Below are 57,671 nucleotides of genomic sequence, written 5' to 3'. Positions count from 1 at the left end.
TGTGGAATTTTCGAAAATGACAGACACGAAAGATAATGGTTCTCCTGTGACAGAATCTTTTACAATACCGGATGCGGTAGTGATACTTTGAGCGTATATGACAGATGTTCCGGTTACTGTAAGTAACAGAATCAGGAGTAATATATAACGAATCAGTTTTACCATAACTATTGTTATTCCTTCACGGATAATATAGTTTGCAAAGGTACATTTTTTCTTGTTAGGAGAGGGAAGCCGGCTATTAATAATCATTAATCACACTATTGTATCAAAACTATATATACTTAAGATGACAATGTATTTATCCGGAAAAGAAAGTCTTGTCTTAACAATTCAAATAAGTTGATTTTTTGAATTGTTAAGACAAGACTTTTATATTCAAAAGAGATGCCATTTAATAGGCATCTACGATACTGAAACTTTTTAACTGTTTGTCAAATGTTGTTTTGTCGAGCTTTGTTGTAACATGGATGGTTACCGGTTCGCCGGGCAGCAAATCAAAATAGTTGTCCGAGAAAAAGTTATCTATACCATCTATGCTAAGGAATACAGCGCGCGCAAATACATCACTTTGCAAAGTGACATTGAAACCATCGGCTGCAGGGACAGAAGTCATTTGTATGTCAGCTTCAGGAAAATCTATGTCTTTATAGCGGGTAAAGAAGTAATTATTGGAAACAACTTCTTTCGTGTTGTTTTCGGTGAAGCGGGTGTTCACAACTACTTCGTTCTTTTGTTTTCCTCCCAAAACAGATTCTATCGGTACCGAAAATTGTATTTTACTGGTGTTTGCGGGTAAAGTAACATTATTCTGTTTTTCAAAAAGTACATTGCCTTTCAGATCCATTACCCGAATATCCAGTTTCCCTTTAGTAGATTTTAGGCGATCTGATACGATCCATACGTTTAGGTTACTATCTTCTGCAATTGGCGAAACTAAAATGTCATTGAATGCCTTTTTAGTAAAATAATGCTGTGCTTTCCATCGTCCGTAATAATCGCGGCTAGACCAGGAAGCTACAGGCCAGCAGTCGTTATGTTGCCAGAATAGGGATCCCATATTATAAGGCATCATACGGCGGTGTGCTTCCATTGCCGTTTTCATAGCATCTCCCTGCAACAATATACTCATATACAATGTGCTGGGGAAATCTTTTGGTTTGCGATATTCATCAGATGTAATCTTCTCGATCCGGGAATTGGCTATCTGTCCACCACGTTGGTGTGCCATCATTACATCCGAATAAATATCATGGTCGCGTTCTTCAGGTGCGTATTTCAATACGGATTGATATTCAGGAAAAGATTGGAACCCGTATTCAGAAAAAAAGCGGGCTTTTACTTTATTGAAATGGGCTACGGAATCAATACCTTGCCATACACCCCAATAGTGTGCGTCGCCGTTTGGATTCCAGTTGGGTTTACCACTTTCACATTTTGCATCCGGATCGCCTCCATAAGGGGAAGATGGCCAATAAAAGGTTGTAGGGTCATATTCTTTTACAACGTCGGCAAGCAAATGATTGAACAGTTTTTTTGTATCGTTACGCAATTGTTCGGTTACGCCGTAAGCATCGAATTTTCCCATCCAGCCCCAATTGAACCAGGCTGTATGTATTTCGTTGTTACCACACCAGATTGCTATGGACGGATGATTACGCAGACGCACTACGTTTTCGATGGCTTCTTCCCGGATGTTCTCTTCCAGTTCCGGTGTTAACGGATAGATGCTGCAGGCAAACATAAAATCTTGCCATACCATAATACCATATTTATCGCAAAGATCGTAAAACAGATCGTTTTCGTAAATACCGCCGCCCCATACGCGTAGCATATTCATATTTGCATTAACTGCATCTAATATAGTTGTCTCGTATTGTTCCGGTGTAACGCGTGGTAAAAAATTATCTTGTGGAATGTAGTTCGCTCCTTTTGCAAATACAGGAACTCCGTTCAATTCAAAATAAAAAGTATGACCATCTTTATCCGGTTGGTTGACGACACGAATACTGCGAAGTCCCAGATTGGTTGTTTTAGTGTCGGTCACTTTTCCGTCCATAGTGATAGTAGCTGTGAATGGGTATAAATGAGGTTCACCCAAACCGTTTGACCACCATAACTTCGGATTGTTGACTACCAAATCCGTTTCTATCAGGTTTACACCTTTCTTTACCCGTGTTTTTTTATTCCAACCGGCTTTAATGCCATCAGCTTTAATTGTCAACAAAACCTCACCTTCTTTATCTGCTTTGAATTGAACGTGGGCTTTAATGTCTGCACGTTTGGCATTGACGTTTGTTTGTTCGTAGAAGATATTGTCAATAATAGCATCATTCCATCCGATCAGATAAACAGGACGCCAAATACCGCTCGTCACGATACGTGGTCCCCAGTCCCAACCATAATGGTAGCCGGCTTTCCGGGCAAATACACTTACTTTTTTATCGAAAATCCCGCCGTTTTCAGATTGGTCGTTGCCAGCTTCTACAGGGAATTTCAGGGCATCAAATTTAGGAAGATCTACTTTGATGGGAGAATGGAAGTAGATGCGCAACTCATTTCCGTCTCTTTTTAATAAGCTTTTTACGCTTACTTTCCATTCGCGGAACATATTGTCGGCTTTCAGAATGCAAGAATCATTCAGATAAACATCTGCATACGTATCCAATCCTTTAAAGTCGAGTTCGATATTGTCTTTGTTGAAAATGTCGGGAGATACGTTAAGTGTTGTTTTATATTCCCAGTCTTCTTTATCTATCCATTGGATACTGCGTTCATTAAGACGATAAAAAGGGTCGTCAATAATCTTGTTGTTCATCAAATCTGTCTGAACAACTCCAGGTACGGTTGCCGGGTACCAATTGTTACCTCTGACTTGTTTAAATATCCATCCTTTGTCTATCTCCTGTTTTGCTACGCCATTGGCTTTAACCGGAGGCGCAGCCGACAATACGGAAGCCAGTGCTAAGGAGGAAACTACTGTTTTGTAAAACATAGGTGTTTAGATTTAATTATTTAATGATGTTATTATATTATCTGTAATTTTTTACAGAGCCTTATTGTTTTCATTATTCACCGGATTTTTACCTTCCGGGGTATAAAGATACTTAATACGGTTGGCATACGTTTTTTCTACTTTACCGCGAACAATCTTCATGGTACTATTAACCATGCCGTTCTGTTCGGTAAAGGGTTCGGGCAGAATTGCAAAAGTAGTGGGTAACCACCGGTCGGGAAACATATTCCCTAATTCACCTCCTTTGCGGAAACGATCAATTTGTTTTTGGATAATGCGGATTGCTTCTTCCTTTCCTTGATCGGTATCTAGTGTGAGGTGTAAGTGTGTCAGATGCTTTTTTAGCCTATCTTTGTTTGGAACAACCAATGCTACGGTATATGGATTTTGATTATTGTACAATAGTAATTGGTCTATACTTGATGAGTGTTCAATTAAGGCTTCTTCAATTCCTTCAGGGCTATATTTTTCACCATCACTTCCGATCAAGAGACTTTTAAAACGACCTAGTACATATAATAATCCGTCATTTCCCATATAACCCATGTCACCGGTATAAAGCCAACCATTTTTTATCGTATCTGCTGTAGATGCAGGGTTTTTCCAATATCCAGCCATTACATTTTCGCCTCTTATAACGATTTCTCCTTTTTCTCCTGCGGGAAGCTCATTTCCTTCATTGTCACATATTTTCAGGTCCAAAGGTTTGACTAATACGCCGCTACTGCCGAATGTATGATGCTTGGGGCTATTTGTAGAGATTACCGGTGTAGCTTCGCTTAGCCCGTAGCCTTGGTACATAGGAAGCCCGATCGCATAATAGAATTTTTGCAGGTCTTTATCCAAAAGTGCTCCTCCACCAATGAAAAATCGTAGTTGTCCTCCAAAATTCCCACGTATTTTGGTAAACAGAATACTGTCAAAAAAGCTAACCAGTGGTTTAAGTAACATCCTCCAACCACGTCCTTTATTTTCCCCTCCGTTACCATTATATATATAGGCAATCCGCAGGCCGGTATTGAAAAGGCTCATGATAATTTTGCCTTGGCTTCGTACGCCTTGTTCTATGTTTTTTTTGAAATTTTTGGCTAAGGCCGGAACACTCAGGATCAGGTAGGGCTTAAATTCTTTAATGTTGACCGGTATGTTTTTGAGTGTTTCCATACCTGTTTTTCCTACTTGCACGGTTGCAACGGAAGCCCCTTTGGACATAAAGATATAGAAACCTACAACGTGTGCAAAACAATGATCCAGAGGTAAAATAACCAAAGTTCGCCAATTGCTGTCAATATCTACGCATGTAAGCGATTGCTCGATATTGGCTGTGTAATTGCGATGAGTCAGTATGACTCCTTTTGGGTCAGCAGTTGTACCGGATGTATAGGTTATGGTTGCATAATCGTCATTTTGCAGAGATTGCCCGACAGAAAGAAACTCGGATAATGAATGCTGAGATAGCCACTCTTTTCCCATATTAATAACTTCGGATAATGAAATTTCATTTTTCCGGTATTCTGTTTGCTCGTCAAATATAATTATTTTCTGAACCAGAGGCAGTTGATCTATGATATTCCGGATTTTTTTCAATTGGTTGCCGGATACCATGATGTATTTGACATCGGCATGTGTAAGGCGGAACAGAAGATCGTTTGCTTCTTCCAGTTTTATAGAAAGCGGAACATTGGTTGCACCGGCATAAAACATAGCCAGTTCTCCTATTATCCAGGCATTGCGTCCTTCACTAAGTAACGCCATATTGTCGCCTTTTTTTACTCCTAAAGCTATAAGTCCTGCACCAAGTGCGTAAACCTGATCTTTTACCTGAATGTAGGAAGTTGGTTCGTATTGGTCTTTTGTCTTTTCCCAAAGGAAAGGATTGTCCGGATATTGTTGTACCGAGTTTTCAAAAAGGTCAATCAGCGTCTTTTTCATTTTTATTTGGTATCTGTTTTAGTTTCTCACGGAAGAATTTATTATTTCGTGAGAAAGGTAATTTTTACTCTATTTCTTGCAAATAGCTACAGGCCATTTCCACTGTTGGTACGTTTTTTATAACGATACTGCGTTTTCCATTCTGATCACGTAGTGTACATTCGCGTGGATGGCGCTGAATGAATGAGAGTAACCGGTCAAAGGCTTCGCTCTGGTAGTATGGACTTTCCGGGTTGGATATTAAGAAAATACTCATTCGTCCGTTTTTCAACATAATTTTTTCTATACCTAGCTTTTTACCCATACGGCGAAGACGGACGATGCGTATTAATTCTTTTCCTTCCGAAGGTATTTTCCCAAAACGGTCTTTCAGACGTTCGGTAAAGGCAAGGATATCCCGCTCTTCTTCCATATTGTCTAATTCGCGATAAAGAGAAATACGCTCTGAATCATTAGGAATATAGGAAGGAGGAAACATTAGTTCCAAGTCGCTCTCGATATGTGTTTCACGTACAAATTCATTTCCTGTTTTGTATTTCCCGCTTTCCATATCCGCATAAAGCTCAGAGAACTCGTCATTTTTTAATTCATCAACGGCTTCTTCCAGTATTTTCTGGTAGGTTTCATATCCCAGATCGGCAATAAACCCACTTTGTTCTGCGCCAAGTAAATTTCCTGCACCCCGGATATCAAGATCTTGCATAGCTATATGAATGCCGCTTCCTAATTCTGAGAAGTTTTCGATGGCCTGCAAACGGCGACGGGCTTCTTGCGTAAGAGTTGATAATGGAGGAGATAAAAGATAACAGAATGCTTTTCTGTTGCTTCTTCCTACACGTCCGCGTAACTGGTGAAGATCCGATAACCCGAATTGCTGGGCATTGTTGATAATGATTGTGTTTGCATTCGGTACGTCAATACCGTTTTCAACTATGCTAGTGGCAATTAATACATCATATTCGTAATTAACAAAATCGATAAGCTTCTTTTCCAGCTTATCCGGTGCCATCTGGCCATGTGCTACAACTATGCGTGCATCTGGAACTTCACGATGTATCAATGCTTCCATCTCAAAGATGTTCTGAACGCGGTTATTGATGAAAAACACCTGTCCGTTACGGCTCATTTCAAAATTGATAGCTTCGCGGATAATGTCAGGATTGAAACGTTCTACCTCTGTTTGTACCGGATACCGGTTGGGAGGAGGGGTGGTGATGCTGGAAAGGTCGCGTGCACCCATTAAAGAAAATTGTAATGTTCTGGGGATAGGTGTAGCTGTCATGGTAAGCGTATCGACATTCACTTTCATGTGACGGAGTTTTTCCTTAACAGTGACACCGAATTTCTGTTCTTCATCAATTATAAGCAGTCCCAAATCTTTGAATTTAACGTCTTTGCTTACAATACGGTGTGTCCCGATCAGAATATTTATCTTTCCTTCTTTTATATCTGTTAGAGTTTCCTGGATTTGTTCATTACTGCGTGCACGGCTTATATAATCTATGCGGCAGGGGAAGTCTTTCAGACGTTCGGAAAATGTCTGGAAATGCTGGAAAGCAAGGACTGTCGTTGGAACCAATACTGCTACCTGCTTGTTATCCGCTACCGCTTTAAAAGCAGCACGTATGGCAACTTCCGTTTTACCAAAGCCAACATCCCCACAGATGAGACGGTCCATAGGACGTAAACTTTCCATGTCATTCTTTACGTCGGCAGTTGCTTTCATCTGGTCTGGCGTGTCTTCATAAATGAAACTGACCTCCAGCTCATGTTGCATAAAACTATCAGGACTGTAAGCAAAACCTTCTTCCTGTTTACGCTTGGAATAAAGGAGAATCAAATCGCGGGCAATATCTTTTACCTTTTTCTTGGTTTTCTCCTTCATTTTTTCCCAAGCACCGGTTCCCAGCTTATTCAGTTTTGGGGGGACTCCACTATCTTTACCTTTGTATTTGGATAGTTTATGGAGAGAATGTATGCTGACAAAAATGATGTCGTTGTTCTGGTAAATCAGTTTAATGACTTCTTGAACTTTACCGTTTACTTCTGTTCGTACCAATCCGCCAAATTGTCCTACGCCATGATCTATATGTACAATATAATCTCCAATAGTGAATTGGCTGAGTTCTTTTAAAGAAAGCGTTATTTTTCCACCGCGTGCTTTGTCGCTTTTTAAATTGAATTTGTGGAAACGATCAAAAAGCTGATGGTCTGTAAATAGACATATCTTTAATGTCTCGTCCGTAAATCCTTCGTGAATGGTTTTATTTACCGGCGTGAAATGAATATTATCTCCTCTGTCTTCGAAGATGGCACGGATGCGGGCAGATTGCTTTTCTACATCACTTAATATGTAAAGAGTATAGCCGCTTTTCAGATATTTCTGGAAAGATTCGCTAACCATATCGAAATTCTTGTGATAGATAGGTTGAGGTTGTGTGCTGAATGTAATTGTTGCATCAGCGGTGCCGGTCGAACGTGCTCCAAAATTGATACGGCGAAAATCCAGTGCTGATCGCAAGAAATCTTCTTCCGTTGTTAGTTTGTTCCGTATGTCATCAATGCTGGCGAAAGAATCTTCGTCTCCAATCACCGGAGCGTCATTCCATATACTGCCAATGCGTTCTTTGCACCAGGCTAAGTCGCGTGATGCTAAGATTGTATCAGACGGCAGTGAATTAAGCAATGAATGTTTGGAACTATTGTTTTTCAGCATCTCAGGGACAATGTAGATACTTTCCAGTTTTTCTTTGGAGAGTTGTGTTTCTACATCAAAAGTACGTATTGTTTCTACTTCATTGCCAAAAAAGTCGATACGGTAAGGAAATTCGTAAGAGAAAGAAAATACATCAAGAATACTTCCACGAAGAGCGTATTGACCGGGTTCATATACATAATCCACACGCTCAAACCCGTATTGGTCCAGAACATCGGAAACGAATATATTATCCAGCTTTTCTCCGGTATTTATTTTAAGCGTGTTTTCTTTTAAAGTTTCCCGGGAGACAACTTTTTCTGCTAATGCGTCAGGATATGTAACGATAATAAAAGATTTGCCAGTGTCTTGAAGCATACTAAGTACTTCTGTCCTTGATATTTCGTTGGCAGCATCAATATGTCCATACTTGATGGCGCGACGGTAAGCGGAAGGAAAAAAGAAAATCTTATTACTTGCCGTAAGTTGTGTAAGGTCATGATAAAAATATCCGGCCTCTTCCTGATCGTTTAGAATACACACAAAGCTTCCCCCTTTTTTTGTAAAAAGAGAAGCGATTGTCATTGCGGCACCCGAACCGTTTAATCCTTTTAAGAATATATTACGGGAAGTTTCTTTATTTAGTAGGGTGTCTAACGCTGCCACCTGAGGATGCGCAGCATATATTTTTACTAATTCTTGTACCTCCAATTGTATAAATGAATAATTGATAGACGCAAAAGTACGGAAAATGTCGTAATGTATTATTTAAATCGTCGAAAAATAAGTTGATATTGCTAGTTTGCCAATTCTAAATAATGTATTACATGCTTCACAAAACAGAATAGGTGTTTTTTTATATGGTATCTATTTTTGCTTTTGTAAGCTTACGGAATTAATTAATTCATAGGCGGGTTCCGAAAAGCCTTTGAAAGAGTAGGAATTAAAAATTAATTTATATGTGTAATAATGTAAAAGATGCAAATGCAGAAATGAATCAATCCAAGCAGGAATTGCAGGATACCAATAAACAAGAAGTTTGCCAGTGTTTTGCCGCACCAAGTTTGCCAAAGTATTTATATCACGGTACGGATGAAAAAACGGCCGATTTAATTGATAAGACAGGTTTAGGTGGTACACATCCAAAGCCATCCGTGGTGAATCCGGGAAGTGTGGTGAAAATGAACCGGGAAGTATGGTGTGCTACTTCTATAGAAGAAGCAGTTGGATCGAAAGGGGGAAAAGTGAGGTATGAAATTGATACAGAGCAAGTCATTGGTTTGCACTTGGGTGAATTTATACAAAAGAGAGGATTTTGGGTGTTTATAGGCACGATACCTGCCGATAAGATGAATACCTGTTGTATTAAACATATAATGAAATCAAAGAAATAAACAAACATATCATGGCAGGTTAATCCTGCCATGATACTAGTATAAACCGATCATTATTTCATAGAAATATTTAGTCGAATATCTTCCTTTTTTGATATACTTTTCAGATGGCAGGGCATTTTCAAATATACAAGGCCCTGTTGTACCTCCTCCCAGCTTTGGAGGAGCAGGATCGAACAGATAAAAATATCCGTTTTCTTGTTTTAGGGCAACCCAATGTTGATAGCGTGTCAAGGCTAATAAATATTTGTGTTTATAGGTTTGCTGTTTGAAATCATCAGACAAAATTTGTTGGCATCGTGAGTTTGTTAATCCGGAAAGGTCTTCTTTTAATATTTCAGACCGGAAGATGCTTTCTTCTTTTTCTTGAGAATAGTATAATATGGGAGACAGGTGGATTGATTGGCAATAGGTTACAATTACGGAAGGAAGAATATGGTGACTGTTTTTCTGCATGTTTACCGGATTATTAATGAACCGGGTACAAACACTGTTGGGGGATTTTCTGAGATATATTCTTTGTGAAGCTTGTAACTGGTTGTAAATAATATGTCCCAAAGGTATTTTGTAAGAAGTTTTGAATTGAAAGAATCGGTTTTGTCCCAAATCTTTCAGTATTGCGGCTAATGCATAACCGGAGCATCTGTTATTCCAATAACCTTGATGTTCACACCCAAATGAAAAATCGTGATATGAAGTATGTCTGTTCATAGCTGTTTTATGTTTATTATGTATCGACGAAAGTATGGGATGTGTACTGCGAATGAAAAAAGTTTTTTTCGGTTGTGAAAAATACTTTGTGGATAGAATCAAATGTTCTTTATTATTTGGAGTTACTTGGAATTCTATGATGTGGAATGGGAAAGTAAAGTGATTGATTTATACAAAAAATATGTAACTTTGAGCTGTATTTTATTGATAGTTTTTGTTGTTCGAAATAAATAATTGACAATTAATATATTAATCAAGGTATGTCAGACAGTATTGTTATTATTCCTACATATAACGAGAAAGAAAATGTAGAAAATATCATCCGTGCCGTGTTTGGTTTGGAGAAAGAATTTAATATTCTGATAATCGATGATGGTTCTCCGGATGGAACTGCCGGCATTGTGAAAGGTTTGCAGAATGAATTTCCAGAACGTCTTTTTCTTGTAGAACGTCAAGGCAAGCAAGGTTTGGGTACAGCATATATTTGTGGCTTCAAGTGGGCTATTGAGCATAAATATGATTTTGTGTTTGAGATGGATGCAGACTTTAGCCATAATCCGAATGATTTGCCAAAATTGTATGCGGCATGTACCGGACAAGGAGCCGATGTTGCTGTAGGTTCCCGTTATTGTAATGGAGTAAATGTTGTAAACTGGCCTTTAGGACGTGTGCTGATGTCTTATTATGCTTCTGTATATGTCCGTTTTGTTACGGGTATGAAGGTGCAGGATACAACAGCAGGATTTAAGTGTTACCGCCGCGAAGTTCTGGAAACAATGGAACTGGATAAAATTCATTTTAAGGGATATGCTTTCCAAATTGAAATGAAATTTACAGCTTATAAATGCGGATTCAAGATAATTGAAGTTCCTATTATCTTTATCAATCGGGTTTTAGGTGTTTCTAAAATGAATTCTTCTATATTTGGAGAAGCTTTGTTTGGGGTATTAAAGCTTAAATGGTGGAGTTTCTTTAGAAAATATCCTAAACGGAAATAATTAAAGTATAAACTTATAAATGATCCCGATCATTTTTATAAATCATCAGGATCATTTTATAAAATCATCGGGATAAAAATGAATAAGGTGTTAATCCATAATGCTCGCATCATTAACGAAGGCCGTATATTTGACGGCTCCGTGATGATAGATGGTGATAAAATTGCTGCAGTTTATGAAGGTCAAATATCGGATGCCGTTAGGTCGGAAGCAACGGAAGTTATTGATGCTACCGGAAAATGGCTATTGCCGGGTGTGATAGATGATCAGGTTCATTTTCGTGATCCGGGATTGACGCATAAAGGTGATATGGGCACGGAAAGCCGTGCTGCAGTTGCCGGAGGTGTTACTACTTTCATGGATATGCCGAATACCAAACCTCAGACTACGACAATTGCCGACTTAGAATGGAAGTTTAATAGGGGGGCAGAAGTATCGGTAGCTAATTATTCATTCTTTTTTGGCGGCACGAACGACAATATGGATGAAATCCGTAAATTAGATCGTAGCCGTATTCCTGGTTTAAAGCTATTTCTTGGTTCGTCTACCGGAAATATGCTGGTTGATAAAAAAGAATCTTTGGAGCGGATATTTGGAGAAGCAGGTATGTTGATCGCTATCCATGCAGAGGAAGAAGAAGTGATAAAAAGAAATATTGCTTACTATACGGGAAAATATGGTGATGACCTGGATATTTCTTTCCACAGTAAAATTCGTAATGAAGAGGCTTGTTATGCTTCTTCGGCTAAGGCAGTGGAGCTTGCTACGCGTTTGAATTCCCGTTTACATATATTGCATTTGTCTACAGCAAAGGAACTGACGTTATTAGATAATAGTAAACCCCTTAATGAAAAGAAAATTACAGGAGAAGTCTGTGTGCATCATTTATGGTTCCATGATGGAGATTATGCCTTGTTTGGTAATCGTATCAAATGGAATCCTTCTATAAAAACTCTGGAAGATCGTGAAGCTTTACGAGCTGCCGTTAATGATAATACAATCGATATTATTGCAACAGACCATGCTCCGCATCTTCCGGCCGAGAAGGAAGGCAGTTGTTTGAAAGCTGCTTCCGGCGGACCTCTTGTTCAACATTCATTGATTGTAATGCTGGAATTGGCGATGGAAGGCCGTTTTACATATGAGAAAGTTGTGGAAAAAATGGCTCACATGCCGGCTGATTTATTCCATATAGAAGAGAGAGGATACATCCGTCCCGGTTATTATGCCGACTTAGTATTGGTTGATCCTCAATCTGCATGGACTGTCTCAAAAGATAATATATTATATAAATGCGGATGGTCGCCTTTTGAAGGTTATACTTTCCACCATGCCATATGGAAGACTTTTGTTAATGGGCAGTTGGCATATAGCGATGGTCGCATAAATGACTCTGTTCGCGGTATGGAAGTAAAATACAATAATTGATTATTGGATGTGTATCAGTTTGTGGGTTTGCAAGCTGAGTTTCCATTTGGGATGTGCTAGTATATAGTCTACCACTTCTTTCGTGTTTTTGCAAGAGCAAGGCTGCAAATAATGATGTTGTGCCGGAAGTTCAAGATAGGGTGATACATCTTGTCCGGTATAAACTACTTTTACTTCATCCATGCGGTTTAGTAAAACCGGTGCGTCTTGTTTAGGAGAACAGGTTACCCAGTCTATAGATGCGGGAATGGAGCGAGTTCCGTTAGTTTCGATACAAACTATTTTCCCGGCCTGATGTAATTGTTTAATAAAAAGGTCATCTATCCATAAAGATGGTTCTCCTCCTGTTAAAATTACCATGTTGGCAGGATAACCGTCAATCGTTTGCAGAATATCTTTGTCAGACATTAATTCTCCTGATTCATGCTGTGTGTCGCAAAAATTACATTTTAAATTGCATCCGGAAAAACGAATGAATATGGCAGGAGTTCCTGCATGAAATCCTTCTCCTTGCAGGCTGTAGAAAATTTCATTAATCTTTCTCATAAATAGCAGTGTTTCCTTCCGACTCTTGAATTTCTACTTTAAAACACGAATGCAGTTGATCACATATCCATCGGGCAATGTTTTCTGCCGTAGGATTAAATGGCAGTATTTCGTTTAGGTTTTGATGATCAAGAGTTGATTTTACAATCTTTTTTATGTGACTGAAATCTATCACCATGCCGTCGGCATTTAATTCTTTGGAACGACAGTAAACTGTGATAATCCAATTGTGACCGTGCAGATTTTCACATTTACTGGGGTAGGAGAGTCTGAGGCTATGGGAAGCCGATATCTCCATGCGTTTAATAACTGTGTACATATAGAAATTTTTATAAGTTTGAAATCTGCATCTAATGTCACCTTGATGCAGGCACAAAGATATAAAAAATTACGCTTTATTCATTTTGGTTTAATGCTTTCATCGAGAAATGGAAAGTTGTACCTTTTCCTTCTTCCGATTCAAACCATAGTTTCCCGTCATGTAATTCAACAAAATCTTTACATAACATCAAGCCAAGGCCAGAGCCTTTTTCATTGTTTGTTCCGTAGGTCGTAAAATGGGTGCTTTGATTAAGTAATTTGGCTTGATTTTCTTTTTTGATGCCTTTGCCGGTATCTTGAATAGTGATAATAACAAAGTCTCCATCGGTTTTACTTTTTATAGTGATAGTTCCACCTTCAAAACTGAACTTTAAAGCATTGGAAATTATATTACGGACAATGGTTTTCAACATATCAATATCTACGGATCCCATTAGTTCGTTATCAAGTCCTTCTAATAGAATATTGACGCCTTTTTGAGCCGCCATAGGAATATACATTTCAGCTGTACTTTCAATGATAGAATTGATTTCAGTCGGCTGTTTGTATATTTTTTGTTTGTTTAACCTGTTCTTGGCCCATTTTAATAAATTATCAAGTAAAAGGAATATTTCTTCTGATGTTTTGTTCATCATCTGAAGCATTTCAAATACTTCATCACCTACTTTTTCTTTATCTACCATCATTAGAATGGCATTATTCATCATTTTTAAAGAGCCAAGAGGCGAACGTAAATCATGTGCTATTACAGAATATAACGTATCGCGTGATTCTATTGTACTTTCTAATTCTTGTTTGATTCGTTTAATACTGTATAGTTCGTAACGGTGAGCAACTCGTTTTACTAATTCTTCACGTTGAAAAGGTTTGGTTACATATTCGGTTGCTCCTAACTGGTATCCTTTTACAATACTCTGCATGTCACTTAAAGCAGACATAATAATTACAGGAATATTGTTTGTTTCCGGATTGCTTTTTAAATGTTGAAGCACTTCATAACCATCCATTTCCGGCATCATAATGTCAAGCAGGATAAGGTTAGGATGTCTTTCTTGAGCAAGGCGCAAAGCTTTTGCTCCACTATCGCAAGTAAGAAGAGTATATCCTTCCTTTTTTAGTATAGCTTGCACTAACATGACGTTTGTTGGTACGTCATCTACGATTAAAACTGTATAGTCTGATGCCAAGTTGTTCATCTGATTTAGTAGATTTCTTGATATTCAAAAAGTATCAATACACAAAAGTATTAAATATGTTGATATGTTTGAATGTTTTTACTCTCATTTTGTATTTATTTTTTCAAATTGTTTCTCTTAGCCTTTATCCAAGCGCCATTGCCTTTGTTTTTCTTGAGGTAGAAAAAACCTTTTATAACGTTAATGTTCATGAATAAGAAATAATATGGTATGAAGAGCGATTTACTCCTTAATTGACGTTGTTCAAACTGATAACCTGCATAAGCCATTATATAAAACAGAGTTTGTAAAATAAATATAGCTGTATAAAATAAAGAACCTTTGATAAGTAAAAGATTTAGGGGTATAAGTATAAACAGAAATAGAGGAGTGATTGTCCAACGTAAAACACGATGACTGATGTATTGAAAGCTTAATGTTCTGAAACGGAAAACATTCAATAAACTGCGTAAACGCCAGATCGACTGCAGTCCTCCGGCAGCGATACGCATTTTACGCTTTTCTTCTTCCTGCATGTTAAGGGATGCACTTTCTATGGCATAGGCATTTTTGCAATAAGCAATTTTGTACCCTTTTTGTGCAATTCGTAGGGACAGAATGAAATCGTCAAGCAAAGTATCATCCGGCATTTGTTCAAATAAATTTGTCCGGATTGCAAATAATTCACCTGCAGCTCCAACTGCCGAATACAGCCGGAAATCCAAATCTTTTAAAGTCGATTCATATTTCCAATAAATACCTTCGCCGGCTGTTGCACCTTGTTTTGCTTGTATTTCAACACGTTTTTCTCCGGCCACACAACCTACTTTTGAATTAGAAAAGCATTTGATAATTTCAGTTATAGCATCTTTATTCAACATTGTATTGGCATCGGTAAATACAATAAAAGGTGTTGTTACGAATTTTATTCCGCGGTTGAGTGCAGCTGTTTTTCCTTGACGTTTAGGTTGATATAATGTAGTTACTTCCGGATATTTACTTAATAAGTTATTCGTATTGTCTGTTGAACCATCAGTAATCCAAATGATTTTCAGTTTATCTTTTGGATATGCCAAAGCTTGACAATTCATCATTTTATCACGGATAATATCTTCTTCGTTATATGCAGCAATGAACAATGTAACTTCCGGTAAGATTTCCGGGGCTTGGAAAGAGTCTGATTTTCCGTAGAATAATTCTTTTACTTTTACAAGTATGAATAGTAATATGCCATATCCCAGATATGTGTAAAAAACAAGGAAAACAGCAAACCAGAATAGTATTTCAATTATAAGCCGATAGTTTTCCATAGGTATTATTTTTGATTACAAATATGAGCCCGCTCATTGTCCCTTTTATTAGCGGGGTAATTAGATTAACTTTATTATTCATTACATATGTAATGAATCGTTTTAGAAAAACGATTGTTGACTGGTAAATGTAAGATGCTATTTTGTCGGTTTTTTTGTCAATCGTTCTTTGAGCATAGATGAATCGGCTGCGTGTGTGGTAATATACTTGTAATGGGCTTTGCTGGCCTACACTGGCACTTTCTTTATGTCCGATTTTTGCCAGTGGTTCATACCAGATGCTAAATCCGGCTTTATGCATATATGTGCACCAATCCAGTTCTTCATAATATAGGAAATAATATTCAGGCATTATTCCATATTTTTCGATATCGGAAGAACGGATAATCATGGCAGCACCATGTGCAAATGTGGTTTCCTGTGCTTCGTCAAATTGTCCATTGTCTATTTGTTGATATCCGATAGCTTGATTTCTGAGAGTAATTAAACTCATTGGTGTTGTACCGGCATATTGGATTCTTTTAATTTCCGGCCAGCAGACAAGTTTAGGGGATACACATCCTATTTTTTTATCACTTTCTAGACGTTTGATTAAAATGGATAATACTGGCTGTGATATGATTGTATCATTATTTAAAAAGAATAGATATTTGCCGGTTGCCTGTTTTATTCCCAAATTATTTCCTCCGGCAAATCCTAAATTTTGATCGCTTCTTATAGTTACAATGGCAGGATATTTTTCTTTAAGCATCCTGTCTTCACGTTGTTTGGATGCATTGTCGACTACAATTAACTCATACGGATGATTTTCATTCTTTAACAAGGATTCAATAAGCTCACATGTGTCGGCAAATCCATTGTAATTAACTGTGATTATTGAGACTTTGTTATTCATCCTTAGTGATACTGTGTGGTGTGTTATTAAATCTCATATCATTATTCCTGACTCTATATAAGGAGGCTATATAACTTTTTATTAAAACGATAAATAGGAGGGGAAGTTTAAATATACTGATCATAAAATCTTTAGTATACATGCTCTTTGGTATTGCTAGTAAATAAGTTAGAGTTGTTCCAATACCTAAATAACACCATTTGACTGCAAGGGAATGGGATATTAATCCGGAAATTAGAATTAGTAGTATAATCAATATTAATCGCAAAGGTCGGGGGAATGGTATCCATTGGATACATTTATCAATATAATTGAAATTGAATTTTTTAAAATTGAAATTTTTTATCAAAGATATGAACGCTAATATCTGAGCATGAAACCAACGGGATCTTTGCCGGACTAATATTTCTTTTTGGGATGTTTTTTCGTCATATACATAAATATCATTGGCATAGTCTACAAAAACATTTTGTGTGGCTAACAAAAGCTCTAATTCTTTGTCTTCGGCAAAAGTATAACATTGTTTCATGTTTTGTTTTAACCATGTAAAATCAAATACCATACCAGATCCAATAAGTGCTGCGGATAATCCTATATTTATATGTCCTTTGCGAAAAACGGTATTGTTTATTTCTTCTGCTATTCCATCCCAGATAGCAATGGACGTATTATCATTCTTTTTAGTCCGGTGTGTTTGTAAGGCTTTACAGTTTTGTGTGACTTCATTTATACGACTGAGAAAATTTATGTCTGTAATGTTGTCGGCATCCATAATAATAACCTTATCAAAATTCCTTAGGTTTTCTAAAGCGAGCGTAAGTGATTTATGCTTCATGCTTTGTTCAAAATTTGCAATAATGAGTTTTATTGGTAGCTGTGATAATGCTTGATTTGTTGAGTCTTGCATTTGATCCGATACGACAATTACCTGATATTTATCCTTCGGATAATCCTGACACAAAAAATTTTCTATAGATTCTATTATAATTTTGTCTTCTTTATATGCAACATAGATGATTGCAAAACTTTGTTGTTTTATATTGGATTGAATATTCTTTTTTTTAGGTATAAATGAAGCGAGTGTAAAAAAGAAATCGTAGGCTGTAAATAGCGTTACAATGGTAAAAAGTATGATGTCTATAATGAGAAAAAAATTCATTGCGCTTTTTATGCAAAATTAAAAATAATATTTTAATAAAAAGTGAAAGATGAAGTTTAAATAGAGAAAAAAGTGTTGATATTTAAAGCCTATCCGGCCAATAAAAATAAAGGATTTTTTATTGGTCAATTATTCAATTCAAACTTAATAACTTATACCAATTTTAATTGTTCTTCGTTTTTATGTAGTTATTTTGCACTGAATAATCATGTGGCACCATAGATACGGAAATCTTCCAGCTCCTTTAAATTTTATATCTTTGAAACCGACTTGTGATAATTGTCTAGATATTGTATTCCGTGACCAAAATTTAATATGCCCTCCAACCCATAATGCGCTGTAATGATAATCCATTTTTCCTGCTAATGCCAACATGATATTTTTTAAATAGCCATGATATGGAGTAGATAAAATAAAAATTCCTTCATCATCATCTTTTTCTAAGTTGTTTTTCAGGATATTACGGACCAGAACGACAAATGATTCCGGATTATATAGATGTTCAATGACTTCTGTTGAAATAATGGTTTTGAATCGTATATTCTGTAATTTGGCAGGTAAGTTATCTGTCTCTATATTGTTCGCAAAAAAATGTCCGGGATGCTTTCTATTGGCTATAGCAATGCCTTTTTCTGAAAAATCGATGCCATAAACACAATACCCTTTATCTATTAGTTTATTCGCAAAATAACCATTTCCACAACCAATGTCGAGAATTGGAGATCCATCTTTAGGTAACATCTTTTCAATGGGGTCACATAGATATCTATGGTAGAAAGCTGGTGCATCATCTTTCCATCCAAAATCTAAAATAGCAGGCATATTTTTATCACGAATTTATAATTTCTGTATTTGTGACAAATATAATTTATTTTTAATAACCAGATGATTTTTTGATAGACTTTTATTTCAAATAGGCAGATTTAAAATAGCTCATTCCAATTTCGATTAATTTGTATATTTCTAATTCTGCTTTTCGAGTTAAAACAATTCTTACTTTATCTATCAATATGCAAGCTAGTATTATCAATAGTGCGTATAAGATGAAAGTGGATACCAGTAATATATTATTATGGATAATTGTGTCTAAATAAATAATAGATTTTGTGCAATAAGCCCGGATATATTGGTTATCTTGTAATATATATATGGCTAAACTGGATGATGCCATCCAATTAATCGTTTTGTTCTGAAATTTCATGTTTTTAAAGAGGAAAAAGAAAGATATGGCTGAGATAATTACAAATGGACTATTGTATGGATAGGCTAATTGTTCAATTTTTTTGATGTTAATGTCAAGGTATCCTATACCCAATGCGATTGTAGCAATTACCAAAGATGATATAATATAAGTTGATAGGGAAATTATTTGTATGGTTTTAGGCGAATATTTTGTAAGGTCTACATATAAATAAAGATATCTGCCAATAAAATATAAATAGATGAAATTCATTATATTATATCCATTCGGGTTTATTGGGCCTTTAAATAAGTATCCGAAATAAAAAGTTAATATGGAGAGTGAAATCAAAATTTTTATATATTCTTTTTGAGACAGGTGTTGTATTGCTTTGTTAAGTATAGGAGATAATAATAATAAATATACATAAACTTGTATAAACCACAATTGTGAGTAAGAAAAAGGCATAAAAGAACAAATAAATTCTTTTATGTTAAAATGACATCCTTCTGTGTATAATTTGCAAAAGTAAATACATACATAATAGAATATACATGTCAGATATAACTTTATGAGTTTTTGCCAGCTATCTTTTATCCCATAGTATCCTGAGATTAGTACAAAACAATTTACGGCAATTATTAGGAAAGCATTTAAGATATAAAACTGGGTATTTTGTGGATTGAATTTAACTGTGTATAATTCCATCCCATGAACAATAAAATGATGTATGATTATATAAAACATGCAGACCAATCTAAGTAATTCTAAATTAGAGTTTCTTTGCGATTTAGTATGATTTATTGGATTCATGATTTTTATCAGTTTATGTCGTTGTTACTATGGTAAATATAAAATTTATTGAGTTGTATATTAATGAATAATTTGATATTACTTATATTATTGCTTTTAGTACAGTTTTCATTTGGTTAGTCCATGAAAGGGAAGAAATTGAATTTCTGATTTCAGAGGGAGATAAAACTAATTTTTTATGGAAATCGATAATATTTAAAATGTTTATGTAGCTCTCGTCTGCCGGAACTTTCATAATATACGGCATATTCTCAAAATCATTATCGGTCTCAGAGTAAATGAATGACAACCCTCTGGCTGCATACTCTCGGTTTTTTAAAGTTTTTATGTGGGTAATACCACTTCTGTGTCTTGCCAGACTTCCTATTGCCATGTCTGCATGTTCAAATAGCTGGTCTAATTCATTACCGTATTTCGCACCATGGATGATAACGTATTTTTCTAAATGATTTTGTTGTATCAAAGGTAAAATTTCATTTCTTTCTCTGTCGCTAAAAAAATCACCGACAATATGAAAATATACTTTATATTCGGGAAATGTTTCGTAATAATGGGCAAGGCTTTTAATTAATCTGTCGAATCCATGCCAATAGTGAATTTCTGCAACTCCTATTAAATGGAGTTCTTTATTTGTATCGTTGATGGTTTGTTTTAGTTTTATTTGGCTGAAATCTATTCCATTTGAGATCTTTATAGTTTGAATTCCGAAAATTGAATTATAGTCTGAAAAAGTAATGATTCTATATAATTGCTTTGCAAGGAGATAGCGAAAACATTTATCGATCAAAATTTTCCGCTGTTTTAGCAAACCTGCATATTCTTGATCGTAAGGATATGTCGGAATTTCCATCAATATCTTTATCCCGGCTTTTCGTATTTTATATGCCATCCATAATGTAAAAGGATTCGCATTATGGTTAGAACGCATATAGACAAAATCAATATTTTCTTTTTGTATGTATTTTAAAATTGATGTATATTCTATTCTTTTTAATATTTTACTTTTTATTCCGTTTCCATAATCACACAAAATAGTCGAATCTATAAGCCTTTGCTTTTTATCATTGTCTTCTTGTAAATAACAGAGCCTGGTATCAATGCCACATATTTGTAAAGCGTTGACCTGATAATGGATTTTTTTGCTAATACCATTGGAGGGATTGAAACCGTGAAATATAAGGAATAGGGCTTTCATCTCTGTATTTTTGACTTGATAAAATTAATAATGTTGTAAGTACCGGTTGTTTGGATGTATATGGTAAATGAAATAATAAATAGTGTAGATTTTATTATTAAGCTTACGATTAATGAAAAATCTTTGGTTGCGTATTGTACTGGGAATAAAATCAGAATTAAGATAATTGATAATATCGCAGGAGAGCAAAGTTGCTTTAATAGATATTTTATATTACGTTTTAATGTAGATGTATACATTAAGATATAACATTGAAAAAAATTTATTGTAAATGTAAGGCAGATGCACCAAGCTACTGCTTCTAATTTTTTAAATAAGAATATGCCGATCAGAATTGCGGTTACATTTAATGTTGCGGAAAATAATCCGCAAATAAAAAGGTTTTTAGTATCGTTTGCTGCTTGGTATATGGAACCTGATGTCGACAGTATAATTTGTATACCAACAGATAACGATAGTATCTGGAATACAGCAATGGAAGGATACCATTGTTCGCCAAAAATAAGCAGGATAATTTCTTTTGCACAAAACCACAATAATACGGAGAGAGGAAATCCGATAAAAGCTAAGTAATGGATCACTTTTTCGTAAGAGACGGATAGTTTTTGTAAATCGTTCTGAAAGTTGGAGAAAATAGGGTGCATTACAGGTGATATAACATGGGTGATATTCTGAAGAGGTAACATCATTAATCGGTATGATTTTTCGTAATAGCCTAATGCTTGCATATCCATATATTTACCTATCAGTAATTTATCAAGGTTCCTGCTGAAATAATTAATTATATTGAACATGAACTGGTATGCTGAAAAACTGAAAATCTTTTTTATTGAAGCAATCCCTAAAGTTAGCCGTAATTGTAAGGGCTTTTTTCTGTATGAAATGAGGAATAGTAAAATACTGGAAAATATAGGGTTGATTATTAATGCATATAAACCTGCTCCTAATAAGGCTGCTGTGACGGCTGCAACTCCTCCTATTATTTGTATACAAAGACTTCTGTATGCAATGAACTTAAATTCTTTTTCTTTATATAATAAGGCATTAGGGACAATGTTTAGAGTTGCGAAAAAGAGATTTACGGTTAATAACTGACTAATGGTTAATAATATATTATCTTGATAGAACCAGGCAATAGGCCATGAACATAAAAAGAAAATTATTGATATACAGATACCAAGCCAAAATGTGAAAGAAAAGATATCGTTCAAATCTTCTCTACATAACTCTTTGTTTTGGATAATGGCCGGACTTATTCCTAAGTCACTGAAAATATTGAAAAATGAAATTATTACAGTTGCAATTGCTACGACACCGAATTTTTCAGGAGCTATTAAACGTGCTAAAATACCAGCAACTACCAGGGAAATAATAATACCCGAGTATTTAGAAATAGCTGTATAAAATACACCTGATAAAAGTTCTTTTTTAGTGTCTGTCATATTTATTATTCTGTTATTTCTAAAAAAACAGGTCCTTTATTTTGAGTTGTTTTTCTATTATGCCGACTTTTAGCAAAGACGAATATGCTTTTACATATGTATATTAGTGGCTTTAATGATTTATATTTTATCATGCAAGTTACTTCATCTATTATGAGATTAGCGTACGCCTTGACAAATGCTTTGGCTAATGTATTATTGATATTATTGAAGTCGACCAGAAAAGCAGAGGTGTATTTTAAATAAAATATTTCGTTTGGTTTTCTTTTTCTGTCTTCTCTGTCGTGTACTGCTATTAAATATGGGCAAACTCCTGATTTGTATCCATGGAAGTGAATTCGATGTAAGAAATTATTATCCTCACCATAATGATAAAAAACGGGAGAGAAACCTCCTGTATTCATTAGACATTCTTTCGAAATCAGCCAATGAGCAGCCATAACAAAATCAACTTCGTATACTTCTTTACATTTCTGCAAATAAATATCAGATAAAATGTTGTCTTTATTTTTCCCAATTGATAGTGCAGCGAAATAATCGTCTAATTTATCTTTCGGTGCATTTAACTGCATTGGGCTTAATACACCGTATTGAGTATTTGATTTTTGAATTTTAATCAATGTATCGAAAGTATCAGGTTCTACCCAAGCATCTTGATTTAAAAGGTAAACATAATCGGCTTGATGCCTGAGTGCATATCCAATACCTATATTATTGGCTTTTCCAAAACCTAGATTTTTATGATATTCAAATAGTATGACTGAAGGATAATCTGCTTTTATGATTTGAACCGTATTATCACTGGAGTTGTTATCAACAACTAGTATTGTTGATGTAATGGTTGATTCATATATACTATTAAGACATTTATGAATCCATTTAGCTCCGTTATAAGTTACAATTATTACATATAAATTATCCATGTACTTTGATCCATTCTTGTTTATTTGTATCATAATGTTTTATAACTTTTGCCGGATTACCAACTGCTATGGAATAATCAGGAACGGATTCTGTAACAACACTTCCTCCACCTATGACAGTGTGCTTTCCTATATGAACACCTGCTGTTATTATACTGTTTGCACCGATCCAAGAGCCATCGCCAATATATATGGGAGCTACGGTAACACCTTGCTTTCGGATTGGTGTTTTTATGTCTTGATAATTATGGTTAAGACCGGACAGGACAATATTTTGTCCTAATATTACATCATTTCCGATATTTACAGGACCAATGATCGTGTTCCGTAAACCAATGAGTGTGTTCTTGCCTATGTGTACGGCACCCACCCCGTTATCTATAACGGAATAATTTTCTATCAGACTGTTATCACCCAAAGAAAAATGATTAATAGGACTGATATTCATAATAGCAGACCTCCTGATTTTAGAGCGTTTGCCATACTTAAATAAAAATGGATTGAGTAGTTTTACCCATCTTCTGGGACAAGAACCCCTTTGGTTCATTATTAGAAAATGAACGAGCCCTTTTAATTGGGGATTTTTGTTGACTTTTTGTTTCAGAAATTCTCGATCCATTTGATTAAATTATTTGATTGTATAGAGATATAAGGCTTTCTGCGGTGTTTTTCCAGGAAAATTTCTTTACCCGATGTAATCCATATTGCACTTGTTCTTCGTAATAGATAGTGTTGTTTTCTAATTCTAACAACTTCTGGGCTATTTCATTTTCGTCATAAGGATTTACTAAAATACCTTCAGACCCTGCAATCTCAGGCATAGCAGAAGTATTGCCTGCAATAACTGGAGTACCGCAAGCCATAGCCTCCAACATCGGTATACCAAAACTTTCTCTTAAAGATGTGTATAAGAAGGCAAATGCTCCGCTATATAAATAGGGGAGATCTGTATTTGGTATGTATCCGGGACAGGAAAGGTAAGGCTTTATATTTTCTATGTTTAACTCTTCTAAAATCAGATTAAGAACATCTTCTTTTAAGTCTGCGATTAATAGCGGGCGTTTTACTTTTGATTTTTTTAAATATATGCTATATGCTTGCAAAGTACGCTGTACATTTTTCTTGGGATCAGTATTTCCTAAGAAAAAAATATAATTATCAGCAGTGATATATTTTTGTGCAATAGGTTTAGGTGAAGCAATTGGATAAAAATGCTGGTTGTATCCATTATAGATTGACATGATTTTTTCATCGGGAAGATGAAGTGCTTCTTGTATTCGGTCACATTCAAAATGAGATACTGTGATGATTTTCTTACATTTAGAAAGAATGCGCGGTACGACTATTCTACGATAATGCCATCCCATATTTTGGTACCAAGATCTGCTTTTGCTTTGACGGGGCTCTAAAAAGATAATGTCGTGTAAAGTTAATATTAGTGGTACGGGTGAATAAATAGGTGCAGTGTTGCTTGTACAATGTAGGATATCCGGTTTTATTTTAGCTACAGCCAATGGAAGCGCAACCTGTTCCCAAAGTGGGTAGGAGGGACATTTCACTTCAATAATATGTACATTGTTTGTTTCTTGCAGACAATGGTCTTCTCCCGGCCTTACGAAAATATAATATTCATTTTCATGATCTATTTTTTGTAGCTCTTTTATGCTTTCCAAAGCTACAAAATCCATACCATGTTTGTTTGTCCTAAAAATACGTTGTGCTTCAATGGCTATTTTCATTTGAATTGGAATGTTTTGTATGCATGTGTTTGTTTTTCCCTCCCTTTAACCGGAAGAGATTCAGGAACATTAAAATGAAAAGAAAAGGTAAACAGAGAATTGCTTTTTTTAATTTTCTATCAACTAAATAGTCTGGAATTGCTATGCTTAAAGTAATGCCTAGTAAGACCAATAATCCCCACCATTTAAGAGCTAGCGTGAAGTTAACGATAGTAAGAAAAACTGCCAGTAACGTGATAAACCCTAGCAATAAAATACGGGGAGGCATCATCCATTGGAATATTTTGTCACAATAATCCCAATAGCCTTTAAATATAGCAGAGGGTAATTCCGTCAGTCCTGAAAATAAATTACTGAATTGAGTAGAAAGCCAACGCTGGCGTTGATTATAAAATTCTTTATTTTTCCGGACTTTTTCGTCAAATGTGTATACGTTTTCTAAATATTCAATATATATATTCTGGAGAAGTAGTCGACGTTCCATATATTTATCTTCTCCGATATCATTGATGTTTTGTATGATATCTTTGAAAATGTCATATTCGAAAGCCATGCCGGAACCACTGAGACCCGAAGAAAACCCTAAGCGGGTATGTCCTTTTCGGAAAATAGAGTTGTTAATTTCTTCACTGACAGCATCAAGAACTGCAGTGTTGGTATCCCTGTTTTTGGCAATTCTGTGAGTTTGAATTGCTGAACAACCACAATAAAACGCATCATTTATTTTGTCTAAATAATCGGGCTTGACAACATTGTCAGCATCTAATATAACAATATTATCGTAATATAATGATTGAGATTCCATATACTTAACAGCCTCTCGCAATGCACGGACTTTGAAACTTTTTTGTTCGTTCATTTTGATGACTTTGACGTTTAGGTTTTGTAATTGCAGATTTGTTTGATCACTCATCATGTTTGAAATTACAATTATCTCATAAAGATCACGCGGATAGTCTTGGTTTAAAAAAGAACGAACAGAATCAATAATTACTTCATCTTCCATATAGGCCGGGAATAATATGGCATAACGATATTTTTTAGAAGCTTTAGGAAAAGTATACGGAGCTTTTCTTGTTGAATTGAATGCAAAAACAAATAGATATAAAACGAAAATAAAGAAAAACAAAAATATGATTGCATCAACTAATTGAAAAATATATTCTTGTTTTTCAAGCCAATTATGTCCTATATTGAAAATTTGTTCTACCATAGTTTTATTTACTTGTATTTATCGTAGACGATGAACAATTTATTTCGTTATCAAAATATTTAGCATTTAGTACAATAGTTAAACCCATAAAAGCAATTATCATAGTGGGAAATTGTCCCCAAAAAGAATTGCCGTAAGCACTAATGAACATGCCAAATATACCACACAGCCATCCTGTCAATTGTCCTTTTAATTCAGGATCTCGTATTTTATAGGCTAAAATCCAGGCGCCTCTTCCTATGCTGATAAAAATCATGCCAAGATAAATAACTAATCCAACGACACCTGTTTCTACCCATATTTTTACATACCATGAATCTGTAGGGATAGAAGTTGTAAATCTGCGGGAGATTTTCCAACCTAGTCCGTCTCCGGATAATCCCAGTCCTTCACCAAATGGTTTATGTTTAAGATATGTACCCAATTTGCGCTGATTCTCTTTACGTACATTGAATGAGGCATCTTTTGTCGGGGTAAATGCTGTACGCATACGCCGGATCATAGTGTTGCCCTGGCCAATTGTAGTGAAAGCAAAGAATATATAAATAAAAACCAACGTGCTACCACTTGTTATAATGGCTTTTGCATTTTTACTAATCAGGATAAAAAGAGCTAATCCTGCAATGGGGACAATCATCGCACCTCTGGTTCCGCTCAAAAACATGGCATATATCGCTAATATTGAAACGATCAAATAATATATTTTCAGCCATTTTGTTCGTATGTAAAAAGCTGATATACCAAAAAGTATCCCGGCGCATCCCATGTTTGCACCAAAGTTACTAGCGTCAGTGAAAAATGAAAAATAACGGGTTCCTGTGCTGAGTAAATGGGTTGTATCATCAATTAGCCAGATACGTTCATAAAGATCAAATCCTATAAATTTTTGAATTATAGCTTTTATAACTGCAATAATAGTAAAAAGGGAGAAGATAATTAATAATGCTTGAATGGTTTTATAACGCGTACATAACAGAGATGTCAAAACCGAGATTATGAGACCATTAATTATCAGATTCCGGGATAAAAGCCACCCCTGGAATACAGCAGAAGGATTTACTAATTCAAGAATACAATAAACCACCCAGATGAAAGAACTAATAGTTAATATATTAATAGCTCTTTTCCATTCTATATCATGTAAAAGGGTGCTATGCATAAATATCAGAATTATAGCAAGCGCATATAATATATCCATCAGCACACTTATTCCTTCTATATTAACATATCGGGTAATACCCATTATAAAATAGTTAACGGTAAAAATAACGAACAGAAGTACTGTCGGAATTTGTAGTATGTATATACTTAATATACATATTAATGGAATAGCTGCAATTGTAATGCCAAGTCCTAAATTGTTGAATATTAAAGCCACGCCAATTCCTCCCAACCCTATTGCGAATAGAATATACAACAGATTGATGGGAATTTGATTCCTGATATATGTATTATCACATGGCTTCATGTAAAGTTATTTTTTTATGGCAGAATCTTTTGCTGTAAGTCCCATATACATCATTCTGTTGGCAATGGATCTCATAGAACTGACCGGGGGAAGCTGTCCGAAGAAATCTTCTACCGCTTCACGTGAGGCATTATTCAGATAAATATATAATGGTACATCTTTTATTATGCCTTTCAGGTGGTTCACATATTCATCATCACTATATTTCCAAACTCTACGTGCGTTGGCAACTAAAATAGTTACATCGGATTTTTCTAAGAGGACAACAGGCAAACTCTCTTTTTGGACTGCCGGATATTCCAATAAAAGAATGTCTGGCTTTTTATGGGTTTTGTAGAGTATATTAAATTCACTTGCCGTAATAAAAGATGCAGTAATTGGAAAATCTTTTCCTGCTACAAGATAGAGTACTTCCAAACCCTGTTCTTCCCATTGGGATTTTATATATTTGGCTATAAAACTTTTTCCTTCCTTTGGTTCAATACTAAGAAGATTAATAACGAGGGTTTTGTCTTTTCTTAAATATTGATTCAAACGATTACAAAGATATGATGCAGAAATACGATTGCACATTTTTATAAAACCTCTATATCGTAATTGGGCATTTCCTGTAAAAGCCCCTAATATAGGAAGATGGGTAAGGCGACGGGTACGTTCTGCATCCCGGAGCGTGCGATCTAGAAGCTCAACAACTAAATTGAACCCGATAATAAATATCATGGAAGTAAGGAATGCAGCTATAATAAGTAGCATTCGTTTACTTTTATCACTTGTTAATGGAAAAACAGGTTCTGTAATAGTATTCAGATTTGAACTAGTCAATAACAAGTCTTTTTGTTTCATTTTTGCCATATTCAAAGCATGTAATACCTCTTGATAAGATGCTTCAACTAATTTAATTTCCCTTTCTTGCCGGTTAATTTGTGTTCCTACAGGAGAGTAGGTCTGATATTGCTCCTTAAATTCTTGTTTGCGTTCGTCCAATATTTTTAGATCAGCCTGAGCTTTGGCACGAATCAGTGTTTGTTGCAGCCATTCATTAACGAGATTGTCAATGGCAACACCTTCTTTGCTTTCTTTGTAACTGTTTATCTGATTTGTCAATACGGCAATCTTTTGTTCTGCATTTTTTAGTTCTTCTTTATATCTTTTTAAATCGTCGTCGGCATCTTGTTTATCTTCAGATGTGAAAATTTCTATTTCAGTTATCTTCCCGTTGATGGTGGAAATTTGTTCAAGTGTTTTTATAAAGTCATCATTAACAGAAACAAGCTTTGTTCTTATATCCATGTATTGATTTAGCTCTTCTAGTATTTTAGTCGCACTTTCGTATGCCCTTTTTGTTTCTTCATAACGGTTTTCGTAATCTGTAAATGAAATGGCAATGGCTTTTGTTTGTTCCAAATAATTGATGACACTATTTTCTATATTGTATTGAGTAAGTTTGTCTTCCAGGTTCGTTAATTGAGTTCTTAATCTTTTTAATTCATCTTCGTAATACTTTACAATATCGTTCACTGTTTTATAACGTAGAGCACTGTAAGAATTACGTAATTCCTCACTTGTTAGTTTAACCGTACTTAATGCAATACCTGGGTCTGGAGATTGATAGGAAATATTAATCAAATCACTATTTCCCATACGTACAATTGAAATTTTAGACAGTGCATCACTGCTGTAAAAAGGATTATTCCCATTGAATAGTATATAAAAAAATCCCCGGGGATCGTCTTCTTTATATTGATTGAAATTTGCGACAGTTTTTTCGAAAGAATTTTTATCTACTAACTTTATTATTTCTTTGGGAGTAATAGCAAGTAATTCTTTGTAATTCTTTGCTGTGATATAGATATTGTCCTCCAAAGGGTTTCCCTGAATTAAATCTATGGCTACTAATTTCAATGATACTTTTTCTTGTGAACCTTTGGATTTAGTTAAGTTCACAATGTTGTCGAATGTGTTATTGATAGATTGCCAATCAGGCCTGGACTCATCACTTAATCCGGACTGCGAAGTGATACCGGTATAAATGCTGGTACTCACAGTATAAGTCTTTCCTAAAAATTGTGAAAAATAGATCACAAGGGCTGTAATAATGGATGTCCCGAATATTAACTGGTATCGGATTCTATATAAAAAACGTGATATATAGAGTGTTATATCCATTACCTGTTGATGATTTTGACATTTGTGAGCATCTCTAATAAAGTAACAGCATTATGCAATGTGGCTCTGCCTTCCTGGTAGGTAATAACAGCGTTAGATCGGCGGCTTCTTTCCATAGACAATGCAATGATGTCAATTTTTCCATTGATAAAGTCTTGTTCGGATATTTTCATCTGAGCGTTATATAAAGCTGCAGCATCAGATTTAGCTTTTAATGTAGCTAATTCTTGTAAAACATTATTGTATGCTTCAAGTATTTTGAGCTTACGTTCTTCAATTGATATTTCATATTCATAATCCAACTGGCGGAGTTTTGCCCTTGTAGCTCTTGTTTTTTGTTTTTGCCCAAATAAATTACCGAACGGTATGCTTACTGAAATACCTCCGTTATAGGTATGTTGGTTGTTTCCTATACTGGTTAGAAAAGGATTTTCATCTGTTGTCGATGTCGTGGAAAGTGAAACAATGCTGCCATATTGATATTGTCCATATATACGGAAATAGTTAAGCCATTCTCTTTTAGTTACTTTCATCTCTGCATCAGCTTCTTCACGTTTTGCTTCGAATATTTTAATAGAAGGGTGATCATAAACTGATTGTAAAAATACAGACAATGAAGGTAACTGTATGCGTTCGTAATCATCCAGCATAGCTTGGATAGAGTCGCTTCCCGAACGAACTCTTACTTCTGTTGCCTTATCGAAATAAGTTTTTTTCTGCTTTTGGGCAAAAACTAAAACAGGAGTGAATAGTATAATTATGACTAGAAATTTTTTCATAGACCAATGTATTATATAATTTATCTTATACATTCTCCTTTTGGATGAATGCCGTAAATGTCTTGAAAATAATTGTCATATCCAAAATGAAAGAGAACGATTTGGCATATTTTATATCTAATTGTTTCCTTTCTTCTGCAGACATTTTTCCGGCATCTCCACGTTTCTCTACTTGCCACAATCCGGTTAATCCGGCCGGAGCCATGAATCTCTGTATGTATTCGTCACTAGTAAGTAATTCGGCTTCGTATAAAGGTAGCGGACGATTCCCTACAACTGACATATCACCTTTTAATATATTAAATAATTGGGGCAATTCGTCAATGCTATACTTACGTATAAATTTACCTACATGAGTTATTCGCGGATCGTTTTCCAATTTGAAAAAAGTGTTGGAACGCTCTGTCTGTTTCGTTTTTAAATATTCGTTTTCTGATGTTTTTTGATTGTCCGAAAACAGAACAACTTGGCTTTGGTCATATTCTGATACAGATATAGTGTCGTTTTTTTTATTCATTGAAGCGCAACCTGTATCATCTTCGGCCATATACTGATTCAACCGTTTATATTCGGCCAGTCGTCTGTCGGCGTCGGCATACATGGAGCGGAATTTGTAAAAATAAAATATCTTATAATTACTGCCTACACGCTTGGCTTTATAGATAACCTGTCCTTTGCTTTCCAAACGGATAGCCAATGCTGTGGCAAGAAGAACCGGGGATAGTAATAATATAGCCGATAAAGATGATATAATGTCAAAAAAACGTTTCCATGGAGGCATTTTGAATGTGCTTAAATCACATTCCGCAAGAGTGTCATTTGTCTGGGTTTTGTTGTGATAGGTTATGGCAAATGATATCATTTTGTTTATTTCTTCCTTTGTAATATTTTGAGAAATAATACAATCTATACCCGCTTTCAAATAAGGTAGTTTTTCTTCTTTTGGTAAGGGAGAACTTACCAGAATAATATAAATATTGGGATATAATTGTACTAACTGTTTGATTATATGGACATCCGTACTTGTGTGTTTTCTTTCAAAAAATATACAACATTCAATCTCATTGCTTTTCTGATTGCTTGTTTGAGAAAGCAAGTTATTTACCCGCAGACTATTTGAGCAAATGGAGATATCCTTGTTTATTGCTTTTTTTAAATGTTCTGCAATTTGTATATTATTTCCGAAAAAGACGTAATGCATCTCTATCTAAGGATTCTTTTTATTCTAACTCGTAATTCTTCCGGGTTAAATGGCTTTAAAATAAAGTCTTCAGCGCCTTCTTCAAATAAACGTATTCTGTTTGCACTGCTTTCAACAGAGGATAGAATTAATACTGGAATGTCTTTAAACATTTCATTAGACTTTAAATATATCAAAAAGTCTTCACCTGTCATCTCCGGCATATTCAGATCGGAAATGATTGTATCTGGAATATTTCCCTCTTTCAACCATGCAATTGCTTTGATCGGATTTTCAACATATTTTACTTCGTAAAGAGATAAGTAAAGCATGATGATCTTCGCAATCTCTGGTTTGTCATCAACTAAAAGAATCGATTTTTTCATACAACAATACCAAAGTACCCGTTTTTACATCTTTAAATGTCATACTGCAAAAGTAAAGCAATTATTTTAGAAAAACTATATAATTCATTACTTTTTTAGTCCCATATGAGACTGGATAATAAAAATGGGATATATAAAAAATAATTATTTAGTTTTGTACAATCAAATATGCGAGATAATAAATGGATAGATTAAAATTATATTTTTTGCCCATATGGCCTTTTGTATGTGGGTTGTTTTTTTTTCATTTAACAGGATGTAGGCCTGAAATGCCAATTACCTCTGTTATAACCATTGATGCAGAAAGCGTAACACTCTCTACAAATAAGGAATTATACGGGTTGTCTTTTGAAGAAATTAATCATGCTATAGATGGCGGAATATATGCCGAACTGATACAAAACCGTAGCTTTGAAGATGGAGTTCCTCCTTTGAATTGCCCTTTTGATGCTTCCCGGAATTTATTAATTACTCCTAATGGATGGACTTTACCTTTTATAAAACCCGATTCTATACCTGGCTGGCATTGTCTGTCTCCAAATACAAATATATATCCGGATAGCAAAGAGTTAATCAATGATGCGAATAAAAGGTCATTATTGGTTTCTGCAAATGCATCTGCTGAAGGGGGGAGAGGTGGTGTTGTTGCTGAAGGTTATAAAGGAATACCACTCCGAAAAGGTGAAAAATATAATTTGTCGTTATTTATTAAAGGTGCTACAATAACCCCGAAGACGGTTCATGTTACATTAGAAGATTCGGTAAAGGCTTCTGTATTGAGTGATATCGCAAGTTTTCCTGCATCCTATGAATGGAAGCAATTTTATCATACTTTTACAGCTAACCGTGATGTAGACAATGCTGTTTTGACAATCTCTGTCGATACATCTGCCATATTTTGGTTGGATATGGTTTCTTTATTGCCTGAAAAGACTTGGAATGGCAGGCCAAATGGTTTGAGAGCTGATTTGATGGAAAAAGTAAAAGCTCTTAATCCTGCTTTTATTCGTTTTCCTGGAGGAAGTTTTGTTGAAGGATATACAGCCGGTACTTATCCGGTCTGGAAAGAAACAATAGGAAATGTGGCTGGACGTAAGCACTTTTGGGGTGTTTGGTCTTATGGCACTACCAACGGCATTGGCTTTCATGAATATTTGCAAATGTGTGAAGATCTGGAAGCAGAACCTGTCTATGTTGTTAATAGCGGTGTGACAAGCCAAAGCCGCCGTCCCCGTTATGAAGATATAACAGCTATGGATAAACTGGTGAAGGACGCATTAGATGCTATTGCGTATGCAAATGAACCGGCCGATTCTACTTATGGAGCTATGCGTGCCAAGAATGGCCATCCCAAGCCATTTGGTTTGAAATATATAGAGATTGGTAGTGAAAATTACGGGCAAGAATATGCAAAACGTTTTGCTTTGTTTCGTGATGCCATTAAAAAAGCTTATCCGAATATAACTGTTATAAGCAGCTCTTTTATTTCACGTAAAAATAGAGCAGATTGGGTTGACTCGCATTTTTACTCAACAGAAAACTTCTTTATCTCTAATAATGACCGCTATGAGACGGATAAGAACTATCGTCGTTCTCAAGGTGTTTTTATCGGAGAGTTTGGTTCCGTATCGGAAAAAGAGACAAGTACATTGCAGAATGCAATAGGTGAGGCGTGCTTTCTTATTGGGGCGGAAAGTAATCCGGATATAGTTAAAAGACTGGCTTATGCGCCAGTCTTTATTAATACTAATTTTGAACGTAACCGTTCGGCAATGATTGCATTTAATAATACACAGATTGCACTTTCGCCATCATATTATTTATTACAGATATTTGCCAATAACCAGGGAGACGAGGTTTTGAAGACGGAGGTCGATACGTATAAACGTCCTCAGATTACATTCGGCAGAGCTGCAATTGAACTATTTGACAACAGCTATGATATTAAGGATGTTAAAATAAATAATACATCAATAACGGACGCAGTTGTCCAAACCGGCGGATGGAAAATAGATGATGGCACTTTTGTTCCTGATGCAAATCGTTGGAACTATGTATTAATGGGTGATTCTACTATGCATGATTATGAACTCTCTGCGACTATCCAGCGGACAAAAGGTAGCGGACAAATACAATTTCGTTTACGTGATAACGGAATGGTGGATGAAAAGAGTAATTATATAGGCATGACAATCGGTGCAGGTGTTTCTGAATTATATCAACAAGCTGCTACTGTAAGGGATTCCCTTGTTGCACTTAAACCCTTTGCTTTTGAAAATAACCGTTGGTATACAGTTAAATTATCTTGCAAAAATGAGCAGGTCAAATGCTATGTGGATGATGTTTTACTACATGAGGTTAATTTACGGCCGCTACCTTCGTTAGTCTCTGTCGCAACTTTGGATAAAAAGACGAATACGATTTTATTGAAAGTGGTTAATACTACCCGCCATGAAGAAAAGACCGAACTGAAGTTAAATGGTATAAGCGTAAAAAATAATGCTGAACTGATTCAACTGGCCGGTTCGCCGGAGACGATGAATACAATTTCTGTTCCGGACGCTATTACCCCTGTTAAGAAACGCGTTTCCTTTTCTATCGGAGGGCCTATGGTCTATAAATTCCCGCCTAATTCTATTACGTTGTTGAAATTAGAGGTAGACTGATATAAGCTACAAGAGAATATAAAAAATCCTCCCGTATGTTTCATATAATACGGGAGGATTTCTATATAGCTGGAGTTTGTATTAATGCACTAGCATTTCAGGAGTAATAGGGGTAAATTCGCTAGCATCCGCCTTACGAAGCAAAATACTGCCATCATTCCAATTAGAAGGCCAACCACCGATAATGTGTCCTAAGAATACAACTTTAATTTCGTGTAAGCCTTTTGCCAATGCAACAGATGTGTCGTGGCGAGAGAAACGTTTTACTTCGCCCTGGTTGTTGATTAACAAATTATTGTCTATCCAAACTTCTTCGTTATTAGAAGAAACGTAGTACACGCCGTCTTCCGGAATATTTACATATCCTGTAGCAACAGCACCATATTGTTTTACACCACGCATGGATTCGTCTGTTTTTTCAACGCTGGTAAGTTCTCTCAGGCTTTTAATATTAGAAGTCTTCCAGTCCTTAGCGTCAGCTAATTGTGACGATTCCAGGAAATAACCGTATGTAACGTCCATTTTTAACCCTGGTGTAGTTTGTGCTATTTCTTTCGCCGGAGCTAATTCCTGTTTTTCTACAGTAATGACACGCGTCGGACTCATTTTACCGGAAGGTAAGACAGAACGGATTTTCAATACGCCTGATTCGGTAAACGAGATTGGTGTTTCGTATATTGTAGATTCGGGAGTCGGTTCGGAACCATCTGTTGTGTAAACAATTTTTATTGGACGGGTTGTCTTAAATTCCAATGTTGTCGAATCTGTAAATGCTACGAAATTACAAGAACCGTTTGGCTGTTCGGGCTGCGGAATATGGTAGTTGATATCATGCCCGTCCAGACGAACGTAGGCATTATCTATTCTGCGCTCAAAGTCTTTATAGTCTTTTCTATTCATTGGAGTCCACGCAATTTCAGCAAGAGCCATAATTCGCGGGTAAATACGGTATTCCATAAGATCTGTATTATACATATATTCCGACCAGACATTACATTGAACACCCTTGATGAATTTATCTTTACCTTGGGCTACCAATGTATCAGGTGTAGGATTGTAGCTATACACTTTGCTTAACGGATCGTAACCACCAATAGAAACCGGTTCTATCTTTGAATCTCCCTGGAATTGGTCGATATACATACCGTTGCTTCCCGGAGTCATTATTACTTCGTGATCCATGCTGGCTGCGTCAATGCCGCCTTCTTCTCCACGCCATGACATTACAGCTGCGGTAGGAGCTAAACCTCCCTGAAGGATTTCGTCCCATCCGATAATCTTTTTGCCATGTTTTGCCAATACTTTTTCCATTCTTTGAACAAAATAGCTTTGTAGTTTCTCTTCGGCCGAATGTTTTGCATCACCCTTTAAACCTTCTTCTTTAATACGTTTCTGGCAAAGAGGACAATTTTTCCAGCTGTCTTTGGGGCATTCGTCGCCTCCGATATGGAAGTATTCACCAGGGAACAAAGGAACGACTTCAGAAATTACATTTTCCAAAAATTCGAATGTTTCTTCTTTTCCGGCACATAATACAACATCTTCGACCCCCCAGATGACACGCGGAGTAATTGATTCGCTTTTACAAGATAATTCCGGATATGCAGAAATGGCAGCCAGTTCGTGGCCTGGTATTTCAATTTCAGGAACTACTGTTATAAAGCGGTCTGCTGCATATTTAACGATGTCCTTGATTTCGTCTTGTGTATAGAATCCGCTGTATTCCGTACCTTCTCCGTCAATACGCTTAGAACCGATTTCTGTAAGTTTGGGGTATTTTTTGATCTCAATACGCCAGCCTTGGTCGTCTGTCAAATGCCAGTGCATGCGGTTTATTTTGAAAAGAGCCAATACATCCAACTGTTTCTTAATATTTTCTACAGGGATAAAATGACGGCACGGATCAAGCATAATTCCACGGTAGCCAAATCTAGGTTCATCCTTGATGGTAACGGCTGGAGCTGTCCATGCTATTCCTTTTACAACGGAAGGACTTTCTATTTCAGCCGGCAATAGTTGCATAAATGATTGCATACCATAGAATAAACCTTACGGGGTTTTAGCTTTAATGTTGGTATTTTCTGTGGTTACATCTAAAGTATAACCTTCATCGTTAACGTCCAGGTTTTCATCTATAATTAAAGAAATACCATTAGAGACTTCTTTGTCACTTACGGCTACTTGATAACCGGTGGCAGTATTCATTTTGGCAGCAAAAAATGCTGCTACCGTTTTAGCTTCTGGCGTAGAAGCGTAAATCTGCGTGTTTTTGTTAAGCTTATAACTTCCTTCGTTTTGAACCAGACTTACCGGAGTCGGAATAATGTTGATTCCGTCGTTATATGGCATCTGTTTGGCTGGCTCTTCACCACAGGAAGCTAAAAGACATAATGCACTTGTTGCACAAATTGTTGCAATGAGCTTTTTCATGTGTTTTGAATGATTGTTGATGGATTGTTTATTTCTAAAATGGAGCGGGAAATGTCCGCTTTTTATCGGAAAGGGTAGGAGTCATTTCCTACCCTCTATGTTGTCGGATATGATTACCATGCAAAAATAGGATACTCTTTCATGATACTGTTAACCTTTTCGCGGACAGATGTGATAGTTTTGTCGCATTCGGGAGCGGAAAGTACAGTATCCATCAGTTCTACGATTTCAGCCATTAACGGTTCTTTTGCACCACGGGTTGTGATTGCCGGTGTGCCAACGCGGATACCTGAGGTCTGGAAAGGAGAACGGCTGTCGAAAGGAACCATATTCTTGTTGACTGTAATATCTGCAGCAACTAAAGCTTTTTCTGCTACTTTCCCGGTTAGATCAGGGAATTTTGTACGCAGGTCAATCAACATACTGTGGTTGTCTGTGCCACCGGATATAATTTTATAACCTTTGTCGGTAAAAGCTTTAGCCATTGCTGCTGCATTCAGTTTAACCTGAGTTTGATATGTCTTATATTCCGGTTCGAGAGCTTCGCCGAATGCTACTGCTTTTGCTGCAATAACGTGTTCTAGCGGACCTCCTTGTATTCCGGGGAATACAGCTGAATCTAATAGTTGAGACATCATTTTGGTTTCACCTTTTGGTGTTTTCTTACCCCAAGGATTCTCAAAGTCTTTACCTAGCAGGATAATGCCGCCGCGTGGTCCACGAAGAGTCTTATGTGTTGTTGAAGTTACAATATGTGCATATTCCAGCGGGTTGTTCAACAAGCCTGCTGCAATCAGACCTGCAGGGTGTGCCATGTCGATCATTAATAAAGCACCGACTTTATCGGCAATTTCGCGCATACGTTTGTAGTCCCAGTCACGAGAGTAGGCCGAACCGCCACCAACGATCAATTTGGGCTTTTCGCGTAATGCAACTTCTTCCATCTGGTCGTAGTCTACACGTCCGGTATCTTCTTTTACATTATATTCTGTAGCGTGGTATAATACACCTGAACTATTTACGGGAGAACCGTGAGAAAGGTGGCCTCCGTGTGCTAAATTTAATCCTAAAAATGTATCTCCCGGATTTAATACTGCAAAAAATACGGCAGCATTGGCTTGTGCTCCGGAATGAGGTTGTACATTTGCCCATTCTGCATTGAAGATCTTTTTTAATCTTTCAATGGCGATTGTTTCGCTTTGGTCAACTACTTCACATCCTCCATAATAACGCTTGCCAGGATAACCTTCTGCATATTTGTTGGTTAAGCAGCTTCCCATGGCTTCCATAACCTGGTTGCTTACAAAGTTTTCGGAAGCGATCAACTCAATGCCTTTTAATTGACGTTGATGTTCCTTTTCAATGATGTCGAAAATGATTTTGTCTCTTTCCATTACCTGTAAAATTGGTTTGTTGTAATGAATCCTCTTTTGTTTGCATATAGTGAGGATCGATGCAAATTTACGATAAAAAATTATATACAAGACTAAATTGTTTCAAAATTATGTAAGGTAACTGTTTGGATCATCGTGATGATTTTTTGAAATGATCCCGATGATTTTTATAAAAGATCGTGATGTTTTTTTTATACTTTACCGACCTTTATAGTCTTGAATATAATCCGCCGGCCTTTTTTATTCTCATAAAAAGTTTTACATTTGTGCATTAACAACCTAAAGAATACAAGTGATGATGAACTATTCCAATTATTTATATATCGCTATACGTGCAGCTTTGGATGCCGGAAAATCTATAATGGATATATATACTGATCCGAAATCTGATTTTGGGATTGAACGAAAGGCGGATAATTCGCCTCTTACTATTGCAGATAAAGCGGCTCACCGTTTAATTTCGAATGCGTTATCAGTAACGCCATTTCCTGTTTTAAGTGAGGAGGGTGCTGAAATATCTTATGAGGAACGTTCCAAGTGGGATATTTTTTGGATTGTTGATCCTTTGGATGGAACGAAAGAATTCATTAAAAGGAACGGTGAATTTACAGTTAACATAGCTTTAGTCTCAAAAGGCACACCTGTATTGGGTGTCATTTATGTGCCTGCACGAAAAGAATTATATTTTGCTGCGGATGCAGCTTATAAATTAACAGATGTAGATAGCAGTAACCAACCCTCTATGGATGAACTGAAACAGAATGCAATTCGTTTACCCGTTTCTATTGGCCATCAAGGAGTAGTAGTTGTCGCCTCGCGTTCACATCAGTCTGAAGAAACGACTAATTATATTGAAAACCTTCGTAAACAAGGCAAGCCGGTTACTTTAATCAGTAGTGGAAGTAGTCTTAAAATCTGTCTGGTTGCTGAAGGTTCGGCAGATGTGTATCCTCGTTTTGCACCTACGATGGAGTGGGATACAGCAGCAGGGCATGCAATTGCTATAGCTGCCGGTTGTAATATTTATTTACTGGATGAAAAGACTCCTATACATTATAATAAAGAAGATTTGCATAACCCATGGTTCATTGTGAAATGATTTGTGCCAAATATAGAATCTTTTGGTTCGAATAATGTATAAAAGACAAAATAGTATTTAATGTGTGAAAAACAACTGATATTCTTATTACCTTTGTGCCTTACCTGAAAATATTTTAGACAGAAATAGGTGGCATGGACTTTGAAATAATATTTGTATTGCTGGCTTTGGTTGGCATGATTGCAGCTCTTGTGTGGGATTGTATGCGTCCCGGCATGGTTTTGTTGACAGTTGTTGTGCTGTTTTTATGTGTCGGAATATTGACTCCGAAAGAGATGCTGGAAGGATTCAGTAATAAGGGGATGATAACGGTTGCTATGCTATTTTTGGTCAGCGAAGGTATTCGCCAAAGCGGTGCATTGGGGCAACTGATAAAAAAACTGCTTCCACAAAGGAAGACAACTGTTTTCAAAGCCCAGTTACGTATGCTGCCTCCGATTGCTTTTATTTCGGCTTTTCTAAATAATACTCCTGTTGTTGTTATTTTTGCTCCAATTATTAAACGTTGGGCAGAGAGTGTTAAACTGCCGGCAACAAAATTCCTGATCCCTTTGTCTTATGTTACTATTCTGGGAGGTATTTGTACTTTGATCGGAACATCTACAAACCTGGTGGTGCATGGTATGATTTTAGAAGCCGGTTATCAGGGCTTTACTATGTTTGAATTGGGTCGTGTAGGTATCTTTATTGCAATAGCAGGAATCATTTACTTATTTATTTTTTCGAATAAATTGCTTCCTGACGAACGTAAGGATACGTTGATAGATGATGGTGAGGAAGAAAATCAGGGGAATTTGCATAAAGTCGAAGCCGTTTTGGGCTCACGGTTTCCCGGTATAAATAAAACATTGGGCGAATTTAATTTTACAAGGCATTATGGCGCTATTGTAAAAGAAGTGAAAAGTGGAGGAGAGCGATTTACCAATAATCTTGAAAATGTTGTACTTCATGAGGGCGATACGTTAGTTCTCTGGGCTGATGATTCTTTCATTCCGACATGGGGTGAGTCTAGTGTCTTTTTAATGTTGGCTAATGGCAGTGACGGGACAGAATCTGTTTCCAGGGGTAAACGCTGGCTGGCTTTAGGATTATTGATCTTTATGATTTTGGGTGCTACTATCGGTGAATTACCGTCTGTAAAAGAATTGATACCCGGCATGAACCTGGATATGTTTTTCTTTGTTTGTATTATTACGATTATTATGGCGTGGACAAAAATATTCCCTCCTAAAAAATACACAAAGTATATATCTTGGGATATATTGATAACAATAGCTTGTGCATTTGCAATCAGTAAAGCTATGGAAAATTCGGGCTTTGCCGCAATGATTGCCAGTTATATTATTAGTATGGCGGATAATTTAGGACCTTATGCATTACTTGCGATCTTATTTGTTATTACGAATATATTTACAGAGCTTATAACAAATAATGCTGCAGCTGCATTGAGCTTCCCTATTGCTCTCTCTGTAGCATTGCAGTTAGAAGTAGATCCGACACCGTTTTTTGTTGTGATATGTATGGCTGCATCAGCTAGCTTTAGTACGCCGATAGGTTATCAGACGAACCTGATCGTACAAGGTGTAGGTGGTTATAAATTTACTGATTTCGTAAAGATTGGGTTACCGCTTAACCTGATTACTTTCTTAATTTCAATATTTGTAATACCAATGATTTGGAAATTTTAAATACCTCTGAATAGAATGATGAAAGAAACGCACTCTACAAATATTTATCCAATTTTTGACCGGATGTTGGGTAGAGAAGATAAAGAGGCTTTGTTAAAGCAGCATAGTGTGATGATTTGGTTTACAGGACTGAGTGGTTCCGGTAAAAGTACAATAGCTATAGCTTTGGAACGTGAACTGAATAAAAGAAAGTTACTATGCCGTATTTTGGACGGTGATAATATCCGGAGTGGCATCAATAATAATTTAGGCTTTTCTGCAGAAGACAGGATAGAGAATATACGTCGTATAGCCGAGGTTAGTAAGTTGTTTATTGATACGGGAATTATTACGATTGCTGCTTTTATAAGCCCTAATAATGAAATGCGGGAAATGGCATCTTCTATTATTGGGAAAGATAATTTTTTGGAAATATATGTTAGCACTCCGTTGGAAGAGTGTGAAAGACGTGATGTAAAAGGGCTATACGCAAAAGCCAGAAAGGGTGAGATAAAAGATTTTACAGGTATATCTGCACCTTTTGAGGCTCCGTCATGTCCTGCTTTGTCTTTAGATACTTCTAAATTGAGTGTGGAAGAATCGGTAAATCTTTTGTTGGAATTGATATTACCAAGAGTTCAGAATAATTAAAACTGTCATTTAAAATAAAATATAATCGTATGTCGGAATATAAATTAAGTCATTTACAGGAGTTGGAGGCGGAGGCTATTCATATTATCCGCGAAGTAGCAGCTGAATTTGAAAATCCTGTTATGCTTTATTCTATCGGAAAAGATTCATCTGTAATGGTGAGATTGGCAGAAAAAGCTTTTGCTCCGGGAAAAGTTCCGTTCCCGTTAATGCACATAGATTCGAAATGGAAGTTTAAGGAGATGATCCAATTCCGGGATGAATATGCAAAAAAGTTTGGTTGGAATTTGATCGTTGAATCCAATATGGAAGCTTTTCATGCTGGCGTAGGTCCTTTTTCCCATGGGAGTAAAGTACATACCGATTTGATGAAAACACAAGCTTTGCTTCGAGGCTTGGATAAATATAAATTTGATGCTGCTTTTGGTGGTGCCCGACGTGATGAAGAAAAAAGCCGTGCCAAGGAACGTATCTTTTCTTTCCGCGATAAATTCCATCAGTGGGACCCTAAGAACCAGCGTCCGGAGTTATGGGATATTTATAATGCACGCGTCCATAAAGGAGAAAGCATCCGTGTTTTCCCGCTTTCAAATTGGACGGAATTGGATATCTGGCAATATATCCGTTTGGAAAATATTCCGATAGTTCCGTTATATTATGCAAAAGAGCGTCCTTGTGTTGAAATAGATGGGAACTTGATAATGGCAGACGATGAACGGTTACCGGAGCAGTATCGCAGCCAGATAAAGATGCGTATGGTACGTTTTCGTACATTGGGCTGTTGGCCTTTGACCGGAGCTGTTGAAAGTGAAGCAGATACAATCGAGAAGATCGTAGAAGAGATGATGACTACAACAAAGAGCGAACGTACGACTCGTGTGATAGATTTTGACCAGGATGCTAGTATGGAGCAGAAAAAACGGGAAGGTTATTTCTAAATTATCAATTCGCTAAGAAGAATATGACAACATTAAATATAAAGGAATTTTTAGATAAAGACGAACAGAAAGATTTGCTTCGTCTGCTGACAGCAGGTTCAGTTGATGACGGAAAGTCTACATTGATAGGCCGTTTGTTATTTGATAGTAAAAAACTATATGAAGACCAGCTGGATGCACTTGAACGTGATAGTAAGCGCATGGGTAATGCCGGTGAACATATAGACTATGCATTGCTTTTGGATGGTTTAAAAGCGGAACGTGAACAAGGCATTACTATTGATGTTGCTTATCGTTATTTTAGTACGAATAATAGAAAATTTATTATAGCTGACACTCCGGGGCATGAACAATACACCCGTAATATGATAACTGGCGGATCTACTGCTAATCTGGCTATTATTCTTGTAGATGCACGTACCGGCGTGATTACTCAAACGCGCCGCCATACTTACTTGGTTTCTTTATTGGGTATCAAGCATGTTGTTTTGGCCGTTAATAAAATGGACTTGGTAAACTTTGATAAGCAGGTCTTTGATACTATTGTTGCTGATTATAAACAGTTTGTAACCCCGTTAAATATACCGGATGTTACTTGTATTCCTTTATCAGCTTTGGATGGGGATAATGTAGTGGAAAAGAGTGTGCGTACTCCTTGGTATGAAGGGCCTTCTTTATTGGATTTCCTTGAAAATGTACCTATTGACAGAGATCGCAATTTTGAGGACTTCCGTTTTCCGGTACAGTATGTGTTACGTCCGAATCTCGATTTTCGTGGTTTCTGTGGAAAAGTTGCAAGTGGTATTGTTCATAAAGGAGATACGGTGATGGCACTGCCTTCCCGTAAAACTTCAAAAGTAAAAAGTATTGTGACTTATGACGGTGAGTTGGATTTTGCATTTCCTCCCCAATGTGTAACGATCACGCTGGAAGACGAGATAGATGTTTCTCGTGGAGAAATGCTTGTCCATCTGGATAATCTGCCACTCGAAGATCGTAATTTTGAAACTATGTTGGTATGGATGGATGAAGAACCTATGGACACGAATAAACAATTCTACATCAAACATACGACAAGTACAACTCGTGCACGTGTAGACAGCATTCGCTATAAAGTGAATGTGAATACAATGGAACAGTCATCTGTTGATCATTTGGAACTAAATGAAATCGGACGTGTTATTTTTACAACAGGCAAAGAATTATTTTTTGATTCATATCAGAAAAACAAGCAAACCGGAGCTTTTATTCTTATAGATCCGATTACAAATAATACTTCGGCCGTAGGAATGATTATAGACCGGGTAGATGCAAAAGATATGTTGACAGAAGATGCACTGGCTGTTTTGAATTTACAAGAGTTGGGCATCGGTAAAGAGCATTATGAAGCGATTGAGGTTGTTTGCAAGGAATTAATCCGTCAAGGTGTTCATGTTAAATGTGTTACAGATTAATATAAATATATGGGATTACTGGAGTTTGATAAACTGCCTATTAATACGTTGGTAGGAGCAGATTGGGATACTTTTAAAAAAGTAACGGATCGTCAGAGTATAGATAAGGAATATCAAAATAAATATTATCTGACAAAAGGTGTTTGCCGTTTACTGAGTTTATTAAACCCGATAGAGGAAAAGTACTATCGTAAATTGGCTGACAAGCCTTTGGAAGCTGATCCTCTTTTTATATTGGGGCATTGGCGTAGTGGAACAACCTTTGTTCATAATGTTTTGGCGTGTGATAAACATTTTGGTTATACTACGACTTATCAGACGGTATTTCCTCATTTGATGCTTTGGGGACAACCTTTCTTTAAAAAGAATATGTCATTTCTGATGCCGGATAAACGTCCGACCGATAATATGGAGTTAAAGGTTGATTTGCCTCAGGAAGAAGAGTTTGCCTTATCGAATATGTTGCCATACAGTTATTATAACTTTTGGTTTTTTCCGCAGCGCATGTTGGAGTACTGTGATCGTTATTTGACATTCGATGCAATAACGGAGCAGGAGCGGGAGGTATTTAAGAAAACATTCATGAAATTGGTAAAAATATCTTTATGGAATACTCAAGGTGCTCAGTTTTTAAGTAAAAATCCTCCGCATACGGGGCGCATTAAGACATTGTTGGAAATGTTTCCGAATGCAAAGTTTATATATCTGAAAAGAAATCCCTACACTGTATTTGAGAGTACGCGAAGTTTTTTTACTAATACTATCAAGCCTCTTAAATTACAGAATATTTCAAATGAAGAACTAGAGCATAATTTTGTGGAGGTTTATAAGCGCCTCTTTTACAAATATCAAGAGCAAAAACATTTGATACCAAAAGGCAACCTGGTTGAAATAAAGTTTGAAGATTTTGAAAAAGATGCTTTTGCTATGACGGAAGATATATATAACAAACTGAATCTATCTTCATTTAATGAATCGAAGCCTTATATTGAGAAATATCTTGATAAGAAAAAAGGATATAAGAAGAACCAGTATAAATACGAAGATAAGACGATTCGGGTTGTTGAAGAAAATTGGGGTATGGCTCTTAAAGAATGGGGGTATGATCTGTAAAACTGTTTTGTTGATTAAGAATAAAATAGAATGAATAAGTTAAGTAAGATACTGCTAAGCATAGTTGTTTCCGGTGGTTCGTTGTTTGCACAGGAAAAGGAGGTTCCTCTTTCCTATGGCGATATGAACCAATGGATAGTTCGTGAAATCCATGAATCCGGAATAATAGGAGGTAATACCAAATATCTTTATGAATTAGGTCCTACAGATACAATTAAAGGAAATATAGCATATCGTAACAAAGGAGGCTCTCCGTGGGCAACATCTAATGTAATGGCTAAAGTTGCAGGTGTTGTTAAGACAAATACATCTGTTTTTCCGGAACGTAGAGATGACGGTTGGTGTGCCCGGCTGGAAACTCGTATGGAAAGTGTAAAGGTTTTAGGTTTGGTTGATATAGAAGTTATTGCTGCCGGTTCTATCTTTTTGGGAGCGGTTCATGAGCCTATAAAAGGAACTAAAAACCCGCAAAGTATGTTAGGTGCTGGAATAGCATTCACTGGTAAGCCTAAAGCGCTTCGTTTTGATTATAAAACGAAGATGGTTCCGGAGGATTATCGTATACGCAGTACCGGTTTTAGCAGGCAGTCAAAACTTGCGGGCGCAGATTCTATTGAAGTTAATCTCTACTTGCAAAAGCGTTGGGAAGATAATGCCGGAAACGTATATGCAAAGCGGATTGGCACAATGGTACACCGGTTTACTACCTCTACAAACGGATGGGTAAATGCTGCAACTTTTCCTATTTTATATGGAGACATTACTTCACATCCCGAATATAAACCTTATATGAGGCTTCAAGCCGAAGAACGCTATACTTTAAATAGTAAAGGGAAAAGTGTTCCTGTAAAAGAAGTGGGGTGGGCTGAAGAAGGTGAGACGCCAACACATATAATCACGCAATTCGTCTCAAGTAACGGAGGTGCTTATATCGGTTCTCCGGGTAATACATTTTGGGTTGACAATGTGAAATTGATATATTAATTAATTGAAAATTGGAAATGGAAAGTTGGTAATTCAAGGTAGTGTTTGTAATTTTCCGTTCTCAATAACCATTTTCAATTATGAATGAAATAGAAGCAAAGATAAAGGCCCTGCGTGATGAGCTGGAGCAACACAATTATAATTATTATATACTTTCTTCTCCGGTGATATCAGACCAGGAGTTTGATGTGAAGATGAAAGCACTGCAAGCTCTTGAAAAAGCTTATCCTGAATACGCAGATCCTACCTCTCCTACGCAAAGGGTCGGTAGTGATTTGTCTAAAGAGTTTGAGCAGGTAGAGCATAAATATCCGATGCTTTCTTTAGGCAATACATATTCGGAAGAGGAAGTCCGTGATTTTTATGAACGTACGGAACGTCTCTTGAACGAACCTTTCGAAATCATTGCCGAATTAAAATATGACGGTACCTCAATTTCTCTTATATATGAAAATGGACGTTTAGCCCGGGCTGTTACTCGTGGGGATGGAACCCGTGGAGACGATGTTACGGCAAATGTAAAGACAATCCGTTCCATTCCTTTAAAATTAAGAGGGGATAATTACCCTGATGAGTTTGAAATCCGAGGAGAAATATTATTGCCCTGGTCCGAATTTGACCGGTTAAACAAGGAGCGTGAAGAACAAGAAGAGCCATTGTTTGCAAATCCCCGTAATGCGGCATCCGGCACATTGAAACAACAAAATCCCCGCATTGTAGCCTCTCGAAAGCTGGATGCTTATTTTTATTATTTATTGGGAGAAATGCTTCCTGCCGATGGCCATTATGAAAACTTGGAAGCTGCACGTTCGTGGGGCTTTAAAATACCTGATGTTATCTGTAAATGTAATAGCTTAGAGGATATATTTGATTATATATCTTACTGGAATGTTGAAAGGAAGAATCTTCCGGTGGCAACAGATGGTATTGTGTTAAAGGTTAATTCTCTCCGTCAACAAAAGAATTTAGGTTTTACGGCCAAAAGTCCCCGATGGGCTATTGCTTATAAGTTTCAGGCAGAACGTGCTGTTACCCGTTTAAATTCCGTTTCTTTTCAGGTAGGGCGTACCGGGGCTGTAACTCCGGTGGCTAATTTAGAGCCCGTGCAGTTGGCAGGAACAGTTGTTAAGCGTGCATCATTACATAATGCCGATATAATAGAAGGATTGGATTTGCATATAGGAGATAATGTCTACGTTGAAAAAGGGGGAGAAATTATACCTAAGATTGTAGGTGTTGATCTTGATTCCCGCTCTTTGCTTATAGGAGATAAAGTCAGGTTTGTCCGTACTTGTCCGGTTTGTGGAACCAAGTTGGTTCGTCCGGAAGGAGAAGCTGCACATTATTGTCCGAATGAAACGGGATGCCCGCCTCAGATTAAAGGACGGATAGAGCATTTTGTTACACGCAAAGCTATGAATATAAATATCGGCCCCGAAACGGTAGAAGATTTGTATAATGCTGGCTTAATTAAGAATTCTGCCGATTTATATACTTTACAAATACCCGATTTATTACTTTTAGAACGTTGGGCGGAGAAAAGCGCACGGAATTTAATGGAGAGCCTTCTCGAATCAAAGCAAGTTCCGTTTGGGCGTGTATTGTATGCATTAGGAATCCGTTATGTTGGTGAAACAATCGCTAAACGGTTAGCCAATGCATTTCATTCTATGGCGGAATTGGAAGAAGCATCATTTGAAAAACTGATAGAAGTAGATGTAATAGGCGAGCGTATTGCTAAAAGCGTAACAGATTATTTTGCTGACGAACAGAACAGGGAGTTGGTTAATCGTTTAAAAGAATATGGGCTGCAAATGACTGTTTCCGAAGAAATGATATCTGATCGTTCTGATAAATTACAAGGGTTGACGATTGTTATTAGCGGAACGTTTTCTAAACATTCCAGGGATGAATATAAAATGATGATCGAACGGCACGGAGGGAAGAATAGCGGTTCGGTCTCCGGCAAAACCGATTATATTCTTGCAGGAGAAAATATGGGTCCGGCTAAATTGGAAAAAGCTGAAAAGTTGGGTGTTAAAATAATTAATGAAGACGATTTCTTAAATATGCTAACTCAATGATTTTAACTAATTATTTTATAAAAAGGAAAGTTCGCTCGTTGGTAAATAAAGGTTCCAAACGTGATCATTGTTTCCGAGGGATGAAAGAAGCCCGTACGGTTTTGGTAATGTACGATGCCAAAGACCAGAATATCATTGAGCCTTGCCTGGAAACAATCCGGATGATGCATAAGCAAGTAAAAACCTTTGTTTATGGGACAGCGGAAACGGAGATAGATTCGGATTCAAGTGTTTCTTTATGTGCCAAAACTGATCTGGACTTTTGGGGATTTCCGAAGGAATCTGTATGCAATAAACTGAAAGCTATTAATGCAGATATATTGATAGACCTGTCCAAACCGTTTAATTATGTGTCGCAATACCTTATGTTATTGCATCCATGTGACTTTAAGGTCGGTATCAAAAGAAACGAACAAGATTTATATGATCTTTCTATTTCTGTGACAAGCAGAGATGATATCAAACATTTATTCGGACATATATTATTTTATTTGCAGACAATCCGTTCAAAGTGATATAATTTCTTTATTTTTGCAGTGCTAATAACAAAAAGGAATAATTTCCCCATGGCAGACATAAATTTAAGAGGAATGGGAGTCGCTTTGATTACTCCGTTCAAAGAAGATGAGAGTGTAGATTACGAGGCGTTAGGCAAGTTGGTAGATTACCAGGTGCAGAACGGTACGGATTATTTGGTTGTGCTGGGCACTACTGCAGAAACCCCTACACTTACGGAAGAAGAAAAAAAGAAAATTATCAATTTAGTGGTAACGAAGGTACGTAGCCGTATTCCTATTGTATTGGGGGTTGGTGGTAATTGTACCCGTTCTATAGTTGAAAAATTGAAGAATGATAATTTTGAAGGGATAGATGCCATTTTATCAGTTGTTCCTTATTATAATAAACCATCACAGGAAGGTATTTACCAACATTATAAAGCAATAGCCGAAGCAACAACACTTCCTGTCGTATTGTATAATGTTCCCGGAAGAACGGGGGTGAATATGACTGCAGAAACAACATTGCGTCTTGCCCGTGATTTTAAGAACGTAGTAGCTATAAAAGAAGCATCCGGCAACTTTACCCAGATGGACGATATTATTAAAAATAAGCCGGCCAACTTTAATGTGATTTCCGGAGATGACGGCGTTGCATTCCCTCTTATTACATTAGGTGCGATAGGTGTGATTTCTGTAATTGGAAATGCTTTCCCCAGGGAATTCAGCCGTATGGTACGTTTGGCTTTGGCAGGTGATTATAATAGTGCACGTACGATTCATCATAGCTTTACGGAGCTGTTCAGCTTACTGTTTGTGGATGGAAATCCGGCAGGAGCGAAAAGTATGTTGAATGCAATGGGATTTATTGAAAACAAACTACGCCTTCCATTGGTGCCGACTCGTATCGTTACATTCGAAAAGATACGTGACGTATTACGCCAGTTAAGTATTAAATGTTAGGAGTAATCCAAAGATACAAAGTTTTACTATTCTTTTCTTTTAAGTTTTCGGTTTGGCTTTAATTGCCGTCTGCTTTAGCAGATAACAATTAAAGCCAAACCGAAAACTTTTTTTATCTATGGATCAGATATCCCGGACACAGCCTAAAGAAGGTTCTCTTTGTTGGCTTTAGCCTAAGTTCGGTTGCCGTCGACTTTAGTGGACGGATTAAAGGATGTACATTCCTGTTGGCTTTAGCCAAATTTCTTTCCGGTTGGGCTAAAGCCCTGGAAAGAGGATGGCTCTACTATCCGTCGGTTGAAACCGACGGCAATTGAAACCGGGCTAAAGCCATATTCTATCTACCAATCAGATATCCCGGACACAGCGAACATAGGCGTAGTAGCTCGTGTTTTCGTCACCGAAACCGCCATTGCTGACGTCCAGTATGCAGCGGTAGCTGGCATTACCATTGGAGACCGAACTACTCCAGTAGTAACCGCTGATGAACGCAGCGAAGCCGGATACGGACTCTAACTTAGATTTATTCTGATACATGGCAAACAACTCGATCTGAGTAGGAAGACGCCAACCACTACCGAGCTTAGTACATTCTGCCTTAGCTGCACCATTACTATATTGAGGTTGATAATTACCTGAAGGCTGAGTCTTAGACACCTCGATGGAATAAGGAGTACTTATTGTAGCGGTAGAAGAAGTCCCCTTATAATCGGAACCGGTTGTGCCTGTAACTGTACCACCATCATAATTGAATGGAGGATGAGTAGTAAGGCTATACCTAGAAGGTATAGCAGCCTTATAAGCATCGGCTACGGCCTGGTTGATAGTGACTTTATTTGGTGGCAAGTTATCCCGCACACAGCGGACATAGCCACGGATGTCGCTCGTGCCGGCCCAACCGTAACCGCCACCGCCACTAATGAAGAACAATATGCAGCGACCGGTGGCATCGCCATTGCAGACCGAACTACTCCAGTACCACTGGCTGAGGAACGTAGCGCAACCGGCGCTTTGGAGGGCTGAGCTATTTTCATGCATTCCTCTTAACTCTATAATTGTAGGAACACGCCAACCTGTACCTAATCCATTACAATAATCAGTAGCAGACCGATGAGTAGAAGCACTGCCACGTTCAGTCTTCTCGACTTCGAAAGAATAAGGTGTATTTACAGTAGCGGTAGAAGAAACGCCCATATAATCGGAACCCGTTGTACCGGAAGAAGCGCCACCATCGTAATTGAATGGAGGGTAAGCTGTAAGGTCAGACTGAGTTGACTTATAAGCCGTAGCCAACGGTTGATTAACCGGTATCCATACAGAAGCCACGCTGTGCCATATCCGGGGATCGTCATTCTTATAATATAGGTTGCCACTACTATTCGTTACATAGTTTCTAATGAATTCGAGTGAATTGTTGATGTTTACCGTCAGCGTGTAGCTTGTGTGTCGGCGTAGCGAGAAGTCGCTTACATCGCTGCTTTTGCCCATAAAGACGTCGAAGTGGCATGTGTAGGCATCGTCTGTTGCGAGGGTTTTGCTTCCCGTCAGCGTTACCCTCGCAGCATCGGGTGCTTTCAGCCTGTTTCTTTCGGTGGCGTTAGTAGCCGAGTAGCCGGATTGTATGTTTTCTCCTATATACCAGGTTACGGTGTTAGCATTTACGGAGGTGGAGTTCTCCACTCCTGCGGTGTTAGTGTTGTTTCCTGTTCCGTCGTAGTTGTTTTTTGTTCCGAAGCACTTTTTTCCTGCGTTTACGAGTTGGATTCCTGTGCGCGGTATGTTTCCTCCGCCTTGTGAGCTGTAGGGTATGGAGAAGGTTTGATTCACTACCGTTACTTTCGCCAGCGTGCGGTAGAGTTGTACGGATGTCGTTGCGTTTACTCCACCGGCAAATAAATTCACCGTTGCCGTTCCGGCGTAGGGTACGTCTGCATCCGAACTGATCGTGTTCGTCATCACCAGCGCTTGAAAGGTTGCATAGTTTCCTGTGAAGTTCGCAAAGCTTCCTGTTCCTCCCGTGCTGGCGTAGTTGTTTGTTGCTGCATTGTCGTTTGCTACAATCACCAGTCGGCAACTTGTTGCTGCGGGTCTGCCACGTTTGTAAAGGTTACTACTTTGTCTGTGTTTGCCGTCATGGTTCCGATGTTGGCTCTGCCGTTGAATGTTCCGTCACTTTTAAAAAGGAGGGCGTAGACGTTCTTCAGCGTTGTTGGCGCTTTGGTGGAAGGCATATCCGCAGAACAACTGTCAGTATCACTCGATACCAGTTCGTAGTAGAAGCCAGCTTGCGCGGCTTCGCTTTCCGGGGCTGCTTCTCGGATCAGCGCTCTCGTCTCCGGTATGGCTTCTACACAGGTTTTAAGCGTAAGTGTCAGGGTGTGTCCTGTTGTGGGGTCTTTTTCCGGTTCGTCGTCGTCGTTGCATGCGGTCAATGCAGGCAGCATTGCCAGCATTATCAGGAAACCGGTCGTAAGGTAGCGGGTTTTGATCGCTTTTGTTTGTTCCATAACTTTGAATTTAAAGAGTTAATATTAGGTTGAAAATTGAGAAATCTGTTCTGTAGAGGCTCTGTAGGTGTACGGAGGTATCACCGGAGCTCCGGCAAGGGGTTTGTAGGGGTACAAAATGGCTGCCGGCGCGTCTGTAATGGTTTTGCAGGCCTACAAAATGGCTGCAGCTACTCCGGTAATGGTTTTGTAGGGGTACGGAGGCTTCGCCGGTGCGTCGGTGATACTTTTGTAGGTGTACGGAGGTTTTCCGTGTGGTACGGACACACGTTTTGGGCAGGCTGCAAGAGCAGCCTGCTATGTTTTGATTGTTTTTTACGTGAAAAAGGCGGGTGGAGGAAAGGTTACGTTTTTTTTGCAAAATTTCCTTCTTCATGAAGAAGGACTGCGGAACATACATGTTCCGCAGATATATGTCTTATACAAGGAATGTATTTCATCTTGTTTATGAGATGTTGCGGGGGCAAAGATAGGGAATTCTTGCGCGGTAAGGAAAAATATCTGCGTAAATCTGCGCTTGTTTGCGTTTTGAACTGTTGCTTTAATTTTCTTCCGCCGGCTGGTATAAATAGCGTTTGATGCTTCGCTTCGGTGTCTTTTCGAACTCTTCCTGATAAAGTTTGAAGCACGATACTTTGCTATAGGCAGGCATCTCGGTGTTGAGCAGGTCTACATTGGCCTGCATAAGTTTTTCTATCTCACTGTGCTGAATACCGGCTTTGTCTACCTGTTCCCAATCGGGGTAGATAAGGGCAATCAACTTGCCATTTTGCGAGATAATGATAGACTCTGCCACGTAAAGCATATTATTGAGACGGTCTTCTATTTCTTCGGGGTAAATATTTTGTCCGCTAGGGCCTAGTATCATGCTTTTGCTGCGTCCACGGATAAAGAGCGAACCGGTAGAATCTATGGTACCAAGGTCTCCGGTGCGCATCCAGCCGTCAGGCATCATTACGGCTTTGGTCGCTTCGGGGTTCTTGTAATATCCAAGCATTACGTTCATGCCGCGCACCAATATTTCGCCAACTTCATTTTCAGGATCGGAGGAGTCTATGCGTGCTTCCATTCTGTCTACGATGCGTCCTACGGAACCTTGTTCGAACACATCCCATTGTGCATACGAAACCAACGGACCGCATTCCGTCATTCCATATCCTACGGTATAACGGAAATTGATGGATTTAAGAAACGCTTCCACTTCTTTATTTAAAGCGGCTCCGCCTATAACAATCTCCCCGAAGTTGTTGCCGAAAGCCGTATTTAGCTTTGTTGCAATTGTATCACGTATTTTTTGATCGATGTAAGGAACCTTCAGTAAAAGTTTGATAAGCGGTTTCTCCAGCTCTGGAAATACTTTGTTCTTGACAATTTTTTCAATGATAAGAGGTACGGCCAGTATTAATGACGGTTTGATGGTAGCAAATGCTTCGGCAATGATTTTAGGACTTGGTGTACGGGTCAGGAAGTGTACATGGCATCCTTTGTTAACCGAATTCAGTATCTCGAATGCAAGTCCGTACATGTGTGCCATCGGAAGCATACATACAATATTGTCGCCCGGATGAATAAACGGTAAATTGTCGTATGCAAATTGCGTATTGCTCCATAAGCTGCGATAAGGAATCATCACCCCTTTCGAAAAGCTGGTTGTACCCGACGTATAGTTTAGTACGGCCAGTTCTTCTGGTTTTTCCAGATGATATTTTACATCGCCGGCGGTGAATGAACGGGGATACTTTTTCCCGAAATATTCATTGATACGTTCCCGCACGGTAGTTACTTCTTTATTCTTACTATGAATAATGGAAAAATTATCCAGCATCATAAATAATCTGACGTCCGGCATCATCTTTTCATTCATATTCTCCCAGTTGCTTGAAGCGGCAAGTACGGCCTTTGCTTCGGAATGGTTAACGATATGGTGTATGTTATCCGGCTTGAATTCGTGAAGGATGGGAACTGCAACAGCCCCGTATGCCAGTATGCCGAAAAAGCAGATAGCCCAGTTGGATGAGTTTCGTCCTACCAGAGCTACTTTATCTCCTTGTTTGATGCCCGCATGTTCTAATATTATATGGAACTTTTCTATTCGGCGGGCTACGTCTTTATAATGATATGTATGTCCGTTATAGTCGGAAAAAGCGGGCAAATCCCAATGCTCTTTTATGCTGTTCTCTATCAGCTCCAAAAAACGATTCTCCATGTTGTTTTATTTATATTGAGAATAACCAGAAAGTTAAAGTGAATGTTGCAAATATAGCAAAAAACATATATGTTTGTTCGGTATTGTAATATTCTTATTTCAGTATAATTAACCGGAGTAAAAGTAGGGTAGCATCGGCTATGTTACTTGTTTGCATAAATCAAAATACAAGATGGAGACAACAAATGCATTTGGCATGAACGACCGTATCAAACGGCTACGTAAACAAACGTTTGAAGCAGAACCTTCCCTTTCTATCGAACGTGCCCTTATCGAGACCCGTTTTTATAAGGAGAATGAAGGTAAATATCCGATACCTGTTCTCAGGGCATTAAATTTCCTCGAGATATGCAAACATAAAACCATTTATATCGGCCGGGATGAACTAATTGTCGGAGAGCGTGGCCCGTCACCAAAATCTGTTCCTACTTTCCCCGAACTTACTTGCCATAGTATAGAAGACCTGCATATATTGAATACGCGTGAATTGCAACGTTATACTATTTCCCAACAAGATATTGATACTTACGAAAGAGAGGTTATACCTTATTGGAAGGGACGTACGCAACGCGAACGAATCTTTAGCCATGTACCCGGGGAATGGAAATTGGCTTATGAGACCGGTATGTTCACGGAATTTATGGAACAGCGTGCTCCCGGCCATACTGCTTTGGACGGGAAGGTTTATAAATATGGTTTGTTGGATTTAAAAGAGCGGATTGCTTCCGGACTGGCTGCATTGGACTACATGAATGATCCGGAAGCTACCGATAAGCAGGAGGAGCTTACTGCCATGTCTATCTCCTGTGATGCTGCTATTCTTTTTGCAGAAAGGCATGCGGACATGGCTGATAGAATGTCTTGTGAAGAGAAAGACCCTAAACGGGCTTCCGAGTTGCGTAAGATTGCCGAAGTATGCCGTTGGGTTCCGGCTCATGCTCCCCGTACCTACTGGGAAGCAATTCAGATGTATTGGTTTATACATTTGGGTACAATTACGGAGTTGAACGGTTGGGATGCCATGAACCCCGGACATTTTGACCAGCACCTGGCTCCTTTTTATGAAAAGGAAATAGCTGAAGGTTCTTTGACGCGTGATGAAGCGAAGGAACTAATGTCGTGTTTCTTTATAAAAGTCAATAACCATACAGCTCCCCCTAAGGTGGGGATTACGGCTAAGGAGAGCGGGACATACAATGATTTTACAAATCTGAATATCGGAGGAATAAAAGCAGACGGTAGCGATGGGGTAAGCGAAGTGTCGTATATCATGTTGGAAGTGATAGAAGAATTGCATATTCTTCAACCCGGCAGTGCGATTCATGTCGGTACGCGTACACCGGAAAGGTTTTTGCGTGCCGGATGTAAAGTAATCCGCCAGGGACATGGTTATCCTTCAGTGTTTAACCCGGATGTTTATGTACAGGAACTAATACGGCAAGGCAAGTCGTTGCGAGATGCACGCGAAGGAGGATGTAGCGGATGTATTGAAGTAGGGGCTTTCGGTAAAGAGGCTTATGTGTTGACCGGTTATTTGAATGTTCCTAAAGTTTTGGAAGTTACTTTGCATAATGGCGTAGATACTGTTTCAGGGCAGAAGGTCGGACTGGAGACAGGTAATCCGTGTGATTTTAAAAGCTATGATGAGTTATATGCTGCTTTTCTGAAGCAGATTCATTATTTTGTGGATATGAAAGTGCGTGTAAGTAATTATATCGACCGTATGTTTGCCAAGTATGCTCCGGCTACCTTTCTCTCTTTATTTATAGACGATTGCATCGCTAAAGGAAAGGATTACTATAACTGTGGGCCACGCTATAATACAACCTATATCCAGTGTACCGGCCTGGGAACTGTTACTGACAGCCTTTGTTCCCTGAAAAAGCATGTTTTTGAGGATAAGACATTTTGTATGGCTGAAATGCTGGAAGCCTTAACTACTAACTTTGAAGGTAAGGAGGCCATGCGCCAACGTATATTAAACAGGACTCCGTTCTTTGGAAACGACGACGACTATGCCGATCAGATTGCCGTAAAGGTTTACGACGATTTATATGATGCTATAGAGGGTAAGCCGAACACGAAAGGAGAGTGTTTCCATTTGAATATGCTATCAACTACCTGCCATGTCTATTTCGGCAAAGTGATGGGAGCTATGCCTAATGGAAGGCTGGCTGGCAAAGCCATATCGGATGGTACGTCTCCCTCGCATGGGGCAGATACGCATGGGCCTTCGGCTGTGGTTAAATCATTGGGTAAACTGGACCAGGTAAAAAGTGGAGGCACTTTACTGAATCAACGTTTTATGCCTTCCTTGTTGAAACGGGAGGAAGATATATCCAAACTCTGCTCTCTGATCCGTAGTTATTTTGCTATGGGAGGACATCATATTCAGTTTAATATAGTAGATACGGAGACGCTGTATGCTGCACAGAAATGTCCTGAAGAATACCGTGACTTGCTGGTGCGTGTGGCCGGCTATAGCGACTACTTTAATGATATGAATGCCGATTTACAAGCAGATGTTATTGCGCGTACGGAACAGGAAAGCTTTTAACTATGCTGGTTTTCGATATAAAGCGATATGCTATTAATGACGGGCCGGGCATTCGTATAACAATCTTTATGAAAGGATGCCCGCTGTCATGTGTATGGTGTCATAATCCGGAAGGAATATCCGGACAAAGAGAGAAACTTTATACAAAACAGAAATGTCTGGGCTGTGGTGCTTGTGTGGATGCTTGCCCCGGGCATGCCCTCCGGCTGACTTCAGAAGGTGTTTCTTCCGATGTTTCACTTTGTACGGTGTGCGGTAAGTGTGCGGATGTGTGTCCTTCGCTGGCAATGGAAATATCCGGTAAGGAATATACGGCCGACGAACTGATGAAAGAAATCAGGAAGGAAATACTTTTTATGGACTGCTCCGAAGGCGGGGTAACTTTCTGCGGAGGTGA

At 37.7% G+C, this 57,671-nt stretch carries 43 protein-coding genes and 2 pseudogenes (2 of these 45 running past the window's edge); 16 read left to right on the top strand and 29 right to left on the bottom strand.

Annotation, left to right across the window (positions count from 1 at the left end; translation table 11 throughout):
• The 4 genes from ACYIB7_RS08655 to mfd form a co-directional block, all read right to left on the bottom strand.
• Positions 1-165, bottom strand: the 5' portion of a protein-coding gene (locus ACYIB7_RS08655; RefSeq protein WP_480338465.1) for a DUF5686 and carboxypeptidase-like regulatory domain-containing protein. The gene continues 2,421 nt to the left of window position 1, outside the view; only the first 165 of its 2,586 coding nucleotides appear in the window; the start codon lies at positions 163-165; its stop codon lies beyond the left edge, outside the window.
• Between the two features lie 229 nt (positions 166-394).
• Entirely contained in the window at positions 395-2,995 is a 2,601-nt protein-coding gene (locus tag ACYIB7_RS08650; protein ID WP_480336784.1) for a beta-mannosidase, read from the bottom strand.
• A gap of 51 nt (positions 2,996-3,046) precedes the next feature.
• Positions 3,047-4,948: an AMP-dependent synthetase/ligase gene (locus ACYIB7_RS08645; RefSeq protein ID WP_480336783.1), complete on the bottom strand. Its 1,902-nt coding sequence runs from the start codon at positions 4,946-4,948 to the stop codon at positions 3,047-3,049.
• A gap of 64 nt (positions 4,949-5,012) precedes the next feature.
• A complete protein-coding gene (gene mfd, locus ACYIB7_RS08640; protein ID WP_480336781.1) occupies positions 5,013-8,354 on the bottom strand; it encodes a transcription-repair coupling factor in 3,342 nt (1,113 codons plus the stop codon).
• 248 nt (positions 8,355-8,602) lie between these two features.
• On the opposite strand from mfd, the gene ACYIB7_RS08635 reads away from it, so the two are divergent.
• Positions 8,603-9,037 (top strand): RNA 2'-phosphotransferase family protein, encoded by a 435-nt coding sequence (locus ACYIB7_RS08635; RefSeq protein WP_103984180.1) that lies wholly within the window; start codon positions 8,603-8,605, stop codon positions 9,035-9,037.
• Between the two features lie 36 nt (positions 9,038-9,073).
• Here the strand turns inward: ACYIB7_RS08635 and ACYIB7_RS08630 are convergent, their stop codons facing one another.
• Entirely contained in the window at positions 9,074-9,748 is a 675-nt protein-coding gene (locus ACYIB7_RS08630; protein ID WP_480336779.1) for a hypothetical protein, read from the bottom strand.
• Positions 9,749-10,008: 260 nt separating this feature from the next.
• Between ACYIB7_RS08630 and ACYIB7_RS08625 the strand changes: the two genes are divergently transcribed.
• Both ACYIB7_RS08625 and ACYIB7_RS08620 read left to right on the top strand, forming a co-directional pair.
• A complete protein-coding gene (locus ACYIB7_RS08625; protein WP_103984182.1) occupies positions 10,009-10,746 on the top strand; it encodes a polyprenol monophosphomannose synthase in 738 nt (245 codons plus the stop codon).
• A gap of 78 nt (positions 10,747-10,824) precedes the next feature.
• Positions 10,825-12,174: a dihydroorotase gene (locus tag ACYIB7_RS08620; protein ID WP_103984213.1), complete on the top strand. Its 1,350-nt coding sequence runs from the start codon at positions 10,825-10,827 to the stop codon at positions 12,172-12,174.
• Here the strand turns inward: ACYIB7_RS08620 and ACYIB7_RS08615 are convergent, their stop codons facing one another.
• The 19 genes and pseudogenes from ACYIB7_RS08615 to ACYIB7_RS08525 form a co-directional block, all read right to left on the bottom strand.
• Positions 12,175-12,720, bottom strand: a complete 546-nt coding sequence (locus ACYIB7_RS08615) for a 7-carboxy-7-deazaguanine synthase QueE (protein ID WP_103984183.1) — start codon at positions 12,718-12,720, stop codon at positions 12,175-12,177.
• Positions 12,707-13,039: a 6-carboxytetrahydropterin synthase QueD gene (gene queD / locus ACYIB7_RS08610; RefSeq protein WP_103984184.1), complete on the bottom strand. Its 333-nt coding sequence runs from the start codon at positions 13,037-13,039 to the stop codon at positions 12,707-12,709. Before queD ends, ACYIB7_RS08615 begins: the two co-directional genes overlap by 14 nt.
• 76 nt (positions 13,040-13,115) lie before the next feature.
• Positions 13,116-14,237: a hybrid sensor histidine kinase/response regulator gene (locus tag ACYIB7_RS08605; RefSeq protein ID WP_103984185.1), complete on the bottom strand. Its 1,122-nt coding sequence runs from the start codon at positions 14,235-14,237 to the stop codon at positions 13,116-13,118.
• Positions 14,238-14,332: 95 nt separating this feature from the next.
• Complete coding sequence (locus ACYIB7_RS08600) at positions 14,333-15,526, bottom strand: glycosyltransferase family 2 protein (protein ID WP_103984186.1); 1,194 nt, start codon at positions 15,524-15,526, stop codon at positions 14,333-14,335.
• Positions 15,501-16,421 carry a glycosyltransferase family 2 protein gene (locus ACYIB7_RS08595; RefSeq protein WP_103984187.1) on the bottom strand — a complete coding sequence of 307 codons (921 nt, stop codon included), beginning with the start codon at positions 16,419-16,421 and terminating at the stop codon, positions 15,501-15,503. The genes ACYIB7_RS08600 and ACYIB7_RS08595 overlap by 26 nt, the downstream gene beginning before the upstream one ends.
• Complete coding sequence (locus ACYIB7_RS08590) at positions 16,414-17,580, bottom strand: glycosyltransferase family 2 protein (RefSeq protein ID WP_103984188.1); 1,167 nt, start codon at positions 17,578-17,580, stop codon at positions 16,414-16,416. The genes ACYIB7_RS08595 and ACYIB7_RS08590 overlap by 8 nt, the downstream gene beginning before the upstream one ends.
• 180 nt (positions 17,581-17,760) lie before the next feature.
• Positions 17,761-18,402 (bottom strand): class I SAM-dependent methyltransferase, encoded by a 642-nt coding sequence (locus tag ACYIB7_RS08585; protein ID WP_103984189.1) that lies wholly within the window; start codon positions 18,400-18,402, stop codon positions 17,761-17,763.
• An 82-nt stretch (positions 18,403-18,484) separates the two neighbouring features.
• Positions 18,485-19,507: an acyltransferase family protein gene (locus ACYIB7_RS08580; protein WP_480338464.1), complete on the bottom strand. Its 1,023-nt coding sequence runs from the start codon at positions 19,505-19,507 to the stop codon at positions 18,485-18,487.
• A 148-nt stretch (positions 19,508-19,655) separates the two neighbouring features.
• A complete protein-coding gene (locus tag ACYIB7_RS08575) occupies positions 19,656-20,768 on the bottom strand; it encodes a glycosyltransferase family protein (protein ID WP_103984191.1) in 1,113 nt (370 codons plus the stop codon).
• Positions 20,765-22,210 (bottom strand): lipopolysaccharide biosynthesis protein, encoded by a 1,446-nt coding sequence (locus tag ACYIB7_RS08570; protein ID WP_480336776.1) that lies wholly within the window; start codon positions 22,208-22,210, stop codon positions 20,765-20,767. Before ACYIB7_RS08570 ends, ACYIB7_RS08575 begins: the two co-directional genes overlap by 4 nt.
• Positions 22,211-22,215: 5 nt before the next feature.
• On the bottom strand, positions 22,216-23,166 hold the full coding sequence (locus ACYIB7_RS08565; RefSeq protein ID WP_480336775.1) for a glycosyltransferase family 2 protein: 951 nt from the start codon (positions 23,164-23,166) through the stop codon (positions 22,216-22,218).
• The gene (locus ACYIB7_RS08560) at positions 23,126-23,752 is read right to left on the bottom strand and encodes an acyltransferase (RefSeq protein ID WP_103984194.1); all 627 of its coding nucleotides are present in this window, start codon (positions 23,750-23,752) and stop codon (positions 23,126-23,128) included. Before ACYIB7_RS08560 ends, ACYIB7_RS08565 begins: the two co-directional genes overlap by 41 nt.
• 4 nt (positions 23,753-23,756) lie before the next feature.
• Entirely contained in the window at positions 23,757-24,872 is a 1,116-nt protein-coding gene (locus ACYIB7_RS08555; protein ID WP_480336773.1) for a glycosyltransferase family 4 protein, read from the bottom strand.
• Complete coding sequence (locus ACYIB7_RS08550) at positions 24,856-26,085, bottom strand: glycosyltransferase family 2 protein (protein ID WP_103984196.1); 1,230 nt, start codon at positions 26,083-26,085, stop codon at positions 24,856-24,858. The genes ACYIB7_RS08555 and ACYIB7_RS08550 overlap by 17 nt, the downstream gene beginning before the upstream one ends.
• Positions 26,086-26,089: 4 nt before the next feature.
• Positions 26,090-27,553: an O-antigen ligase family protein gene (locus ACYIB7_RS08545; RefSeq protein ID WP_103984197.1), complete on the bottom strand. Its 1,464-nt coding sequence runs from the start codon at positions 27,551-27,553 to the stop codon at positions 26,090-26,092.
• A gap of 6 nt (positions 27,554-27,559) precedes the next feature.
• Positions 27,560-29,596 carry a GumC family protein gene (locus tag ACYIB7_RS08540; RefSeq protein ID WP_480336771.1) on the bottom strand — a complete coding sequence of 679 codons (2,037 nt, stop codon included), beginning with the start codon at positions 29,594-29,596 and terminating at the stop codon, positions 27,560-27,562.
• A 122-nt stretch (positions 29,597-29,718) separates the two neighbouring features.
• Positions 29,719-30,498, bottom strand: a complete 780-nt coding sequence (locus ACYIB7_RS08535; protein ID WP_103984214.1) for a TolC family protein — start codon at positions 30,496-30,498, stop codon at positions 29,719-29,721.
• 25 nt (positions 30,499-30,523) lie between these two features.
• Positions 30,524-31,279: pseudogene (locus ACYIB7_RS08530) on the bottom strand (sugar transferase); the annotation flags it as partial.
• Positions 31,280-31,701: 422 nt separating this feature from the next.
• The gene (locus tag ACYIB7_RS08525; RefSeq protein ID WP_099465335.1) at positions 31,702-32,064 is read right to left on the bottom strand and encodes a response regulator; all 363 of its coding nucleotides are present in this window, start codon (positions 32,062-32,064) and stop codon (positions 31,702-31,704) included.
• A 269-nt stretch (positions 32,065-32,333) separates the two neighbouring features.
• On the opposite strand from ACYIB7_RS08525, the gene ACYIB7_RS08520 reads away from it, so the two are divergent.
• Positions 32,334-34,730: an alpha-L-arabinofuranosidase C-terminal domain-containing protein gene (locus ACYIB7_RS08520; RefSeq protein WP_480336770.1), complete on the top strand. Its 2,397-nt coding sequence runs from the start codon at positions 32,334-32,336 to the stop codon at positions 34,728-34,730.
• An 81-nt stretch (positions 34,731-34,811) separates the two neighbouring features.
• On the opposite strand, the pseudogene ACYIB7_RS08515 reads toward ACYIB7_RS08520, so the two are convergent.
• Together ACYIB7_RS08515 and glyA are read right to left on the bottom strand one after the other, a co-directional pair.
• Positions 34,812-37,160: pseudogene (locus ACYIB7_RS08515) on the bottom strand (family 20 glycosylhydrolase).
• Positions 37,161-37,273: 113 nt separating this feature from the next.
• Positions 37,274-38,554, bottom strand: coding sequence for a serine hydroxymethyltransferase (glyA, locus tag ACYIB7_RS08510; protein WP_103984202.1), 1,281 nt, complete (start codon positions 38,552-38,554; stop codon positions 37,274-37,276).
• Between the two features lie 295 nt (positions 38,555-38,849).
• Between glyA and cysQ the strand changes: the two genes are divergently transcribed.
• The 10 genes from cysQ to dapA all read left to right on the top strand — a co-directional run bounded on the left by cysQ (position 38,850) and on the right by dapA (position 50,004).
• Positions 38,850-39,653, top strand: coding sequence for a 3'(2'),5'-bisphosphate nucleotidase CysQ (cysQ, locus tag ACYIB7_RS08505; RefSeq protein ID WP_480336767.1), 804 nt, complete (start codon positions 38,850-38,852; stop codon positions 39,651-39,653).
• A gap of 134 nt (positions 39,654-39,787) precedes the next feature.
• A complete protein-coding gene (locus ACYIB7_RS08500) occupies positions 39,788-41,341 on the top strand; it encodes an SLC13 family permease (RefSeq protein WP_480336766.1) in 1,554 nt (517 codons plus the stop codon).
• Between the two features lie 18 nt (positions 41,342-41,359).
• Positions 41,360-41,971, top strand: a complete 612-nt coding sequence (cysC, locus tag ACYIB7_RS08495; protein ID WP_103984215.1) for an adenylyl-sulfate kinase — start codon at positions 41,360-41,362, stop codon at positions 41,969-41,971.
• 29 nt (positions 41,972-42,000) lie between these two features.
• Positions 42,001-42,909, top strand: coding sequence for a sulfate adenylyltransferase subunit CysD (gene cysD, locus ACYIB7_RS08490; protein ID WP_099465329.1), 909 nt, complete (start codon positions 42,001-42,003; stop codon positions 42,907-42,909).
• Positions 42,910-42,932: 23 nt separating this feature from the next.
• The gene (gene cysN, locus ACYIB7_RS08485) at positions 42,933-44,363 is read left to right on the top strand and encodes a sulfate adenylyltransferase subunit CysN (RefSeq protein WP_480336764.1); all 1,431 of its coding nucleotides are present in this window, start codon (positions 42,933-42,935) and stop codon (positions 44,361-44,363) included.
• Positions 44,364-44,372: 9 nt separating this feature from the next.
• On the top strand, positions 44,373-45,476 hold the full coding sequence (locus tag ACYIB7_RS08480) for a sulfotransferase family protein (protein ID WP_099465327.1): 1,104 nt from the start codon (positions 44,373-44,375) through the stop codon (positions 45,474-45,476).
• Positions 45,477-45,506: 30 nt separating this feature from the next.
• Positions 45,507-46,460, top strand: coding sequence for a PCMD domain-containing protein (locus ACYIB7_RS08475; RefSeq protein WP_103984206.1), 954 nt, complete (start codon positions 45,507-45,509; stop codon positions 46,458-46,460).
• Positions 46,461-46,540: 80 nt separating this feature from the next.
• Positions 46,541-48,544, top strand: coding sequence for an NAD-dependent DNA ligase LigA (ligA, locus tag ACYIB7_RS08470; RefSeq protein ID WP_480336762.1), 2,004 nt, complete (start codon positions 46,541-46,543; stop codon positions 48,542-48,544).
• Positions 48,541-49,059 (top strand): DUF6913 domain-containing protein, encoded by a 519-nt coding sequence (locus ACYIB7_RS08465; protein WP_103984208.1) that lies wholly within the window; start codon positions 48,541-48,543, stop codon positions 49,057-49,059. The genes ligA and ACYIB7_RS08465 overlap by 4 nt, the downstream gene beginning before the upstream one ends.
• Before the next feature lie 51 nt (positions 49,060-49,110).
• Entirely contained in the window at positions 49,111-50,004 is an 894-nt protein-coding gene (gene dapA / locus ACYIB7_RS08460) for a 4-hydroxy-tetrahydrodipicolinate synthase (RefSeq protein ID WP_103984209.1), read from the top strand.
• 348 nt (positions 50,005-50,352) lie between these two features.
• On the opposite strand, the gene ACYIB7_RS08455 is transcribed toward dapA, so the two are convergent.
• The 3 genes from ACYIB7_RS08455 to ACYIB7_RS08445 all read right to left on the bottom strand — a co-directional run bounded on the left by ACYIB7_RS08455 (position 50,353) and on the right by ACYIB7_RS08445 (position 54,717).
• Positions 50,353-52,068: an Lcl domain-containing protein gene (locus ACYIB7_RS08455; protein WP_480336760.1), complete on the bottom strand. Its 1,716-nt coding sequence runs from the start codon at positions 52,066-52,068 to the stop codon at positions 50,353-50,355.
• On the bottom strand, positions 52,065-52,511 hold the full coding sequence (locus ACYIB7_RS08450) for a hypothetical protein (RefSeq protein ID WP_480336759.1): 447 nt from the start codon (positions 52,509-52,511) through the stop codon (positions 52,065-52,067). The genes ACYIB7_RS08455 and ACYIB7_RS08450 overlap by 4 nt, the downstream gene beginning before the upstream one ends.
• A 541-nt stretch (positions 52,512-53,052) precedes the next feature.
• Positions 53,053-54,717 (bottom strand): AMP-binding protein, encoded by a 1,665-nt coding sequence (locus tag ACYIB7_RS08445; protein ID WP_480336757.1) that lies wholly within the window; start codon positions 54,715-54,717, stop codon positions 53,053-53,055.
• Positions 54,718-54,889: 172 nt separating this feature from the next.
• On the opposite strand from ACYIB7_RS08445, the gene hypD reads away from it, so the two are divergent.
• Positions 54,890-57,274 (top strand): trans-4-hydroxy-L-proline dehydratase, encoded by a 2,385-nt coding sequence (hypD, locus tag ACYIB7_RS08440; RefSeq protein WP_480336756.1) that lies wholly within the window; start codon positions 54,890-54,892, stop codon positions 57,272-57,274.
• Between the two features lie 2 nt (positions 57,275-57,276).
• Positions 57,277-57,671, top strand: partial view of a glycyl-radical enzyme activating protein gene (locus ACYIB7_RS08435; protein WP_103982516.1) — the beginning only. It continues 511 nt past the right edge of the window; the window shows 395 of its 906 coding nt (coding positions 1-395); the start codon lies at positions 57,277-57,279; the stop codon falls past the right edge of the window.

The sequence above is a fragment of the Parabacteroides sp. KHUB-03 genome (genome assembly GCF_056640975.1).
The sequence above is the reverse complement of the archived record's forward strand: the minus strand, read 5'-3'. Positions and strand labels throughout refer to the sequence as shown.

Bases quoted from the DNA above. Each gene is read 5' to 3' on its own strand.
- ACYIB7_RS08650 (WP_480336784.1), bottom strand. From the start codon at position 2,995: ATGTTTTACAAAACAGTAGTTTCCTCCTTAGCACTGGCTTCCGTATTG.
- ACYIB7_RS08645 (WP_480336783.1), bottom strand. From the start codon at position 4,948: ATGAAAAAGACGCTGATTGACCTTTTTGAAAACTCGGTACAACAATAT.
- ACYIB7_RS08635 (WP_103984180.1), top strand. From the start codon at position 8,603: ATGTGTAATAATGTAAAAGATGCAAATGCAGAAATGAATCAATCCAAG.
- ACYIB7_RS08630 (WP_480336779.1), bottom strand. From the start codon at position 9,748: ATGAACAGACATACTTCATATCACGATTTTTCATTTGGGTGTGAACAT.
- ACYIB7_RS08625 (WP_103984182.1), top strand. From the start codon at position 10,009: ATGTCAGACAGTATTGTTATTATTCCTACATATAACGAGAAAGAAAAT.
- ACYIB7_RS08620 (WP_103984213.1), top strand. From the start codon at position 10,825: ATGAATAAGGTGTTAATCCATAATGCTCGCATCATTAACGAAGGCCGT.
- ACYIB7_RS08615 (WP_103984183.1), bottom strand. From the start codon at position 12,720: ATGAGAAAGATTAATGAAATTTTCTACAGCCTGCAAGGAGAAGGATTT.
- queD (WP_103984184.1), bottom strand. From the start codon at position 13,039: ATGTACACAGTTATTAAACGCATGGAGATATCGGCTTCCCATAGCCTC.
- ACYIB7_RS08605 (WP_103984185.1), bottom strand. From the start codon at position 14,237: ATGAACAACTTGGCATCAGACTATACAGTTTTAATCGTAGATGACGTA.
- ACYIB7_RS08600 (WP_103984186.1), bottom strand. From the start codon at position 15,526: ATGGAAAACTATCGGCTTATAATTGAAATACTATTCTGGTTTGCTGTT.
- ACYIB7_RS08595 (WP_103984187.1), bottom strand. From the start codon at position 16,421: ATGAATAACAAAGTCTCAATAATCACAGTTAATTACAATGGATTTGCC.
- ACYIB7_RS08590 (WP_103984188.1), bottom strand. From the start codon at position 17,580: ATGAATTTTTTTCTCATTATAGACATCATACTTTTTACCATTGTAACG.
- ACYIB7_RS08585 (WP_103984189.1), bottom strand. From the start codon at position 18,402: ATGCCTGCTATTTTAGATTTTGGATGGAAAGATGATGCACCAGCTTTC.
- ACYIB7_RS08580 (WP_480338464.1), bottom strand. From the start codon at position 19,507: ATGTTTTATATAATCATACATCATTTTATTGTTCATGGGATGGAATTA.
- ACYIB7_RS08575 (WP_103984191.1), bottom strand. From the start codon at position 20,768: ATGAAAGCCCTATTCCTTATATTTCACGGTTTCAATCCCTCCAATGGT.
- ACYIB7_RS08570 (WP_480336776.1), bottom strand. From the start codon at position 22,210: ATGACAGACACTAAAAAAGAACTTTTATCAGGTGTATTTTATACAGCT.
- ACYIB7_RS08565 (WP_480336775.1), bottom strand. From the start codon at position 23,166: ATGATACAAATAAACAAGAATGGATCAAAGTACATGGATAATTTATAT.
- ACYIB7_RS08560 (WP_103984194.1), bottom strand. From the start codon at position 23,752: ATGGATCGAGAATTTCTGAAACAAAAAGTCAACAAAAATCCCCAATTA.
- ACYIB7_RS08555 (WP_480336773.1), bottom strand. From the start codon at position 24,872: ATGAAAATAGCCATTGAAGCACAACGTATTTTTAGGACAAACAAACAT.
- ACYIB7_RS08550 (WP_103984196.1), bottom strand. From the start codon at position 26,085: ATGGTAGAACAAATTTTCAATATAGGACATAATTGGCTTGAAAAACAA.
- ACYIB7_RS08545 (WP_103984197.1), bottom strand. From the start codon at position 27,553: ATGAAGCCATGTGATAATACATATATCAGGAATCAAATTCCCATCAAT.
- ACYIB7_RS08535 (WP_103984214.1), bottom strand. From the start codon at position 30,498: ATGAAAAAATTTCTAGTCATAATTATACTATTCACTCCTGTTTTAGTT.
- ACYIB7_RS08525 (WP_099465335.1), bottom strand. From the start codon at position 32,064: ATGAAAAAATCGATTCTTTTAGTTGATGACAAACCAGAGATTGCGAAG.
- ACYIB7_RS08520 (WP_480336770.1), top strand. From the start codon at position 32,334: ATGCCAATTACCTCTGTTATAACCATTGATGCAGAAAGCGTAACACTC.
- glyA (WP_103984202.1), bottom strand. From the start codon at position 38,554: ATGGAAAGAGACAAAATCATTTTCGACATCATTGAAAAGGAACATCAA.
- cysQ (WP_480336767.1), top strand. From the start codon at position 38,850: ATGATGAACTATTCCAATTATTTATATATCGCTATACGTGCAGCTTTG.
- ACYIB7_RS08500 (WP_480336766.1), top strand. From the start codon at position 39,788: ATGGACTTTGAAATAATATTTGTATTGCTGGCTTTGGTTGGCATGATT.
- cysC (WP_103984215.1), top strand. From the start codon at position 41,360: ATGAAAGAAACGCACTCTACAAATATTTATCCAATTTTTGACCGGATG.
- cysD (WP_099465329.1), top strand. From the start codon at position 42,001: ATGTCGGAATATAAATTAAGTCATTTACAGGAGTTGGAGGCGGAGGCT.
- cysN (WP_480336764.1), top strand. From the start codon at position 42,933: ATGACAACATTAAATATAAAGGAATTTTTAGATAAAGACGAACAGAAA.
- ACYIB7_RS08480 (WP_099465327.1), top strand. From the start codon at position 44,373: ATGGGATTACTGGAGTTTGATAAACTGCCTATTAATACGTTGGTAGGA.
- ACYIB7_RS08475 (WP_103984206.1), top strand. From the start codon at position 45,507: ATGAATAAGTTAAGTAAGATACTGCTAAGCATAGTTGTTTCCGGTGGT.
- ligA (WP_480336762.1), top strand. From the start codon at position 46,541: ATGAATGAAATAGAAGCAAAGATAAAGGCCCTGCGTGATGAGCTGGAG.
- ACYIB7_RS08465 (WP_103984208.1), top strand. From the start codon at position 48,541: ATGATTTTAACTAATTATTTTATAAAAAGGAAAGTTCGCTCGTTGGTA.
- dapA (WP_103984209.1), top strand. From the start codon at position 49,111: ATGGCAGACATAAATTTAAGAGGAATGGGAGTCGCTTTGATTACTCCG.
- ACYIB7_RS08450 (WP_480336759.1), bottom strand. From the start codon at position 52,511: ATGGAACAAACAAAAGCGATCAAAACCCGCTACCTTACGACCGGTTTC.
- ACYIB7_RS08445 (WP_480336757.1), bottom strand. From the start codon at position 54,717: ATGGAGAATCGTTTTTTGGAGCTGATAGAGAACAGCATAAAAGAGCAT.
- hypD (WP_480336756.1), top strand. From the start codon at position 54,890: ATGGAGACAACAAATGCATTTGGCATGAACGACCGTATCAAACGGCTA.